37 protein-coding genes (2 of these 37 cut by a window edge) are annotated in these 57,671 nt (G+C 60.2%); 8 read left to right on the forward strand and 29 right to left on the reverse strand.

What is annotated here, in order from left to right; genetic code table 11:
- A protein-coding gene (gene ispG, locus DQ393_RS09960; protein ID WP_112341598.1) for a flavodoxin-dependent (E)-4-hydroxy-3-methylbut-2-enyl-diphosphate synthase crosses the window boundary here: on the reverse strand, positions 1–1,110 show its 5' portion. The gene continues 144 nt to the left of window position 1, outside the view; only the first 1,110 of its 1,254 coding nucleotides appear in the window; the start codon lies at positions 1,108–1,110; its stop codon lies off the left edge, out of view.
- A gap of 127 nt (positions 1,111–1,237) precedes the next feature.
- Entirely contained in the window at positions 1,238–2,437 is a 1,200-nt protein-coding gene (locus DQ393_RS09965; protein ID WP_112341599.1) for an MFS transporter, read from the reverse strand.
- Positions 2,438–2,693: 256 nt separating this feature from the next.
- Here DQ393_RS09965 and DQ393_RS09970 point away from each other — a divergent pair, with 256 nt between their 5' ends.
- Complete coding sequence (locus DQ393_RS09970; protein ID WP_112341600.1) at positions 2,694–3,566, forward strand: DMT family transporter; 873 nt, start codon at positions 2,694–2,696, stop codon at positions 3,564–3,566.
- Between the two features lie 82 nt (positions 3,567–3,648).
- Here DQ393_RS09970 and DQ393_RS09975 read toward each other — a convergent pair whose 3' ends face one another.
- Both DQ393_RS09975 and DQ393_RS09980 read right to left on the reverse strand, forming a co-directional pair.
- Complete coding sequence (locus DQ393_RS09975) at positions 3,649–4,722, reverse strand: acyltransferase family protein (protein WP_169645222.1); 1,074 nt, start codon at positions 4,720–4,722, stop codon at positions 3,649–3,651.
- Positions 4,715–5,695: an SGNH/GDSL hydrolase family protein gene (locus DQ393_RS09980; protein ID WP_181592307.1), complete on the reverse strand. Its 981-nt coding sequence runs from the start codon at positions 5,693–5,695 to the stop codon at positions 4,715–4,717. Before DQ393_RS09980 ends, DQ393_RS09975 begins: the two co-directional genes overlap by 8 nt.
- A gap of 512 nt (positions 5,696–6,207) precedes the next feature.
- On the opposite strand from DQ393_RS09980, the gene DQ393_RS09985 reads away from it, so the two are divergent.
- From DQ393_RS09985 to DQ393_RS10010, 5 genes are all read left to right on the forward strand, one after another.
- Positions 6,208–6,981: an amino acid ABC transporter substrate-binding protein gene (locus DQ393_RS09985; protein WP_112341603.1), complete on the forward strand. Its 774-nt coding sequence runs from the start codon at positions 6,208–6,210 to the stop codon at positions 6,979–6,981.
- An 85-nt stretch (positions 6,982–7,066) separates the two neighbouring features.
- Entirely contained in the window at positions 7,067–7,747 is a 681-nt protein-coding gene (locus DQ393_RS09990) for an amino acid ABC transporter permease (RefSeq protein ID WP_112341604.1), read from the forward strand.
- Positions 7,744–8,505 carry an amino acid ABC transporter ATP-binding protein gene (locus tag DQ393_RS09995; RefSeq protein WP_112341605.1) on the forward strand — a complete coding sequence of 254 codons (762 nt, stop codon included), beginning with the start codon at positions 7,744–7,746 and terminating at the stop codon, positions 8,503–8,505. Before DQ393_RS09990 ends, DQ393_RS09995 begins: the two co-directional genes overlap by 4 nt.
- A 257-nt stretch (positions 8,506–8,762) precedes the next feature.
- A complete protein-coding gene (locus DQ393_RS10000) occupies positions 8,763–9,200 on the forward strand; it encodes a hypothetical protein (RefSeq protein ID WP_146758968.1) in 438 nt (145 codons plus the stop codon).
- 266 nt (positions 9,201–9,466) lie between these two features.
- Complete coding sequence (locus DQ393_RS10010) at positions 9,467–10,711, forward strand: multidrug effflux MFS transporter (protein WP_112341608.1); 1,245 nt, start codon at positions 9,467–9,469, stop codon at positions 10,709–10,711.
- A gap of 8 nt (positions 10,712–10,719) precedes the next feature.
- Here the strand turns inward: DQ393_RS10010 and DQ393_RS10015 are convergent, their stop codons facing one another.
- From DQ393_RS10015 to DQ393_RS10025, 3 genes are all read right to left on the reverse strand, one after another.
- Positions 10,720–11,178: a GNAT family N-acetyltransferase gene (locus DQ393_RS10015; RefSeq protein ID WP_112341609.1), complete on the reverse strand. Its 459-nt coding sequence runs from the start codon at positions 11,176–11,178 to the stop codon at positions 10,720–10,722.
- A gap of 168 nt (positions 11,179–11,346) precedes the next feature.
- On the reverse strand, positions 11,347–14,808 hold the full coding sequence (gene pyc, locus DQ393_RS10020) for a pyruvate carboxylase (protein ID WP_112341610.1): 3,462 nt from the start codon (positions 14,806–14,808) through the stop codon (positions 11,347–11,349).
- Between the two features lie 116 nt (positions 14,809–14,924).
- Positions 14,925–15,665, reverse strand: coding sequence for a helix-turn-helix transcriptional regulator (locus tag DQ393_RS10025; protein ID WP_112341611.1), 741 nt, complete (start codon positions 15,663–15,665; stop codon positions 14,925–14,927).
- A 378-nt stretch (positions 15,666–16,043) separates the two neighbouring features.
- Here DQ393_RS10025 and DQ393_RS10030 point away from each other — a divergent pair, with 378 nt between their 5' ends.
- Positions 16,044–17,813: a glucan ABC transporter ATP-binding protein/ permease gene (locus DQ393_RS10030; protein WP_112341612.1), complete on the forward strand. Its 1,770-nt coding sequence runs from the start codon at positions 16,044–16,046 to the stop codon at positions 17,811–17,813.
- A gap of 339 nt (positions 17,814–18,152) precedes the next feature.
- Here the strand turns inward: DQ393_RS10030 and DQ393_RS10035 are convergent, their stop codons facing one another.
- The 14 genes from DQ393_RS10035 to DQ393_RS10095 form a co-directional block, all read right to left on the reverse strand.
- On the reverse strand, positions 18,153–19,175 hold the full coding sequence (locus DQ393_RS10035) for a porin (protein ID WP_245430291.1): 1,023 nt from the start codon (positions 19,173–19,175) through the stop codon (positions 18,153–18,155).
- A gap of 185 nt (positions 19,176–19,360) precedes the next feature.
- Positions 19,361–20,557: an OpgC family protein gene (locus DQ393_RS10040; protein ID WP_245430304.1), complete on the reverse strand. Its 1,197-nt coding sequence runs from the start codon at positions 20,555–20,557 to the stop codon at positions 19,361–19,363.
- 108 nt (positions 20,558–20,665) lie between these two features.
- Positions 20,666–29,176, reverse strand: coding sequence for a GH36-type glycosyl hydrolase domain-containing protein (locus DQ393_RS10045; protein WP_112341614.1), 8,511 nt, complete (start codon positions 29,174–29,176; stop codon positions 20,666–20,668).
- A gap of 872 nt (positions 29,177–30,048) precedes the next feature.
- On the reverse strand, positions 30,049–30,207 hold the full coding sequence (locus tag DQ393_RS33390; protein ID WP_181592308.1) for a hypothetical protein: 159 nt from the start codon (positions 30,205–30,207) through the stop codon (positions 30,049–30,051).
- Positions 30,208–30,370: 163 nt separating this feature from the next.
- On the reverse strand, positions 30,371–30,559 hold the full coding sequence (locus DQ393_RS10050; RefSeq protein WP_112341615.1) for a hypothetical protein: 189 nt from the start codon (positions 30,557–30,559) through the stop codon (positions 30,371–30,373).
- Between the two features lie 160 nt (positions 30,560–30,719).
- Positions 30,720–31,469: an ABC transporter ATP-binding protein gene (locus tag DQ393_RS10055; protein ID WP_112341616.1), complete on the reverse strand. Its 750-nt coding sequence runs from the start codon at positions 31,467–31,469 to the stop codon at positions 30,720–30,722.
- The gene (locus tag DQ393_RS10060) at positions 31,466–32,299 is read right to left on the reverse strand and encodes an ABC transporter ATP-binding protein (protein ID WP_112341617.1); all 834 of its coding nucleotides are present in this window, start codon (positions 32,297–32,299) and stop codon (positions 31,466–31,468) included. Before DQ393_RS10060 ends, DQ393_RS10055 begins: the two co-directional genes overlap by 4 nt.
- Positions 32,296–33,222, reverse strand: coding sequence for an ABC transporter permease (locus DQ393_RS10065; RefSeq protein ID WP_112341618.1), 927 nt, complete (start codon positions 33,220–33,222; stop codon positions 32,296–32,298). The genes DQ393_RS10060 and DQ393_RS10065 overlap by 4 nt, the downstream gene beginning before the upstream one ends.
- Complete coding sequence (locus DQ393_RS10070) at positions 33,219–34,265, reverse strand: ABC transporter permease (RefSeq protein ID WP_432421998.1); 1,047 nt, start codon at positions 34,263–34,265, stop codon at positions 33,219–33,221. Before DQ393_RS10070 ends, DQ393_RS10065 begins: the two co-directional genes overlap by 4 nt.
- Before the next feature lie 42 nt (positions 34,266–34,307).
- Positions 34,308–35,948 carry an ABC transporter substrate-binding protein gene (locus DQ393_RS10075; protein ID WP_112341620.1) on the reverse strand — a complete coding sequence of 547 codons (1,641 nt, stop codon included), beginning with the start codon at positions 35,946–35,948 and terminating at the stop codon, positions 34,308–34,310.
- Positions 35,949–35,996: 48 nt separating this feature from the next.
- A complete protein-coding gene (locus tag DQ393_RS10080) occupies positions 35,997–37,055 on the reverse strand; it encodes a dipeptidase (RefSeq protein ID WP_112341621.1) in 1,059 nt (352 codons plus the stop codon).
- A gap of 187 nt (positions 37,056–37,242) precedes the next feature.
- Positions 37,243–38,268 (reverse strand): ABC transporter permease, encoded by a 1,026-nt coding sequence (locus DQ393_RS10085; RefSeq protein ID WP_112341622.1) that lies wholly within the window; start codon positions 38,266–38,268, stop codon positions 37,243–37,245.
- A 32-nt stretch (positions 38,269–38,300) separates the two neighbouring features.
- A complete protein-coding gene (locus tag DQ393_RS10090) occupies positions 38,301–39,842 on the reverse strand; it encodes a sugar ABC transporter ATP-binding protein (RefSeq protein WP_112341623.1) in 1,542 nt (513 codons plus the stop codon).
- Positions 39,843–39,915: 73 nt separating this feature from the next.
- On the reverse strand, positions 39,916–40,845 hold the full coding sequence (locus DQ393_RS10095) for a sugar ABC transporter substrate-binding protein (RefSeq protein ID WP_112341624.1): 930 nt from the start codon (positions 40,843–40,845) through the stop codon (positions 39,916–39,918).
- A 373-nt stretch (positions 40,846–41,218) separates the two neighbouring features.
- Here DQ393_RS10095 and DQ393_RS10100 point away from each other — a divergent pair, with 373 nt between their 5' ends.
- Entirely contained in the window at positions 41,219–41,725 is a 507-nt protein-coding gene (locus DQ393_RS10100; RefSeq protein ID WP_112341625.1) for a DUF1993 domain-containing protein, read from the forward strand.
- 70 nt (positions 41,726–41,795) lie between these two features.
- Here DQ393_RS10100 and DQ393_RS10105 read toward each other — a convergent pair whose 3' ends face one another.
- The 8 genes from DQ393_RS10105 to DQ393_RS10140 form a co-directional block, all read right to left on the reverse strand.
- Positions 41,796–43,364, reverse strand: a complete 1,569-nt coding sequence (locus DQ393_RS10105) for an alkaline phosphatase family protein (protein WP_112341626.1) — start codon at positions 43,362–43,364, stop codon at positions 41,796–41,798.
- Entirely contained in the window at positions 43,342–44,325 is a 984-nt protein-coding gene (galE, locus tag DQ393_RS10110; protein WP_112341739.1) for a UDP-glucose 4-epimerase GalE, read from the reverse strand. The genes DQ393_RS10105 and galE overlap by 23 nt, the downstream gene beginning before the upstream one ends.
- 291 nt (positions 44,326–44,616) lie before the next feature.
- Positions 44,617–45,252, reverse strand: a complete 636-nt coding sequence (locus DQ393_RS10115; protein ID WP_181592309.1) for a trypsin-like serine peptidase — start codon at positions 45,250–45,252, stop codon at positions 44,617–44,619.
- Between the two features lie 222 nt (positions 45,253–45,474).
- Positions 45,475–46,983 carry an HlyD family type I secretion periplasmic adaptor subunit gene (locus tag DQ393_RS10120; protein WP_112341628.1) on the reverse strand — a complete coding sequence of 503 codons (1,509 nt, stop codon included), beginning with the start codon at positions 46,981–46,983 and terminating at the stop codon, positions 45,475–45,477.
- Positions 46,980–49,172, reverse strand: a complete 2,193-nt coding sequence (locus DQ393_RS10125; RefSeq protein WP_112341629.1) for a type I secretion system permease/ATPase — start codon at positions 49,170–49,172, stop codon at positions 46,980–46,982. Before DQ393_RS10125 ends, DQ393_RS10120 begins: the two co-directional genes overlap by 4 nt.
- A 44-nt stretch (positions 49,173–49,216) precedes the next feature.
- Entirely contained in the window at positions 49,217–49,756 is a 540-nt protein-coding gene (locus tag DQ393_RS10130; protein WP_112341630.1) for a hypothetical protein, read from the reverse strand.
- Positions 49,757–50,066: 310 nt separating this feature from the next.
- Positions 50,067–50,480, reverse strand: a complete 414-nt coding sequence (locus DQ393_RS10135; protein WP_181592310.1) for a hypothetical protein — start codon at positions 50,478–50,480, stop codon at positions 50,067–50,069.
- A 137-nt stretch (positions 50,481–50,617) separates the two neighbouring features.
- Positions 50,618–57,671: the 3' portion of a DUF4214 domain-containing protein gene (locus DQ393_RS10140; RefSeq protein ID WP_245430292.1), read on the reverse strand. It continues 236 nt past the right edge of the window; 7,054 of the gene's 7,290 nt are visible here — the last part of the coding sequence; the start codon falls outside the window, past its right edge; its stop codon occupies positions 50,618–50,620.

The raw sequence follows: 57,671 nt of genomic DNA on the forward strand, positions 1-57,671 counted from the left end.
GGTACCGGGCAGCGAAATGCCGATATCGGCGTGCTTGCTTTCGCCCGGACCATTGACGATGCAGCCCATGACGGCGACGTTCAGCGCCTCGACGCCCGGATATTTCTCGCGCCAGACCGGCATGTTCTTGCGGATGTCGTTCTGGATGTTCTGCGCCAGTTCCTGGAAGACCGTCGAGGTCGTGCGGCCGCAGCCGGGACATGCCGCGACAACCGGAATGAACTGGCGGAAGCCCATGACCTGCAGCAGTTCCTGCGCCACCTGCACCTCGCGGGTGCGGTCGCCATTCGGCTCCGGCGTCAGCGAAACGCGGATCGTATCGCCGATGCCGTGCTGCAGCACATAGCCCATGGCGGCGGCCGAAGCGACGATGCCCTTCGAGCCCATGCCGGCTTCGGTGAGGCCCAAATGCAGGGCATGGTCGGAACGCTCCGACAGCATGGAGTAGACGGCAATCAGATCCTGCACCTGGCTGACCTTGGCCGACAGGATGATGCGATTGCGCGGCAGGCCAATGTCTTCCGCGAGGCTGGCCGAGATCAGCGCAGATTGCACGATCGTCTCGCGCGTCACCTGCCGGGCCGAGAGCGGCGAGCCTTCGGCGGCATTCTTGTCCATCAGCGCGGTCAGCAGATCCTGATCGAGCGAGCCCCAATTGACGCCGATGCGCACCGGCTTGTCGTAGCGGATCGCCATCTCGATGATTTCGGCGAACTGCTTGTCCTTCTTGTCCTTGAAGCCGACATTGCCGGGATTGATGCGGTATTTCGCCAGCGCCTCAGCGCAAGCCGGATGATCGGCGAGTAGCTTGTGGCCGATATAATGGAAATCGCCGATCAGCGGCACGTCCATGCCGAGGCGCAGCAGCCGCTCGCGGATCTTCGGCACGGCGGCCGCACTTTCATCGCGATCGACGGTGATGCGCACGAGCTCCGAGCCGGCTCTGTAGAGGGCGGCGACCTGGGCGACGGTCGAGTCGATATCGGCCGTATCGGTATTGGTCATGGACTGCACGACGACGGGGGCACCGCCGCCGACGATCACGCCGCCGACATCGACGGCAACGGAGGAACGGCGCGGTTTCGGATCGAAATCGGTGGCGGACGACATGGAAAGCTCTCGCAGGCCTCGAAAATGGGTGTCTTTCAGGTGGATCACGGAGCGGTCGTTGTCAACCGCTGCGGCAATCTCTTTTGATCGAATGGAGCCCACCCGCTACCGGACAAAAGCGACGAAATTAATGCTTGCTCTCGCCGATGCCATCGGCGTAGCGCGCGAGCGATGACAAGGCCAATACGACGAGCAGCAGCACCGGCAGCGCCATCAGGACCGGCGAGAAGCCGACATGTTCGGCTGCAAAGCCGATGGCCGACGGCGCGACCAGCATGCCGGAATAGCCGAGCGTGGTCACGACCGAGATGCCGATGCCGGGCTGCAGCCCCGGAATATTGCCGGCGGCGGAAAAGGCGATCGGCACCATGTTGGAAATGCCGATGCCGCAGAGCGCAAAGCCGAGGATCGCGATCTCCGCGTTTGGCGCCAGTGCTGCCGTCAGCATGCCGACGATGGCAAAGACCGTGCAGACGCGAAGCGTGCGCACCGCCCCCAGCCAGTCGCGGACGAAATCGCCGGCAAAGCGCATGGTCGCCATGGTGGCCGAGAAAGCGGCGAAGCCAAAACCGGAGAGTGCCACCGACGCCCCCTTTTCCTGGCTGAGATAGAGCGCGCTCCAATCGAGCACGGCGCCTTCCGGCACCATGCAGAACAGCGCGACGATGCCGAGCAGCCAGGGCAGCGGGATCATCGGCAGCTTTGCCTTTGGCTTGGCCTCGTCGGGATGCGGTTGATCACTGAGAAGCATCGGCCAGGCCACGACGAGGAAAAGAACGGCGATAGCGGTCGAGGCCTCAGCATGGCCGAGAACGCCCAGGCGCGAGATCAGCAGGCCGCCGATCGCCGAGCCGAGCAGGCCGCCCAAACTCCAGAAAGCATGGCACGAGGACATGATCGCCCGGCGCATGGACTTTTCGACCGAGACGGCATTGGCGTTCATCGCCACGTCCATGGCGCCAATGAAGCCGCCGAAGAGGAAGAGAGCAATCGCCGCGGTCCAGACATTCGGCGCCAGCGTCAGCGCCAGGATCATCGGCAGCAGCAGCACCGCGAAGGCACGCACGACGATGCGCGAGCCGCGCACGGCGATCTGCGCGCCGGCAAGCGGCATCATGACGAGCGAGCCGACACCGAAGACGAGGATCATCAGGCCGAGCTCGAATTTCGTCAGTTGCAGCCGCTCGGCGAATTCGGGAATTTTCGGCGCCCAGCAGCCAACCATGAAGCCGTTCAGCAGGAACATCAGCGAGACGGCCGCGCGCGGTTTTGTGAAGAATCCGCTCCTTTTTGCCTCAAAACCCTCCCTCCTGGTCATGTCGTCCATGAAAATTCCTCCAAATCGGTGGCCGCAGTCTATTTAAATCGATTGAAATCGCAACGATCGAAAACAGCCAAAACGGTCACATTTCGTCTCCGTCTGTTAAAGCGGAGGCAAAGACACCACAACCCCGAATAAATAATTCGTGACCATAGGTCGCTAGCGAAAAGCTCTATTGACGGCAGAAAAGTAGGCTCCTATCGGTTGAGGCCTGAAAGATTCTTCAGCCGGCCCAAGCCGGGTCATCCTCTGGTGCATCCCCGTGAAAAATTCCATCAGCTATGGCATCCTGCTTACGGTGTTTGCCTACATGCTGTTCACCGCCCACGATTCGGCGGTGAAGCTGCTCGTCGCCTCCATCCCAGTCTGGCAGGTCCTGTTCATCCGAAGCTGCACCATCCTTGCCGGCTGCTTCGTCTTCGAGGGGCCCTCGCTCGTCCATAAGGTGGCGCGCTCGCCGATCATCAAGCCGATGATCGTGCGCAGCATCATCATCCTGATCGCCTGGATTTCCTATTATTCGGCGGCATCCTATCTGCAGCTCGCCGAAGTGACGACGCTCTATTACGCCGCACCGATCGTCGGCACGATTCTCGCAACCATCGTGCTGCGCGAAAAGGTCACCGTCGCCCGCTGGATGGCGGTCGGCGTCGGTTTCTGCGGCGTGGTGATCGCCTCCAATCCCGTGGGGCTTTCGATTTCCTGGCCGGTCTATCTGGCACTGCAGGCCGCCGTCCTTTGGGCGAGCGGCATGGTGTTGCTGCGGAAAACAGCGCTGCACGAGAAGAGCCATATCCAGATGGCCGTCTCCAATATCCTGTTCATCATCCTGACCGCCGGCATGGCGATCGTCCACTGGCACATGCCAACGCCGTTCCAGATCGTCCTGCTCGCGCTCACCGGCATCATCGCCGGCGCCGGCCAGCTGGCGCTGTTCGAAGGCATGCGCCAGGCCCCCGTCTCCGTGCTGGCGCCGTTCGAATATACCTCGCTCGTCTGGGCCTTCCTGCTCGGCTACCTGATCTGGGGCGACATCCCCGGCCCCAACACCTTCATCGGCGCCATCCTGATCCTGAGCGCAGGGTTCATCATCATTATCAGCGAGCGTATGAAGAAGCGCACGGCTGCGGCTTGAGCCGGACCAACGCGTTTTCTACAAATGCAAGCGCAAACTGCCCGGCGGGCGAAGCTTGCAACCCGCGGCAGGATGTTGGATTTCACCCCGCCGGAGCGACGGTCTGTTCGATGGGTTTCGGCTGCCGCATGAGAAGAGCCTGCATCGGCCGCTCGAAGAATTTGAGAAGCACCACCGAGATCCCAATCGTGCAAAGCGTGACCACCGCCAATATGCCCGTCACGAAGGGTAGGGAGAGGTGCTTGCCGAGCAGCTTGAGCGGAAGCTGCAGCGTGTAGGGATGGATGAGGTAAAGCGAGTAGGACGCATCTCCCAGCAGAACCAGAATGGCCCATATTTTCCCCGATGGCATCCGCATGAGCAGGAAGCCCGAGACGAGCAGGACGGCGAACAGGCTTGAGGCGAAAAGACTGGGGCCGGCGAATGTCACGATGAAGAAATGAGCCCCGCAGGCCAGAAGAACGAGCAGGACGGCGGCGACATTCGATCCGTTCCTGAAGGTACTGTATGCCGAATATGCCTTATGAAGCATCATGCCGAGAACGAATTCGATCAAGATCGGATTTGTATAGAAACGCCATTCGACGGATCCCTCCGGCCAAATCTCATGCAGCGCGATCAGGAAGAGAACGGCCGCGGAGGCGAACCAGGTTGCCCTGGCGCCAAAGATCAGGCAGGCGCCGTAAATTATGTAGAAGAACACCTCGTAACAAAGCGTCCAGCCCAGGAAAAGGATCGGCTGCACGGCACCGCCGGTTTTCTGATAGGGAACGAAAAGAAGAGATTTGACGATCGTTTCCACGGTCACGATCGTCGAATTGAGCAGGCTGGGTTTCACAAGCGCAATCAGGACGACCACGAATGTCAGCAGCCAGTAGAGCGGAACGATCCTGGAAATCCGCTTGCGAGCGAAATAGACGAGTCCGCGCGCCGGGTCGGACGAGTAGCTGATGATGAAGCCGCTAAGAACGAAGAAAACGTCGACGCCGGTTGCGCCCATGAAGAAATAATTGCGATCGAGATGGTATTCGATCGCAAGGCCGCTTCCGAAATGGAAGAGAACGACGGAAAAGGCGGCCACGAACCGGAGAAACTGGAGGGAATCCAATTGTCTCGAGTTCGACCGCTGAATGGAAAGCGTCTGTTCGTTAATCATGGGGGCCCCAATCCGCTCTGATAGCTTGTTCCAACAAGGTTGCCATTGCCGCATTGGTGCTGCGGCTTGGATGCCAATCGCATCCGAAGTCCTTCGGTTTGACGCGTAAATTCAGATATCGCAGGCGGGTCTCGCCTTTCGCGGCGCTCGCCTGGACGGCGGCCTGGATTGCTTTCTCGGCCACATCGAAGTCCTTCTGGGACATCATCGGACCGAGCGCGGCGTAGAGATACGCCTTTGGATACTGAGATCTGAGCTTGAAGACGAGCTTGACGTATTCCTCGATGAAATCGCCGGGATTCCTGTTGTCCGAAAAATCGTTCGTCCCGAGATTGACGACCACCGCGGAAACGCGCTCGTCAGGGAGAGCGGGTGCGCCCTTTCTCAAGGGCGTCACACTGTCGATGACATCAAGCATGGTTTTCGCGTTCTTGCCGGCACGCGAAAGGCCGATTCCCGAAACGGCGAGGGTCGTAAGTTCCATCCCGAGGCTGCGCGCCGCGACCGCGGCATATGTCAGATATTGATTTTCCGTCCCGGGGCTGAATTTACACCCGGGACCGACGCCCTCGAGGCCATAGCCTGCGGTAATGGAGTCTCCGATTGCAACCAGCTTTGTGGCCGGTGCTTCCGCGGGAAGGAACGACCCATCGGTTTCGGCGGAAACGAATATGGTATCGCCGATCCATCCCTCGGTGCGGCGCGTCACGCGAACCTCATGGGCGCCCTGCGGCAAGGCATCGGCAAGCTGGTATCGATGCTGCCCCGCTTGCAGATCGAGGCGCTGGGGAACGCCGTCGAGTTCGACCTCAAGGCTATTTTTCCCGGTATCGACGAGGGTGGCCGAGAGCGACGTGCCTTCGAAACGCAGCGCGAAACCGCTGCCGGGCCAGCCGAAAGCCGCATCGCTGGCGGCGACACGGCCGATCCACTTCGATGGCCGCTCGATCGTTTCGGCCGCAAAGCTCGGCATGAATGTACATAAACCCAGAAAGAGAGACGCGATCGCGACATGAGTCCTCATGACCGGCCAAGACCGGCGGCGCGCAATGATGGGCAATTCATCACCTCTTCGGGCTGCGTCAGATCAATTTGCACTTTAAATTTTCGAGTAGAATCGCAGTTTGATTGCCGCCCGTGTCTCCCGGCAAAACCGCCAGGACACATGATGGTGCGCACGCCCTGCGTGAACGCTGCCGCACCAACTAACAATCACATGCTGCACTTGGGCAACATTGAGAGAAATGGAGCAACATTGGGACAAATAGGGCGGCATTGTGAATTGTCACTATGCCGCACTGCACCATCGATCAGCAATTATGGGCGGCAATCGAAAACGGCAGCTCTCTTGCCCGCCTGATCGCGATTTCTTGAGAAAAATATTCGCAATTGCCCGTTTCTTTTGCAGTTTTCTACGCTTCCGCGCTGCAATTTTTCTGCGATGTATGCAACATTGAATGAACGCTCCAGAAACGGAAGAAAACGATGAACTGGTTGAAGACTGTTGCCGCCGCCGCGCTCGTGCAGGCGGCTTTCCTGCTCCCCGCCCATGCCGGCGAAAACCTCAAGGCGATCCAGTCGGCCGGTGTCTTCAAGGTCGGCACGGAAGGGACCTATGCGCCCTTCACCTTTCATGATGAAAGCGGCAAGCTGACCGGTTTCGACGTGGAGATCGCTGAAGCGATCGCCGGAAAGCTCGGCGTCAAGGCGCAGTTCCTGGAAGGCAAGTGGGACGGCCTGATCGCCGGCCTCGACGCCAACCGCTACGATGCCGTCATCAACGAAGTCGGCGTTACTGAGGCCCGCAAGAAGAAGTATGACTTCTCCGAGCCCTATATCGCCTCCAAGGCGGTGCTGATCGTCAAAGAGAGCAACAGTGGCATCAAGGATTTTGCCGATCTCAAGGGCAAGAAAGCGGCGCAGTCGCTGACCAGCAACTTCGGCAAGCTCGCAACCGAATCCGGCGCCGAACTCGTCGGCACCGACGGCTTCGACCAGTCGATCCAGCTCGTGCTGACCGGCCGCGCCGACGCCACCATCAATGACAGCCTCTCCTTCCTCGATTTCAAGAAGCACAAGCCCGATGCGCCGGTGAAGATTGTCGCGCAGCAGTCCAACGCCGATTTCTCTGCCGTCATCATCCGCAAGGGCGAGCCGGAACTGCTTGCTGCGATCAACAAGGCGCTGGCCGACATCAAGGCCGACGGCACCTATGACAAGATCTCCAAGAAATACTTCGGCCAGGACGTTTCGAAGTAAGAAGGCATAGGCAGAGACACCAAACTATGAAAAAGATGCGTCCGGAGTCACCTCCGGACGCATTCTCTTATCGAAAGGCTTCTCCTTGGAGCATTGGCTGCAACTGATGTGGGAGTCACTGGGCACGCTGCTTTGGGCAGGGCTCGTCTTCACCATCCCGCTCACCTTGATCACCTTCGTTCTCGGCCTTCTGCTCGGTCTGCTCACCGCGGTCGTCAGGTTGTTTGCCCCGGCGCCGTTCGTGGCCATCGCCCGCTTCTATGTCTGGGTGATCCGCGGCACGCCACTTCTGGTGCAGCTCTTCGTCATCTTCTACGGCCTGCCGAGCCTCGGCGTCCTGCTCGACGCTTTTCCCGCCGCCATCATCGGCTTCACGCTAAGTGTTGGCGCTTATACATCCGAAATCATCCGCGCCGTCATTTCCTCCGTGCCGAAGGGCCAGTGGGAAGCCGCCTATTCGATCGGCATGAACTGGCGCCAGGCCATGAGCCGTACCATCCTGCCGCAGGCAGCGCGCGTCGCCGTACCGCCGCTATCGAACACCTTCATTTCGCTGGTCAAGGATACGTCGCTCGCCGCAGCCATCACCGTGCCCGAGCTGTTTCAGGCCGCGCAGCGCATCGTGGCGACGACCTATGAGCCGCTGATCCTCTATATCGAGGCCGCCATCATCTATCTCGTGCTCAGCACCTTTCTTTCGACGCTACAGGGCTACCTCGAACGCCGCTTCGCCCGCTCGGGCGGCACGCTGGAGGCACAAGCATGATCGAGCTTTCGCATATCGAAAAGCGCTTCGGCGACAATGTCATCCTCAAGGATATCAGCCTGACGATCCCCGAGGGAACGGTGACGGCGCTTGTTGGACCTTCGGGTGGCGGCAAGAGCACGCTGCTTCGCTGCATCAACCTTTTGGAAATCCCAACCGCCGGAACGATCCGCATCGGCGAGGAAACGGCTACCTTCCAGCCAGGCAAGAAGCCGTCCTGGCAGGATATCCAGAAGATCCGCCGCCAGACGGGCATGGTCTTCCAGAACTTCCAGCTCTTTCCGCATCAGACCGCAATCCAGAACGTCATGGAGGGCCTGACGACCGTGCTGCGCTGGCCTCAGGACAAGGCCCGCGCCCGCGCCGTCGAGCTTCTGACCAAGGTCGGCATGGCGCACAAGATCGACGCATGGCCCTCGACGCTCTCGGGCGGCCAGCAACAGCGCGTCGCCATCGCTCGGGCGCTTGCCCCCTCACCGCGCGTGCTGCTTTGCGACGAACCCACTTCGGCACTGGATCCTGAACTGGCGGCCGAAGTCGTCGACGTGCTGGGCAAGCTCGCCAATGAGGGCACGACCATGGTCATGGCAACGCACGACCTGCGCTTGGCCTCGAAGATCGCCAACAATGTGGTCTTCCTGGAAGCGGGCAACATTGTCGAGACCGGCTCCTCACGCAATATCTTCTCCAACCCTGCACAGGAGCGGACGAAGCAATTCATCTCGACACTGAATTCCGGGCTCAGCTACGACATCTGAGCCAGAGCGCAGCGAGCAACCATACACGGTAATCAGACTCCTGACGGGGCGTTCCCAGCTTTGTTGCGATTTTGCAAAAAGTGACGGAAGCGATAGTCGCCAGACCAGTTGCGCGGCGAGTGCGGCGGATATCTGAAACGCCGATCGGCCTTCGGTTGGAAAATTGAAAACCCGTGAAACACCATATTCACTACCTTGGCGGGCCATTCGGCGGTCGGTAGGATTCTAATTCTGTTATTACGTCAGGGGCCGATTCGTTGCAGGAACTTCGCCGAACTCCACGCAAGACCAAAAATATGCTGGTCAGTCTCTTCATCATGGTTGCTGGTGCCATATGGAATATCCGGGACGGACTTTACGGCTCCTCAACCGCACTAATCACTGGCTGTGTCTTCGCCTTGTGGGCCGTATTTATCGCGTTCAGTTTGATACGCCGTCGGGTTCATGTGATCGTGGGGGAAGCAGGCTTGGTTGTAAATCGGATGGTAGGCTCACCGGTAGAAATCCGATGGTCGCAGATAGAAATGGCGAAGCTTCCTGAAGGTGCCAGCCCTGCTATCATCGCGTGGCGAGAATCGGCGGAAACGAAGCTTAAATATACTGGCGTGTCGCAGCGCATGCTTGGTGAAGAAGGCGCCGAGATGCTTCGCAGCGCGATATACGCTGCTCGCCCCGACCTCAATACGCGGCCTTAGTCGTTGGTCGATATATCCTCCTGTAAGGCCTTATCGATGCAAGGCTTGAGTTGACGCTACGCAACTTTACGGTTAGCTCTAATGCCATGAACACGGCACTCGTTCTCGTAGTGGTAGGAAGGCGCATGGGCAGGATGGTGTAACCATCCGGCGAAAGCACCCATGCGCGGTAAGCAGGCTCCTGACGGGGCCTTTTTTATTGCCCTGAAAAGAGGGCGCGCCTCGTCAGATCCCCTCGACTTCCCATCCACACGACGGACAAGGCCATGACGCGCACCGAAAGCCGCATCGACCATTCATCCAAGCAGCCAACCGACCATACGGCGACCGAAAGAGCCGCCGCACCGCCGCGGCTGATAACCCTCATCCTGCTCTCGGCGCTTGCCGTGCTGCCGGTTAACATGATCCTGCCATCCCTGCCGAAGATGGCAGCGGCATTCCACGCCGATTTCGCTCTCGTAAATCTCTCGGTCGCCGGCTTTTCCATTGTCACCGCGTTCCTTGAGGCAATCGGCGGCGCGATATCGGATCGGTTCGGCCGCCGGCCGGTCGTCCTGACGGCGCTCACGATCTTCATCGTCGCTTCGATCGGCTGCGTTCTCGCTCCGAATATCGGCATCTTCCTGCTGTGCCGCATGATGCAGGCCTGCATTGGACCGTGCTATTCCGTGGCCCTGGTCATCATCAAGGAAACATCAGACGAGCGTCAGGCTGCCAGCAAGTTCGGCTATCTCGCCATGGGATGGGCATTGGCGCCGATGGTCGGCCCGCTGTTCGGCGGTTCGCTGGACGAGCTTTTCGGCTGGCAGGCAAGCTTCGTCCTCCTTGCCATCTTCGGCATCGCCGCCTTCCTTCTGTCCTTGCGCGAACTGAAAGGATCGAAAGCACCTTCGACGGGTACGCAGAGAAACTATATCGCCTCCTATGGACTTCTTCTGCGTTCTACTCGGTTCTGGGCCTATACGCTCTGCATGGCCTGCTCGATGGGCGTGCTCTACATTTTTCTCGGCGGAGCGCCGCTCACGATAGGCGATGCGCTCGGCGGCTCGAGCGCCAAGCTCGGCTTCTACATGGGCCTCGTTCCGGCCGGCTTCGTTCTGGGCAGCTATCTCGCCGGCCGCTACGGGGCAAGAATTCCGCTCGGTACTATCCTCGTCATCGCGCGGCTTCTCACTTGTATCGGCCTGTCGGTTGGTCTCAGCTTGTCACTGTCGGGCATGGTCGAGGTTCTGACGCTCTTCGGCCCCTGCATTTTCATCGGCATCGGCAACGGGCTGACCATGCCGGCGGCCAATAGCGGCGCCATGTCGGTCAGATCGGATATTGTGGGAACGGCTGCAGGCCTCGCCGCCGCCATGCGGATTGCTGGCGGCGCGCTCATCGGATCAATAGGTGGGCTGTTCATCGCCCAATCTGCAACGATCCATACGCTTTTCACCCTGATGCTGATCTCCGCAGTGCTTGCGCTGCTGGCGGCAATCTGGGCAGCCTGGATCGGGAAGCCGAGATAATGGCCTGCCTAGCCGATGCGCTTGCTCATATGGACAAGAAAGCCGTCTTTCAGTGGCTCCTCGCGGTCGATCGCATAACCATGTCTGAGATAGAGCTGCACATTCTCGGTAAAGCGCTTGTTGGTGTAGAGCCGGATGTCGTCGACACCGAGTGTGGCCGCAACCTGCTCGGCATGAATTAACAGTCTCCCGCCGATACCCTTTCCCTGATGGCGCGGCGATACGGCGACGCTCTCGATCAACAGGTGATCCGAGGCCGGCACCATCTCGATCAACGCCACAAGCTCGCCACCGACGTCCACAAGATCGATGCGATGCTTGCGCACCGCCTCGGCATAATCTGCCATCATCGGCAACGGTTCGCGGCCGATAAGAGGCACCCACTTGCCATAGGCCTCGCGCGTTAGCGCCCGGATTTTATCAACATCGGCATCGGTCGCCACCCGCAAGGAAATCGCTTCCGTCATGCCTCCACCTCCACGGACCTGGCTACGATGATCCGACATGAGAATTATGCGATGCCTTCGTCGCGATCGCGTACAGAGAGCCGACCTCCGATGCGCGCGAACGAAAGTCACCGCTTCGCGATCGACGGCCCGATCCGGCCGCCTATCGTATCTCAACGAAGCTTGGATTTATGCGCCATAGACGACGAGCAGATCCTTGGCGTCGATCTGGTCGCCGGCGCGCACCAGCACCTCGGAAACCGTGCCGTCCTTTTCGGCGTGCAGCGCCGTCTCCATCTTCATGGCCTCGATGGACAGCAGCACATCGCCGGCCTTGATCGCCTGGCCGGGCGAAACGAAGACGGTGGAGATGACGCCCGGCATCGGCGCGCCGACATGGGCGGCGTTGCCGGTCTCGACCTTGCGGCGGACAGCGCTGCCGGAAGCGCCATGGGCACGATCCGGCACCTTGATGCGGCGCGGCTGGCCATTGAGCTCGAAGAATACGGTGACCATGCCCTTTTCGTCGGTCGCCGTCATCGCCTGGTTGACGATAACGAGCGTCTTGCCCTTCTCGATTTCGGCAAAGAGCTCGTCGCCTTCCTTCAGGCCGTAGAAATAGGCCGGCGTCGGCAACACCGAGACCGGGCCGTAGGTATCGGCCGCCAGCGCGTAATCGGTGAAGACCTTCGGATACATCAGATAGGAGGCGAATTCGAAATCGTCGACCTTCCGCTCCAGCTTGGTCTCGATCGTCTTGCGTTCGGCATCGAGATCGGCTTCGGCAAGCAGCGAGCCGGGGCGGACCGTATAGGGCTTGTCGCCCTTCAGCGCCTTCTTCTGCAGGGCTTCCGGCCATCCGGACGGCGGCTGGCCGAGATCGCCCTTCAGCATCGAGACGACCGAATCCGGGAAGGCGATATCCTTGGCCGGGTTTTCGACATCGGCGACCGTCAGGTCCTGGCTGACCATCATCAGCGCCATGTCGCCGACGACCTTGGAAGACGGTGTCACCTTGACGATATCGCCGAACATCTGGTTGGCGTCGGCATAGGCCTGCGCCACCTGGTGCCAGCGGGTCTCAAGCCCAAGCGAACGCGCCTGCTCCTTCAGATTGGTGAACTGTCCACCCGGCATTTCGTGCAGATAGACTTCCGAAGCCGGTCCCTTGAGATCGCTTTCGAAGGCGGCATACTGATGGCGCACCGCTTCCCAGTAGAAGGAGATGCGGCGGATCCATTCGGGATCGAGGCCCGGATCGCGCTCGGATCCTTTAAGGGCTTCGACGATCGAGCCGAGGCAGGGCTGCGAGGTATTGCCCGACAGCGCATCCATCGCCGCATCCACGGCATCGACGCCGGCGTCGACGGCGGCGAGCACCGTCGCGGCGGCAATGCCCGAGGTATCATGCGTGTGGAAGTGGATGGGCAGACCAGTCGCCTCGCGCAGCGCCTTGAACAGCACCTTGGCCGCAGCCGGCTTCAACAGGCCCGCCATGTCCTTCAGCGCGATGATATGGGCACCGGCCTTTTCCAGCTCGACGGCAAGATCGGTGTAATAATTCAGGTCGTATTTCGGGCGGGCGGAATTGAGGATATCCCCCGTATAGCAGATCGCCGCCTCGCAGAGCTTGTTCTCCTCGGCAACGGCATCCATCGACACGCGCATGTTCTCGACCCAGTTCAGGCAGTCAAAGACGCGGAAGAGATCGATGCCGCCCTTGGCAGCCTGGCGGACGAAATATTTCACGACATTGTCGGGATAGTTTGTATAGCCTACGCCGTTGGCGCCGCGCAGCAGCATCTGCAGCAACAGGTTCGGCGCACTCTCGCGGATCAGCGACAGGCGTTCCCACGGATCTTCCGTCAGGAAGCGCATGGAAACGTCGAAGGTGGCGCCGCCCCAGCACTCCAGCGACAGAAGTTGCGGCAGGGCGCGCGCATAGGTGCCGGCGACGCTGGCGATATCATAGGTGCGCATGCGGGTGGCAAGCAGCGATTGATGGCCGTCACGCATCGTCGTGTCGGTCATCAGCACGCGCTTCTCGTCGCGCATCCATTCGGCGAACTTCTGCGGGCCGAGCTTGTCCAGCAGCTGCTTGGTGCCGTCGGGCACCTTACCGTCGATATAGGGCAATACCGGTTCGGCGACCTTCGGCGAAGGTGCCGGGCGGCCGCGCGTTTCGGGATGGCCATTGACGGTGACATCGGCGAGATAGGTCAGAAGCTTGGTGGCGCGATCCTGGCGCTTGACCTGCTGAAACAGCTCGGGCGTCGTGTCGATGAAGCGCGTCGTATAGCTGTTGTCGCGGAATTTTGGATGCGTGATGATTGCTTCAAGGAAGGTGAGGTTCGTCGCCACGCCGCGGATACGGAATTCGCGCAGCGCGCGGTCCATGCGGGCGATCGCCTCCTGCGGGTTCGGCGCCCAGGCGGTCACCTTCACCAGCAGCGGATCGTAGTAACGGGTGATGATCGCGCCGGTATAGGAGGTGCCGCCGTCGAGACGGATACCGAAGCCGGAGGCTGAGCGATAGGCGGTGATGCGGCCGTAGTCCGGGATGAAATTATGCTCCGGATCTTCCGTCGTCACGCGGCACTGCAGCGCATGGCCGTTGAGGCGAATGTCTTCCTGCTTCGGAACGCCCGATTCAGGCGTGCCGATGGCAAAGCCATCGAGAATGTGGATCTGCGCCTTGACGATATCGATGCCAGTGACGACTTCGGTCACCGTGTGCTCGACCTGGATGCGAGGATTGACTTCGATGAAGTAGAATTTGCCGGTATCGGCATCCATCAGATATTCGACGGTGCCGGCGCCGATATAATGTGTCGCTTCGGCGATCTTCAGCGAATAGGCAGCCAGCTCCTGGCGCTGCGCGTCCGTCAGATAAGGCGCCGGCGCGCGCTCCACGACCTTTTGGTTACGGCGCTGAACCGAACAGTCGCGCTCGAACAGATGCACGACATTGCCGTGCGTGTCGCCGAGAATCTGGCTTTCGACGTGGCGGGCGCGCTCGACGAGCTTTTCGAGGTAGACCTCGTCCTTCCCGAAGGCAGCCTTCGCCTCGCGCTTGGCTTCCGTCACTTCCTTGGCGAGATCGGCCTTGGAGCGAATGACACGCATGCCGCGACCGCCGCCGCCCCATGAAGCCTTGAGCATGACCGGATAGCCGATCTCTTCAGCCATTTTGGCGACTTCGGCCATATCATCCGGCAGCGGCTCGGTTGCCGGCACGACGGGCACACCGACCGAAATCGCCAGGTTGCGCGCCGCCACCTTGTTGCCGAGCTGTCGCATCGTGTCGGCCCTCGGACCGATGAAGATGATGCCGGCGGCATCGCAGGCATCGACGAATTCGGGGCTCTCCGACAACAGGCCGTAGCCTGGATGAATGGCATCGGCGCCGGACAGCTTGGCCACGCGGATGATCTCGTCGATCGACAGATAGCTCTCGATCGGCCCGAGATCGCGGGCAAGATGCGGACCGCGGCCGACCTGATAACTCTCGTCAGCCTTGAAGCGATGCAGCGCGAGTTTGTCTTCCTCGGCCCAGATGGCCACCGTTTTTATGCCAAGCTCGTTGGCAGCGCGGAATACGCGGATGGCGATTTCGGAACGGTTGGCAACCAGGATCTTGGAAATGGGCAATGCTGTCTCCTCACGGCATCGAAACGGGCAATGCTGCACCCGCGAAGAGAATTCTTAACTTCTTGTTACAGGAAGTTCAATTTCTCCTGCGACATCCGACAGCAAAATAGTTGCCATTACGGAATAAGTCCGTTTCTGAAAGCAATAGCCACGATATGCTGCCTGTTCTTGGCATCGAGTTTATCCTGGATACTGTTCATGTACCAATCGACGGTATGGTTGGAGATCGTCAGCAGCCGGCTGATCTCGATCGACGTCATGCCGTCGGCCAGGTGGTTCAGCACCTCCATCTCGCGCTTGGTCAGCTTCAGCTCGGTCCTTCCCGGATCTTCCAGCGATTGCGCTTCGCCATTCAGCTCCAGAAGTCGCCAGAAGGCCTTTTTGGCGACCGCATCGAAAAGGGAAAGCTCAGTCGGAGAAAGATTGACAGCCTCGCCACCGATCGTCATGCACCCAAGCAAGCCACTCCGCCCATGGATCGGGAAGACATAGCCGTCCACAAGCCCGTTGGCACGGGCGTCCGCCATCATCTGGTCCATCCGCCGCCGCAGCGGATCCGCCTTCAGGGCAATGACGGCATCGCGCCAGCGGAAAGGACGCTGCGCCCGGCCGAGATAGCGCGCGACCGGATCGACGAGCATGTACCGCTTGCGAACATAGATCAGCGGCCAGCGATCGGGCCAGCGCCCCGCGAGCATGAAGTTCGCGACATCGACATTCGGCCGCGTCTGCTTCAGCAAGCCGTAGAATTCGAATTTGTAGGAGCGGAGCACCCGCTCGAGTTCGGTTGCGACGTCGTTGGCGAGCTTGCACTCTTCGAGGACTACAAGCAATTGTAACAGCGAATGGATATTCACATCTACCCCTCGGCTTTGCAGCCTGAATTATCGACGGACGGGCATTGCCACCATGCCCGTCTGGCCCCACGGCGCGCTCAATCGCCGGCAACATACTCATGCCGGCGCAAAATTGAACGCCCTTAGCGATTTTTTTACCGTTCAACCGTGAAGGGCGATCTCTGCGGTGCTTGGAGATGCGCGATACTGTCGCGTCCAAGTCTCCTCAAATTGTCATATTTTTGCGGCGACCGATAGCGCCGTCATCGCGCCATCGCGCGCATTGCGCGAAAAATTCCCTGAAAAAACAGCTGCAAATTCCGTTAATCGCCGGTTCAGGTACCGATCTGTAGTGTCTCAGCATTCCGAGTTTTGCTGATGCACAGAGGGTGCCAGACCGTGTCACTGTTCAAAGTCTATGCAAGAGCCCTGAAGTATCTTGGCGCGTATCGATACCGCGTATGGATGGTCGTGATCGCAAACATCGCGCTTGCGATGACCACCATCTACGAACCGGTATTGTTCGGCCGCATCTTCGACGCCATTGCCAAGAAAGACGCAGTCGCTCCGACCATGATGCTGTGGGCCGGCTTTGCCGTCTTCAGCGCGGTCGCCTTTATCGTGGTGTCCCGCGAGGCAGATCGTCTCGCGCATGGCCGCCGCGCATCCCTGTTGACCGAAGCGTTCGGCCGCATCATCTCGATGCCGCTCTCCTGGCATAGCCAGCGCGGCACGGCGAGTGCGCTGAACACCCTGCTGCGCGCCTGCGAGGCGCTGTTCGGCCTGTGGCTCGAATTCATGCGCAACCACCTGACGACCGCCGTCGCGCTCATCGTCATGATCCCGACCGCCATAGCCATGGACCTGCGCCTCTCGGCTGTGCTGATCCTGCTCGGCGTCTTCTACTGGATCATCGGCCGCCTGGTGATGAACCGCACGAAAGATGGCCAGAGCTCGGTCGAAAGCCACTACAATACCGTCTTCTCGCATGTCAGCGACTCGATCAGCAACGTTTCGGTGCTGCATAGCTACAATCGCATCGAGGCGGAAACCAAGGCGCTGAAGTCGTTCACCGAGCGGCTGCTGGCTGCGCAGTATCCCGTCCTCGACTGGTGGGCCCTTGCCGGTGCCCTGAACCGCACGGCGTCGACCGTCGCGATGATGGCGATCTTGATGATCGGCACCGTCCTCGTCCAGGGTGGCAGCCTGAGCCTCGGTGCCCTGATCACCTTCATCGCCTTTGCGAACGTGCTGATCGGCCGCCTCGAGCAGCTGCGTAACTTCGCCAACCAGATTTTCGAAGCCCGCGCCAAGCTCGAAGACTTCTACACGCTGGAAGATTCGGTCCGCGACCGCGAAGAGCCGGCCGGCCTTGCCGAGATCAAGGACGTCAAGGGCGAAGTCGAATTCCGCGACGTCTCCTTCGGCTTCGCCAACTCGTCGCAGGGCCTGCACGACATCTCCTTCAAGGTGAAGGCTGGCCAGACCGTCGCCATCGTCGGCCCGACCGGCGCCGGCAAGACGACGCTCGTCAACCTGCTGCAGCGTGTATTCGATCCGCAGAAGGGCCAGATCCTTGTCGACGGTCACGACATCACCAAGGTGACGCGCAGGTCGCTGCGCCGCTTCATCGCCACCGTCTTCCAGGATGCCGGCCTGCTGAACCGCTCGATCAGCGACAACATCCGCCTCGGCCGCGAAGGTGCGACGGAGGAGGAAATGGTCCGCGCAGCACAGGCCGCCGCCGCCAACGACTTCATCGAAAACCGTGAAAGCGGTTACGAGACCCGCGTCGGCGAACGTGGCAACAAGCTCTCGGGTGGCGAGCGCCAGCGTATCGCGATTGCCCGCGCCATCCTGAAGGACGCTCCGATCCTCGTGCTCGACGAAGCCACAAGCGCGCTCGACGTCGAAACCGAAAACCGGGTCAAGACGGCGATCGACAATCTGCGCCAGAACCGCACGACCTTCATCATCGCGCACCGCCTGTCAACGGTCCGCGAGGCCGACATGGTCCTCTTCCTGGACAACGGCCGCATCATCGAGAACGGCAGCTTCAACGAGCTCAGCCAGAGCAACGGCCGCTTCGCCGCCCTGCTGCGCGCCAGCGGCATCCTGACGGACGAGGAAGTCCGCAAGGCACATACAACGGAAACCGAAGCCGCCTGATCTTCGCAAGGGGCCCAAGATCGAAGCCGGGAGAGCACCGCTCTTCCGGCTTTTTGCTGTCGAGGCTTTGGACAGGCGACGATTGTCAGGCAGACACAGCGCGATCGGCAACCTCCTGCTTGGCCCCTCACCCTAACGCTCTCCCCGTTGAAACCGGGAAAGCGTTAGGGTGAGGGGCTATACCCAACGAATCCGCAAGATCCACCGCCTCGATCAAAGACACCACCACCCAGAAACGAAGAAAGGCCCGGCGGGAAAACCGGGCCTTTCCGTTTTCTGATCGGAGGTCAATTGGCTGGGCGCACCAGGAGTTAATATCGGCGCCCGGCCGGTATCAGATCAGAACTTGCGCTCGAAGCGGAGCACGCCGGCCCATTGATCGGCGTCGGCGGCATCCCAGTTCGTGTAGGAAACTTCCGGCTCGACGAGCAGATCCTTGACCGGACGCCAGGCAACGTTGGCGGTGGCGGCGAAGATTTTCGAGTCGGTGTAGGCAACCTGGGCGTTGGCCTGCAGCTTCGGGTTCAGCTGATAGCTGGCGCCTGTCCAGAATGCCCAGTCGCCCCAGCCGCAATCCGCGCCGTTGGTCGGGCAGGCGGACCGGTTGCTGTTCAGGTAGGAGCCGGCATACTTGTTGAGCTTGTCGCCATCGGTGTTCCAGCCGCCCATCAGGAAGGCCGAGAATGCGCCGAAGTCGGCATCGACACGAGCCTTGATCGCACCTTCTTCGACGATCGAGTCATAGCCACCGATAACGCGAAGGGTCCAGGCACCCGTCTTGTAGCCGGCCCCGGCAACGACGTCAGGAGCATAATGGTTGCCCGTGCCGGTTTGCCAAGCGCCGCCGTAGGACGAGGTATCGCTGGAAGAATTGGAATCCTCAAGCGAGATGACCGCCGTGAAGCCGTTGCCAGCATCATACTTATAGGTGAGCTGGTTGAGTTCCTTCGGGCCGTCATAGATCACGTCGTCGTTGATGACGTTGCCGGCATAACCCATGTAGTTGTTGTACTGCGAATCGGCCTTACCGACGAGGAAGCCGCCGAGGCTGATGTTGGCGAACAGCAGCTTGGTGGAGGTGGAGTTGCCGTCGTTCCAGTCCCAACGGACGACCGTGTTGGTCTTCAGCGGGCCGTATTCGGTGTCAGTCGCGGTGTCGACGCTCAGCTCTGCACGGGTGTGCCAGAGTGTACCGTTCTTGCTGTTCGGGTTGTAGGCATCGTACCACTCGCCTTCGGTACGGACACGGCCGCCGATCTTGAGGCAGGTTTCAGTGCCCGGAATGAAGAAGTAACCAGGGCCGTAAGCATCACAAAAACGACACCGGCGACGCGATGACGGCGCTTCCCGAGCCCGCCACATCGACCATATAACGATTAAATTTTGCACAACAAGATTTTGGACACTCGAATTTTTGCTGCGATGCAGCGCAATCATGCCGCGTTGCAGAAAAATCACGTCACACTTCCTTCGCGAAAGTGTCACAATCAAAAATATTGAAGAAAAACATGGGATTGAGCTGCGCACCAGTGCGCAGCTCTAGGAGATCAGCGCCGCTTCGCGATATGTGCGGGCATAGTGATCGCCCTTGCAGGCACCTTCGCCGCATGCGGGTTGGCGAGTTGCAGCCGCTTGTGCTCCAGATGATAGGCATAGAAGAATTGTGCGGCGATGCCGATGACGACATAGATCGCGCCGACGGTCGGGCTCTTGTTGGTCACATAGAGGATCACCTGACCGGCCATGGCCAGGATCGTGCCCGCCACGAAGATGCTGAGCGAATGCCGACCGAGGATCGTCAGCGGATGGTTAGCGGAACGGCGCAGCAACTGCGAAATGGAGGGTATGCTGACGATCAGATAGGCGAGCGCCAGCACGTGCAGCAGGCGCGGCAGCGACAGGAACGTCTTGTCGAAGCCGGTAACGACGGTGGGCAGGCCGAACGTGGCGAGATAATCGCCGAGGATCCAGAGCTTGTCGGTCACCCAAATGAAGGACAGGAGTACATAGACGGACGCAAGCGCGATCAACACCGGATGCACGGGGATGCGCCCGCCGCGTTTGACATGCATGGTGGCCATAAAGCCGATGACGAAAAGCAGCTGCCACGACAGTGGATTAAGGAACCAGAATCCATCGAGCAGCGTCGTGTGCGGCGCGATATAGTAGATGCCCGACACCAGCCATACGCAGACGGAAATCAGCAGCAGGAGCAGCGGGTTTTTCGCCTCCAGCAGCATGATCAGCGGCAGCATCAGGAACAGGGCGCCATACATCGGCAGGATATTGTTGTAGCCGATCTGGTGCCCGAGCGTCAGCAGCGCCGGTATGCCGCGTGCCGGGTCCATCAGCAGGGCGAGGATGTTCACTTCGCACAGCAGGCCCTTCTGATGAAAAATCCATGCCCCCGAGATGAACAGCACCAGCGTCACGAAGGTCGTGATCATATGGGCGGTATAGAGCGTGAATGCCCGCTTGATCGCCTTCCATGCCATTTTCAGCCGATTGCCCGGAAGAAATCTCGTTCCATAGGCAAGGCCGACCGAAATGCCGGAGATTAGCACAAAGGCTTCAGCACCATCCGAGAAGCCGAAATTCTTGGAGGTGAAATCCTCGAAGATCTGCCCTGGCACATGGTTGATGAAGATCATGATCAGAGCCAGGGCTCTGAGAACATCCAGTCGAGTATCCCTCTGGGAGACCGGCTTCGGCAAACTCAATCGCTGTGCCGGCACCGAGCTCATATCCGCCCTCGAATTCATAAAACTCTCCTGTTCCGACACTCAAATGCAATCGGGGCCAAAGAGTTCCCCCTTTGGCCCCGATCGTCGAAGCGAAACAGTGCAGAAACGCTACTGTCCGATCGGATAGCCCTCTTCGGGATGGGCGATCGCCCTGTCATTGATGGTGACCGAGTATCCCGCCGCATCGGGCGCTTTTGAGACGGAAATGCGGTAATTTCCGCCCGGCAACTCGAGATCCGCCGCAAAGCCGTCCCAGTTCGAAGGCAGGGCCGGCTTGACGAAAAGTCGGCCGTTTTTCACGCGGATGCCGAGAATGCCTTCGACAGCGACACGATACAGCCAGCCGGCAGAGCCCGTGTACCAGGTCCAGCCGCCACGGCCCGTCAATTGTCCTTCGCCGTAAATATCAGCAGCAACCACATAGGGCTCTACACGATAGGTATCGGCCTCATCACGATCGCGTGCATGGTTGATCGGGTTCAGCATATCGAAGCAATGCCAGGCATCGTCGCCGCGATTCATCTCCGCCAGCGCCATGACGACCCAGGTCGCCGCATGGGTATACTGGCCGCCATTCTCGCGCACACCAGGCGGGTAGGACTTGATGTAGCCCGGATCGCGCGCCGATTTGGCGAAGGGCGGCGTGAACAGCCGGATGATACGGTTTTCATCGTCCACCAGCTTGTCGAGAACGGCATTCATCGCCTTCTCGCCACGCGCCTTGTCGCCTTCGCCGGAGAGAATGTTCCACGACTGCGCGATCGAATCGATCTGGCATTCGAAATTCTCGCTGGAACCGAGCGGGCTGCCATCGTCGAAATAGCCGCGGCGATAATGACCGCCGTCCCAGCCGGCCGATTCGAGCGCCTTACGCAGTTCCGGCAGATGATCGGACCAGCGCTTGACGCGCTCGTTGTCGCCGCGTGCTTCGGCATAGGGCAGGAAGGCGGTGAGCATGCCGGCCAGGAACCAGCCGAGCCACACGCTTTCGCCGCGGCCTTGGATGCCGACGCGGTTCATGCCGTCGTTCCAGTCACCGCCGAGGATCAGCGGCAACCCGCTGCCTCCCTTGCGCTTGATCGCGAGATCGAGGGCGAGCGCCGCATGTTCGTAGACGCTAACTTTGTCCTGCGACACGGTCGGCTGATAGAAGACGTCATGCGTTCCGGGCATCAGTGCCGCACCTTCGACGAAGGCAAGCTCCTCGTCGAGGATCGATTTGTCGCCCGTCACGGTGCAGTACTGGTCGATGGCATAGGCTAGCCACACGACATCGTCCGAAATATGCGTGCGCACGCCGGCGCCGCTGCCCGGCAGCCACCAATGCTGCACGTCGCCCTCGCGGAACTGACGCTGGGCAGCATTGAGGATCTGGTTGCGGGCAAGCTCCGGCTTGTGCACCAGGAATGCCAGCGTATCCTGCAGCTGGTCGCGGAAGCCGAAGGCACCCGACGACTGGTAGAAGGCGGTACGCGACATGATGCGGCAGCCGAGGCTCTGATAAGGCAGCCAGGCGTTGATCATGTTGTTCATCGCCTTGTCCGGCGTCGAGATCTTCACATGGCCAGTGAAGCCATCCCAGAACTCCCGGCCTGCTGCAAGCACGGCCTCGAAATCGGCCTTGCGAATTTCCGAAACCAGCGCGCGGGCCTCTTCGACGGTCGCCGTATCGCCCATATAGAAGCAGATTTCCTTCTGCTCGCCGGCCGCGACGGTCACATCGAAGGCCAGAGCGCCACAGGGATCGCCATCGAGATCGGTCAAGTTCGAGAGCGCGGCAGCCGTAACGACGGCTTCCGGCATCTGGATGGTGCCGTGACGGCCGATGAACTCACGGCGGCTTGCCGAGAAGCTCGAATGCGTCTCGCTCGCCGCCATGAAGGCAGTCCGCTTGAAGTAATCGATGCTGTAGGGGTTGTTGGCAAACAGCGCACCCGTCTCCTCATCCAGCGTCGACAGGATGAAGGGCCTGGTCTTGTTCTGGTTGGTGCCAAGCACCCATTCCGCGTAATTGTAGATCCGCAGGCGCCGGCTGCCTGCACCATTGTTGCTGAGCCGCAGGCGGAAGAGCTTGACCGGGCGCTCGCGATCGACCGTCTGCGTCAGCTCCAGCGCCACGCCATCCTCTTCGCTCGAGAAGACGGAATAGCCGAGACCGTGACGCGCCTCAAAACGGACCTTCGCATTGCGCGACAGGCCGGCATAGGGTGTCATGACCTTGTTGCTGTCGAGATCGGCGACGTAGAGCGCCTCACCCGGACGGTTGATGACCATGTCGTTGGTCCAGGGTGTCAGCTGATAGTCGCGCGAATTGTGGCTCCAGGTGAAGCCGCCGCCTTCGGCGGGCACATGGAAGCCGAAGCGCTCGTTCGAGATGACATTGATCCATGGATGCGGCGTCGACTGCCCACCGGGCAGACGAACCACATATTCGCGGCCATCCTTGGAGAAACCGCCATAACCGTTCCAGAAATCGAGATCGTCCTGCGCCTCCAGAGCGTCGGCCGCAAAAACCGACTCCTGCAGCGCTGCCGGCACGATAAGACGATTGACCGGCGCCGGCCCATCGGACTGTGCGGAGGCAAACAGCGTCGCCGCACGGGCAATCTGATCGACGAGCTTGCCGTTGCGGGCATGGAAGATCACCCTCGATGCGGCAAGGATCTCCTGGTAGGTCTCGTTTTCGATCTGGTCCTTGCGGACCGAGAAGATGTTCTGCCTGAGACCGTCGCCCTGGTTGTGGCGAACATGCTCGACGAGTTTATCCAGCTCGCGCTGCATGTCCTGGGCTTGCTCGACAGCGCGTTCGTTGACGATTACCAGATCGGCAGTGATACCGCGTGAACGCAGATATTCCGCCGCCATCAGCGCTTCCCGGGCGATTTCGAGATCGATATCGTCGTTGATGCGCAGGGTGAAGATCGGGAAATCACCCGAGATCGTCACCGGCCAGAGTGCGGACTGCGAATGCAGGCCGGCCTGCACGGTGGCGCCATCGGCACGCAGGTGCATATCCGGATAGACGAGATAGCGGGCGAGCTTCTGGAAGGCGGCCGCCTGCTGCGAGGTAACGCCGACATGGCGCATCTGCATCTGTGTGCGCGTCCACGCCTGCGTCAGCTCGATGCCGAAGGTGTCGGGATTGCGGTAACGCTCGACGGCCTTGTCGACTTCCTCGCGGTTCGGGGCGGCAATCGTCCAGAAGATGATGCTGACCTTCTTGCCCGCGGGCACGCGCACGACGCGACGCAGCGACAGGCAGGCGTCCATGGTGAAGCCGTCCGTGCCGGAGAGCGACGCACCCGGATCGAAAGCTGCAGCTTCCGCAAGCGTGCGGCCGCGGCCGAGGAACTTGCGGCGATCGGTTTCGAATTCGGTCGGGCGTTCGGATCCGGCATTGTCGACGACCAGATGGGCGACCGATATGTCAGGCTCGTTATAGTCGCGCTTGTTGCGCTCGGCGCGGATCACATCGCCGCCATTGCCGATCTCGGTGCGCACGAACATGCGCGTGAAGACCGGGTGACCGGAATCGACGTCATCGCTCGCAAGCGCCGGCTCGAGATAGGAGGTCACTTCGATGAAGCGGTCCTCTGTGCCCATGTTGAGCAGCGTAACGCGGCGGCCTTCGGCATCGTGCTCGGTCGCGACGATGCATTCGACGTCGCTGGTGAGATCGCCGACCGTCTTGCTGTATTCGGCCTTTTCATCGCTGAACGAGACCTTGGTCTTCTCACCCTCGATGCTGCGCGGCTCCGCGGTCGCCGACCACCACTGGCCGGAGGCGGTATCGCGCAGGAAGATGAACGTGCCCCAGCGGTCTTCCGTGGGATCGGCGCGCCAGCGCGAGACCGTCAGGCCGTTCCAGCGCGAATAACCGGCGCCGGTCGCCGTCAGCATGACCGAATAATGGCCGTTGGAGAGGAAGGCGAGCTCGCGATCCTGCGTGGCCGGATCGGCGATCTTGCGGATTTCCGGACGCAGCATGTCTTCCTGGATATTGGCCGGCTGGTCGCTCTCGTGCTTGGCGGCCATGACCGGAATATCGCGCGGCGCCTTTTCCTGCAGCAGCAGTTCGGCGGCTTCGATCACCGGATCGGCATGGAAGAGCTCGCGCAGGCGGCCGTTGAAGGCGACGTTGGCGATCGCGGCAATCGACATGCCATGATGGTGTGCATAGTAGTTGTAGACCACCGCGCACTTCTTGCCTTCCGGAACGCGGGTCGGCGTGAAATCGACGGCATCGTGGAAGCCATAGATGCCGAGAGCGCCCACTTTGCGCAGTTTCTGCAGGTTTTCGAGCGCCGCAGCCGGACGATACTGGCTGGCGAGGATCGAGGCGTAAGGTGCGATGACGGCATTCTGGCCGAGACCGCGCTTGAGGCCGAGCGAAGGCACGCCGAAATTGGTGTACTGGTAGTGCATGTAGTGGTCGCGAGCATTGAAGGCCGCTTCCGAAATGCCCCAGGGAATATCGGAGCCAAGGCGCTTGGCGTAGTTCATCTGCTCCTGCACGACCAGATTGTTCGTCTGGTTGAGGATACCGCCCTGACGCTCCTGCATGACGAGCGGCGGCATCAGATATTCGAACATCGAGCCCGACCACGAAACCAGCGCGCCGCGCGAGCCGACGGGAACGACCTGACGGCCGAGACGATACCAGTGCTCGGTCGGCAGATCGCCCTTGGCGATGGCGAAAAGGCTGGTCAGGCGGGCTTCGGAGGCCAGCAGGTCGTAGCAGGCCGCATCGAGCTCGTTGGTTTCGACGCGGAAACCGATGGAAAGCAGGCGCCGCTCCGGACGATAGAGGAAGCCGTATTCCATGCCGAAGGCAAGATCGCGCATCTGGTCGCGCAACTTCGCCAGGCGCTGGCGCAGCGAATCCACATTGGCGAGATCGAAGATGCTGTCGGCGATATGGCCTTCACAGACCCTCACCAGCGACTGCGACCAAGTAAGCACCTCGCCGCTCTGCGTCGACTTCACCTCATGGTCGAGGTTTGCCGCAAGTTTCTGGATATCCTGCGCCAGAACCGAAAGGTTGATGACGCGGATGGAAGCGAACTCATGCTCGCGCTTGACGGCGGCGAGCGCGTTCTGGAAGCCGACGATGCGCTCTTCCAGGCGGCGGCGCAGCGGGCGAACCGTTTTGCGGTCGTCCGGGAGCTCGGCAAGGGTTTCGGCAAGAATGCCGGCGACATCGCCGATACCGTCCAGATTGCCCTGCATATGGGCCGATGGTGCTTCCGCCCAGATGCGGCAGGCAGAGGAAACCGCAATCAGGTGTCCGGCGAAATTGCCACTATCGACGGCCGAGATGTAGCGAGCGCCCATCGGCTTCAGCGTATCGGTGTGATACCAGTTGCACAGGTGCCCGCGGAACTTTTCGAGCTTCGCCACGGTCGCCATGGTCTTTTCCATGCGATCAATGGTTTCCTCGAAGGAGGTCCAGCCGAAGTGACGCGCGGAAATGACCGACAGCAGGTAGACGCCGATATTGGTCGGCGACGTGCGCGAGGCCACGACCGCATTCGGGGTCTGCTGCACGTTGTCAGGCGGCAGATGGTTCTGCTGTTCGACGACGAAGGTCTCGAAGTAGCGCCAGGTGCGCCGCGCGATCTTGCGCAGTTCGAAGGAGACGCTTTCCGGCACTTCGAGCCTGTCTTCGGTCTCGGCCGACTGACTGACATACCAGGCGATCGCCGGCGACAGGACCCAAAGCAGCGCAAAGGGAATACCGACGAAGAAGGCGTTGTCGCCGGAGAGCGAAGCAAAAGCCAAGGCCAGCAGCGCCAGCACTGGCGCATGCCACATGACGCGGTAGTGGCCAAGGATAGTCGTTTGCGCGGCAGCCTGGGCGCTTGCGGCGGTTCGCCATTGCAGCATCAGCTTGCGGCTGACGAAGGCACGGTAGAGCGAACGGCCGATAGCATCAGCCATGACGCAGGCGGTGTCGGCGATAAAGACGATGCGCAGCGCGACTTGCGCGTTGGCGGCACGGATATCCGACCAGACCGTGTAGAGATGGGCCCGGGCGACGATATCGCTTGTGCGCGGAATGATGCCGTTGATGAGCGACAGCGTCGGCGCGACGAACAGGCAGAAGATCAACAGGATCTGCCAGATGAGCGCCGCCAACGGCTCCATGAAGTACCATCCGAGGACGGAAGCGAAGAACCAGGCGATCGGCGTCAGCGAGCGACGCAGATTATCCATCATCTTCCAGCGGCCGAGGCCGGTGACGCCACGCTTCGGATTGAAGAGGTAAGGAAGCAGCTGCCAGTCGCCGCGCGCCCAGCGATGCTGGCGCGAGACCTCAACTTCGTAGCGGATCGGGAAATCCTCGACGAGTTCGCAGTCGGTGACCAGAGCGCAGCGCGCCATCGAGCCTTCGAGCAGGTCGTGGCTGAGAACCGCGTTCTCTTCGATCTTGCCCTTTAGCGACGCTTCGAAGGCATCAACGTGATAGAGGCCTTTGCCGGTGAACGTGCCTTCCTCCACCAGATCCTGATAGACGTCGGAGACGGCGAAGACGTAAGGGTCGAGACCGCGGTTGACCGAGAAGACGCGCTGGAACACCGACGCGTCCTTGCCCGTCGTCAGCGACGGGGTGACGCGCGGCTGCAGCACGCCGTAGCCGCGCACGACGCGCTTGCTCTCGGGATCGAAGACCGGGCGGTTGATCGGGTGATGCAGCTTGCCGACGAGCTTCGTAACCGTATCGCGCACCAGGCGCGTGTCGGAATCGAGCGTCATGACATACTGGACGTCCTTCGGCACGATATTGGCGCCGGGCAGGAAAGTGGTATCGCGGTCGCCGCGCAGCAGCATGTTCAGCTCGTGCAGCTTGCCGCGCTTGCGCTCCCAGCCCATCCACGCGCCTTCGGACGGATTGTAGAGGCGGCGGCGGTGCAGCAGGTAGAAGCGCTGGACGCCATCCTCGTCATAGCGTGCAGCCAGATTGGCGACTTCGCGGCGGGCGTAATCCAAGATTTCCAGATCGCGCTCGCTCTCTTCCTCTTGGCTGTCGGGCCAGTCGCTGAGCAGCGCGTAATAGACTTCGCCGCGTGGATTGGCGAGATAATGGACCTCGAGATTGCGCACGAGTTCGTCGACACTGTCGCGATTGCCGATCAGTGTCGGTACGACGACCAGCGTGCGGGCTTCTTCGGGAATGCCTTCCTTGAATTCGTAGCCAACGAGGCGCGCCGGCGTCAGATACATAGTGACGAAGAAGTTGAAGAGGCCGGTGGCGCCTTCCGATGCCGGCAGGGAGAACATCAGGAGCAGCAGGATGGTCTCGGCCCAGCCCATGCCGGCATGCAGCATGAAATAGCCGACGATGGCGAGCGCCGCGACACTCAGGAACAGCACCGGCGCCGCGATCGACAGCCAGTTGAGCTTGCGCCACTGGCGCACGAAGCTCACCGAAATCGGCACACGGTAGCCGATCGCCTTCTCCAGCTTCTGCGTTTGCTGGCCCATGATGAAATCGCCGATATTCGGCTCATGCGGCTGGACTTCGCCCGATACCTTGGCCGCCTCGGTCATCGCCATGGCGACCTGGGCGATCTCCATTTCGGTCTTGTCGGAACGGCGGGCGAGCTTTTCGATACGGCGGCGATAGCTGTTGCGCGAGCCCGGATCGAGCTTGGCATAATCGGTCTCATCCCAGAGCAGCTTGTCGACGGCGCTGACCTCTTCGACCCAGACGGACCAGTCGGTGTCGTCGATCAGACGCAGGCTCTTGATGATGTTGCCCATCGTCACATTACCCGACGACAGGCGATTGTGCTCGGCCATCATGACGCTTTCGGCGTCGGTGCCGGCGTCAGTCAGCCGCTTCTCAAGCCAGGTGACGGCGAGGCCTGACGTATGCGAGCCGTCGCGCAGGCGGTAGAGGAACTGAGTGGCGAAGGTATTGTCCGAGGTATAGGGCTCGAGCGTCTTCAGGAATTCGGCGACTTTGGCGTCGTCATTGAGGCGGATCAACTCGTCGACGGCGGCATTCGCCTTCTTGCGCGTCATGCGGCTCCGCTCGACGCGGCTCGAAATGCGACGCAGGTTTTCGACAAGGATGTAGCGCACCAGCGAGGGAACAGCCCAGAGCTCGCCGATCTTCAGCATCTCCACCGACTGGAAGCCTTCCACCAATGCCAGCAGGCCCTGATTGGAAACCGTGCTGTGGGTGTGGGCGACATAGAGCCAGGCAAGCGCCATGGTGCGCGGCATCACCATGCCGTCGATGGTGATCGTCTGCAGTTGATCGTAGAATTTCTTCGGAAAATCGCGGCGGACTTCCTGAATGGCCTCTTCGATGATGTAGTGGTTGTCGAGCAGCCATTCGGCTGCCGGCGTGATCGATTCACCAGCATCGACATCGGCATTGGCCGAGCGATAGACGCGCAGGATCTCTTTCTCGTTTTCCTTGTGCCGTGCGAAGAAATCGAAGGGCGCAAAGCCTGGCAGCTTGGTTTTCGCGCCGTTGCGGGCAAAGGCCGCGCCGCATTCCTTTATTTGCTCGTTGGAGAAATAAGTGGCGCGGATCGCATCGTTGTGATCGATCTGCTTGGCTTCAGAATCACGTGGCGTAACGGTGGAGAGATTTTGAGATGTCATGGATTCGGGTTCTGGGTCCAAACAGAGTAAGTGGCATTGTCGCCTTTATCGTTTTTGCCCTGCCCGACGCAAGAATTCACGCATTTGGACCCTTTTGCTTCGCTTCCCGGCGGGCGAAGGGGGTGAATTCGAAGTGACGGCTTAGAACAGACATATAAAGGCGAAGATTTTCACGGGGCGTTCTTAAAGATTGCGGCGACTATTCGTCATCATCCAAGAGGTGCCCGTGAAATTGGATACGCGGCCAAATGGTTCCGGCAGCGATCCGCACAGGTCAACGACAATCGATCAAGGTCATGAGGCATTCTCCCTGGGCTGATTCACCCCGTTTCGGAAATTCAGCATGGTTCGGAATATTGAACCCTCAATATCCCGCAGAAGATGAACTTAAACTGAACCCTATAAAAAGATTCGCAAATTCCTGTCGGGACGCATCGCTTTCGAAACGGTTCACGGGCCGATCGATTGGCCACCGGCGGCCGACGCGCAAAGCTCCGGCCCCTTCGGCCCCATTGCCATACGAAAACGGTGCTGCTCACGATCAGGGAAAATGCGCCACGCGCAAGAGCCTTTTGATCCCCTCCGTGCCGCCGGCCATGATCGCGCCGACCGCTCTCCCGAATGCTCTTTATTTTCGGGAAGTCTACCGTTTCTGCGCGGCATATTCTATCGGCCAGGCAAATTTTCTTTGCCCGGCGAAGTTCTGCCAGCGGGAGAGAAAGGGAGAGTTGCTGTGAAATGAAACAGAATATCGGCCCGTATCCGGCGCCCGGCAATCCCAGCTCTGCCTGGCCCTTAACGCCGCGAAAGGCGCGGCAAACAGGACCATGCTGCGCGGGCGGCATGGGCTACCGCCCCGAAAAGCATCGCGTTTAGACGACGATGCCGCAAACGATGGCCGCAACGAATAGGAATGCGGCGGAGAAGAGGGCGACATGGATCGCCGTCTGTATCTTGTGCCGCGTCTGTGCGGCGCGCTTGGAACCATCGAACTGATTCACATGCGTATTCGAAATACCCAAATTCGCCATGTGTTGCCTCCGTTCGTTTCTTATATGTCTCTCAGGTCAAACCCTGGGACGATTATTCATATATTTTCTATCAACTAGGTAGAGATGAATTTCCGTCCAGAGCGCCAGCTGAGAAAAATTAAACCACTGGATTTCGAGGACCCGAAAGATCGGCAATGCCAATTCAGCAAAGAATGCGGCGGGCCCAAATCAAGCTGCGCTCGATAGCGCTGGTATCGGCCGCCTGCTCTTCGGCAGATCCGGCCTGGCGGCGGATGTTTTCGTCGGAAAGAGAGGCAGACCGTGCACCTTCCTGCTTCGCCGGAACCGGCGGATGAAGATAGCCCATGGTCATGCCACCCATGAAAAACATGCCTGCCTCCACCTAACGTCTGACCCCTTATCGGGATCACGAAAGTTAACTGCCATTAACGAGATCATGACAGAATTGCGGCGGGTGTCAATAGTCTATACGATTGGTCGTGTTTACCCGTCCCATTCGTTAACGCGGCAAGGCTCAAGGTGTCGCCCACTCAGGCGCGGACGAACCCCTTGCTGGCGATCATCAGATTGCGGGTGTAATCTTCTTTCACGTCGCCGGCTGCCAGCTCCTTTGCGGTCAGCCTCTCGACGACCGCGCCGTTGCGCATGACGGCCAAGCGCTCGCACATATGGGTGACGACGCCGAGATCGTGGCTCACCATCACGAAGGTCAGATGGCGGTCCCTGCGCACCTGTTCGAGCAGATTGAGCACCTCGGCCTGCACCGATGCATCGAGCGCCGAAGTCGGCTCGTCGAGCAGCAGGATCGACGGCTCGACGATCAGCGCGCGCGCAATCGCAACGCGCTGGCGCTGGCCACCGGAGAGCTGGTGCGGATAGCGAAAGCGGAAGCCTTTTCCGAGGCCGACTTCATCCAGCGCCCTGGCGATCCGGGTCTCCGTGTCGCCGATCCCATGAATCGACAAAGGCTCCAGCAGCAGTCGGTCGATCGTCTGGCGCGGATGCAGGGAACCGTAGGGGTCCTGAAACACCATCTGCACCTGACGATAGAAGGCCTTGCTGCGCCTGGCGCCCTTCAGCTGCTCGCCGCCGACACGGATCGTGCCGTCGGTAACGGGCGCGAGGCCCGCAACGGCGCGCAGCAGCGTCGACTTGCCGGAGCCGGACTCGCCGACCAGGCCGAAGGATTCGCCCTTGTTCACGTCGATGCCGACGGCATCGAGCGCATAATAGCCATCATAGACGACGCTGAGGCCATCAACTGCGAGTGCTGTCGTCATGCCGCCCACTCCGGCTTGCGGTCGAGCACCGGCAGCGGATGCCGGTTTTCGCCGATAACAGGCATGCAGTTCAGCAGACCGCGCGTATAGGGATGCTGGGCATTGTTCAATTCGGAAGCCTTGAGCTCTTCCACCACCTTACCTGCATACATGACGATCACGCGGTCGCAGAAGGACGACACCAGCCGCAGGTCGTGCGAGACGAAAATCAGCCCCATGCCGCGCTCGGAGACAAGCTTGTCCATGATCTTGAGCACGTCGAGCTGCACCGTGACATCGAGCGCGGAAGTCGGCTCGTCGGCAATCAGCAGCTCCGGCCCGGCGATGAGCATCATGGCGATCATGACGCGCTGGCCCATGCCGCCCGAGACCTCGTGCGGATGCAGGTCGTAGACGCGGCCGGGATCGCGGATCTGCACCGCTTCCAGCATGGCCATGGCACGGTCGCGGGCCTCGGCCTTGCTCACCTTTTCATGGGTGCGTAGCGTCTCGGTGATCTGCCGGCCGATGGTCATGACGGGATCGAGCGAATATTTCGGGTCCTGCAGCACCATGGCAATGCGTTTGCCGCGCAGCGACCGGCGCTCCTTGGCCGAAATCGACAGCAAGTCGATGCCGCTGAAATTCAATCTGTCGGCGGTGACGATGCCATGCGGCGGCGTCAGCCCCATGATGGCGCGGCCGGTCTGCGATTTACCGGAGCCGCTCTCGCCGACGATGCCGAGCCGCTCGCGGCCGAGCGTGAAAGAGACGCCACGCACGGCGTCGATGACGCCGGTGCGGGTCGGATAACGAACCCTCAGGTTCTCCACGGTCAAAAGTGTCGTCATTGCCCGCTCTCCTTCGGATCAAGCGCGTCGCGCAGGCCGTCCCCGAGCAGGTTGAAGCCGAGGCTGACGATGAGGATCGCGATGCCGGGCATCGCCGCCACCCACCATTGATCGAGATAGTATTTGAATCCGCTTGCGATCATCACGCCCCACTCCGGCAGCGGCGGCTGCGCACCAAGACCAAGGAAGCCGAGGCCGGCGGCCGTCAGGATGACGCCGGCCATGTCGAGCGTGACGCGGACGATGACCGAGGAGATGCAGAGCGGCATGACATGGCGGAAGATGATGCGCAGCGGCGAAGCACCCATGAGCTGCACGGCGGCGATATAGTCCGAACGCCGCACCGTCATCGTTTCGGCCCGCGCCAGGCGCGCATAGGGCGGCCAGGAGGTGATGGCGATGGCGATGACGGCGTTCTCGATGCCGGCGCCGAGCGCACCGGCAAAGGCAAGCGCCAGCACCAGCTTCGGAAAGGCAAGGAAGATATCGGTGATGCGCATCAGGATCACATCGACCCAGCCGCCCATATAGCCCGACACCATGCCGATGATCAGCCCGATCGGCGCCGAGATAATCGCGACCAGGACGACGATATAGAGCGTCCAGCGCGACCCGTAGATGAGGCGCGAAAGGATATCGCGGCCGAGATCGTCGGTACCGAGAAGATAACCCGGCGTGCCGGGCGGTTTCAGATAGGCATTTGTGAGATCGCCAATGACGGGCGAATGCGGCGCGATCACATCGGCGAGCGCCGCCACGAGCACGAGCGCAACGATGATCAGCAGTCCGATGACGGCCAGGCGATTGGCGGAGAACTGCCGCCAGGTGACATAGGCGCGCCCTAGCCTCGCCTGCCGGCGCGACTGCGGCCGGTCGGAGAGCAGCCAGTCCCTCAAGCTGGGTTGGGTGGTCTCGACAGTCATTTACGTCGGGTCCTTGGGTCGAGCGTCCGATACAAAAGATCGGAAATCAGATTGATGCCGATGAACACCGTGCCGACGACGATCGTGCCGCCGAGAACGGCATTCATGTCGGCATTGCGCAGCGAGCTGGTGATATAGAAACCGATGCCTGGCCAGGAGAAGACGATCTCCGTCAGCACGGAGCCTTCGAGCAGCCCGGCGTAGGAGAGCGCAATCACCGTGATCAGCGGCACGGCGGCACTGCGCAATGCATGGCCCCAGATCACCCGCGTCTCGGAAAGACCCTTGGCTCGAGCCGCGACGATATATTCCTGCCCCAGTTCGTTCAGCATGAAGCTGCGGGTCATGCGGCTGATATAGGCAAGCGAAAAATAGCCGAGCAGCGATGCCGGCAGGATGATGTGGCGGAACACGTCCCAGAAGACGTCCCATTGCCCCTGCATGGCGCTATCCAGCAGGAAGAAGCCCGTGACCGGCGTGAAACTATATTCATAGGCGATGTCGATGCGGCCGGGATAGGCGACCCAGTTCAGCTTCGCATAGAAGATGACGAGCGAGACCATGGCCAGCCAGAAGACCGGCACCGAATAGCCGACGAGGCCGATCACGCGGACGATCTGGTCGATCATGCTGTTGCGACGCACCGCGGCGAGCACACCGAAGGGAACCCCGAACAAGGCGCCGATGATCGTGCCGACTGTCGCGAGCTCCATCGTCGCGGGGAAGACGCGCCTGATGTCATCCATGACCGGATTGGTCGTCAGCACAGACGTCCCGAAATCGCCGCTGAGTGCGCTCAGCAGATAGTAATAGAACTGCAGATAAAGCGGTTCGTCGAGATGCATCTCGCGCCGCAGACGCTCCAGCACCTGCTGCGGCGCGTGATCGCCGGCGATCGCCAGCGCCGGATCGATCGGTATGACCCGCCCGATGAAAAAGGTGACGGCCAGAAGGCCGAGATAGGTGGTGACGGCCACGACGAGGAATCGCAGCAGACCCATGAAAAAGGGAGCGGCACGGCCCTTTTTGGGCCGCACCTGCATTTTCCGTTCGACAGTGCTCAAAGACCTAGTCCTGCCGGATCATCACTTGGAGATCGGCCAGACGAAGTTGTTGTCGAAGCTCGGACCGAGCTTGAAGTCCTTCACGTCCTTGCGATAGCCGGCGACTTCCGTCTGCTGATAGAGGATGATGAAGGGGCTTGCTTCCAGGAATTTCTTCTGGATGTCCTCATACATGGCGCCGCGCTTGGCCGCATCGCCTTCGAAGAGCGCCGCCTTGGCCTGCTTCTCCAGTTCGGGAGAGGTCCAGGTGTTGCGCCACACGAGCGTCTTGTTGCTGCTGGTATCGGAATTGTCGTCGTTGGTGGTGAAGGTATCGGCGTTGGAATGGGGATCCCAATAGTCCGGGCCCCAGTTGCCGAAGTAGATATCGTGATTGCGGGCACGATATTTGGTCAGCTTCTGCTTGCCGTCGCCGGGGATGATCTCCACCTTGATGCCGGCCTGGCCGAGCGTCTGTTGGATCGCGGTCGCGATGCCCGTATCCGGCTCGATGCTGCGCACGTCCATGGTGATCGAGAAGCCATTGGGCAGGCCTGCCTTGGCCAGCAATTCCTTGGCCTTGGCGACGTCGAGCTTGAACGGATTCTCATCCAGCGAGCCGAGCATGCCCTTCGGTTCGAAGGTCTGATGGATCTCGCCGATGCCCTTGATCAGCGTCTTGCCGATGGCATCATAATCGACCAGATATTTGAACGCCTGCTGCACTTCCGGCTTGGCCAGATTGGCGTTCTTCTGGTTGAGGCTCATATAGTAGATGGTGCCCTTCGGCGCGCTGGTCGAAGCAAGCTTCGGGTTCTTCTCGACAGCCTCGAGATCGGTCGGCGACAGGTTGCGGGCGATATCGATATCGCCGTTTTCAAGCGCAAGGCGCTGTGCGGAGCTTTCCTTCATGAAGCGATAGATGACACGGTTCAGCTTGGTCTTTTCGCCGTAATAGTTGTCGTTGCGCTCCAGCACGACCGCCTCGTTGGCGCGCCATTCACGCAGCTTGAACGGACCGGAACCGGCAAATCCGGTCTTCAGCCAGCTGTTGCCGAAGTCGTTGTCGTATTTGTAATCGGCGGTCGGCGTTGCCGGCTTCACATGCTGCAGGACCAGCTTCTTGTCGACCACTTCGGCAACAGTTGCCGTCAGGCAGTTCAGCACGAAGCTCGGCGCATAGGGCTTGTCGACAGTGAAGGTGAAGGTGTTCGCGTCGGTTGCCTTGGCCTTTTCTGTCACGTTATCGCCGGTGATGCCGAACTGCGTGAGAATGAAGGCCGGGCTCTTGTTTAGCTTGACGACACGCTCGAAGGACCATGCAACGTCTTCAGCCGTGATCGGGTTGCCGGACGCGAACTTCAGGCCGGGCTTGAGCTTGAACGTATAGGTCAGGTGATCGTCGGAAACCGTCCAGCTCTCGGCAAGGTCACCCTTGATCTTCGACGTATCGTTGATGTCGAGACGGACGAGCAGGCTATAGGTATTGCCGGTGATTTCGGCAGCCGACAGCTCATAGGCTTCGGCCGGATCCATGCTCAGAATATCGTCGAAGGCAAAGCCTTCGACCAGCGTGTCCTTGGGCGTCGCAGCATATGCGTTCGGCGCCGCCATCAGCAGAAGCGAGAGAGCCACACCGGCAGACAGTGCGCGCAAACCGCGGTTCATCTTGGTCATCATCATTATTTTCATTCCCCTCTTAACAAACTTTACGCAATATCGGCACGCACTTTACCGGCTGCCTTCCTTCCAGGCGGACGCCAGGACGCGAAGCCAGTTCTCCCGGCACAGCTTTGCAAGATCGGCCTCACCATAACCAGCACTGCGAAGGGCTTCAATCAGCTTCTGGTTGCCTGCGGCATCGCCGATTTCAGCCGGAATCGTGGCGCCGTCGAAATCCGATCCGAGACCGACGCAGTCGATGCCGACGCGGCCGACCAGATGATCGACATGCCGCACCATCACCTCGAGCGGCGTATCGGCATCCGAGCGCGCATCGTCGCGCAGCATGGCCGTCGCATAGTTGAGGCCGACGAGGCCGCGGCTTTCCTTGATGGCGTCGAGCTGCTTGTCGGTGAGGTTGCGCGCGACCGGCGTCAGCGCATGCGCGTTGGAATGGCTCGCGACCAACGGCTGATCCGAGGTCTTTGCCACATCCCAGAAGCCCTTTTCGGTGATATGGGCGAGATCGATGAGGATGCCGAGCTGGTTGCAGGCGCGCACCAGCGCGAAGCCGGCCTCGGTCAGGCCGGGTCCGGTGTCGGGAGAGCTCGGATAGGCAAAGGGCACGCCGTGGGCAAAGACGTTGTTGCGGCTCCAGACCGGGCCGAGTGAGCGCAGGCCGGCGGCATAGAAGGTTTCGAGCGCGACGAGATCGGCGTCGATCGCTTCGCAGCCTTCCATATGCATGACGGCCGCGAAAATGTTTTTCTCCATGCAATCACGGATATCGGCGGTGGAACGGCAGAGCTTCCAGGCGCCGGCACGGTCGAGCCGCAACGCGATCGCCGCCATTTCGAGAGCGATATCGAGGGAAGGCGCACGCTCCAGCGGAGCCGCCAAAGGCGTAGCATAATGGCCGTTGCTATCCGGATCGGCAAAGACGAGATCGCCCGACGGAATGTAAATGGCGCAAAGACCGCCGGCCAGGGCGCCGGCACGCGCACGCGGCGCATCGATATGGCCGCTAGACGTCCCGTGCTTGAATTCGGCGACCGGGTCGGCGCCATCGCGCGCGTGATGCCAGAGCCTCAAGAGAACGTCGTTATGACCATCGAATACGGCTTGCATTGTCTATCCCGGATGAAGCGCTCGAGTGAGCGAATGGAAAGCGGGCAGAATAGAAAAGCTGACAGGATTCGCCATACCCAAATGAAAAAAATTTGCATTTGCATGGAACCGTATATTCAAATGGAAAAAGGCGGGGCACAAACCCCGCCTTGAGAGCATGATAGAACGCTGACGATGTTCGGGCGTTTCAGCGCTTGGCCCGCTTCTTCTGGCGGTAGACGTCGATGGCAACGGCCGCGACGATGATGAAGCCCTTGGCGATTTCCTGGTAATAGGCATCGACGTTGAGGAAGGTGAAGCCGGAGATCATCACGCCGAGAATGACGGTGCCGATCACCGTGCCGGCAATACGCCCGACGCCGCCCGTCAGCGACGTCCCGCCGATGACGGCAGCCGCGATCGCATCCAGCTCGTAGTTGACGCCCATGCCGGCCTGCGCCGTCTGCACGCGGGCGGCGGTAATGATGCCGGCGAGACCGGCGAGAAGCCCGGCAATCGCATAGACCTTGACCAGATGCGCCTCGACATTGATGCCCGAAACGCGCGCCGCCTGCAGATTGGCGCCGATCGCATAGGTGAACTTGCCATAGCGCGTGTAGCGCAGCACGATATGAAAGAGGACCGCGATGATGAGGAAGACGACGACGGGCCAGATGCCGGAGCCGATGAAATTGAACTGGTCGGTGAGGCCCGAGATCGGCTGGCCCTTTGTATAGAGCTTCGACAGGCCGCGGGCCGAAACCATCATGCCGAGGGTGGCGATGAAGGGCGGGATCTTGGTTTTCGTGATCAACTGGCCGTTGATGTAGCCGGCGAGAAGCCCGATCAGCAGGCCGATGCCGATCGGCACGAAGAAGGGCATGTCGGTCAATGCCGGGTAGACGGCCCTTGCCCATGTCGACGACTGGGCAAAGCTCGCAGCGACCATCGCGGTGAGACCGACGACCGAGCCGGAGGAGAGATCGATACCACCGGTTATGATGACCTGCGTCACGCCGACCGAGATGATGCCGATGACGGAGACCTGCAGGATCATGATCTTCAGGCGCTGCAGGTTCATCAGGAAGCTCTGGCCGACGAAGATCCAGCCGAGGATCTCGCAGAGAAGCGCAATGCCGATCAGCACCAGGAAGATGCCGAGTTCGGGCGGCACACGCCGACGTCTTGGCCGGGTGACTGCCGGGGCGGTCGCCTCTGCAACTTTGCTAACCATGGTTCAATCCTCCCTTGCGATGATTGGCGGCGTCACTGCGCGGCCAGCTCCATCACCTTCACTTGAGTTGCTTCTGCGCGATCCAGGAACCCGGTGACCCGTCCTTCATGCATGACCATGATGCGGTCGCTCATGCCGAGCACCTCGGGCATTTCCGAGGAGATCATGATGACGGCGACGCCGTTGCGCGCCATTTCGGTAACGAGACGATGGATCTCGGCCTTGGCGCCGACGTCGATGCCGCGCGTCGGCTCGTCCAGGATCAGAATGCGGGGATTGGTGAGCATCCACCGGCCGATCAGTGCCTTCTGCTGATTGCCGCCGGACAGATTTTCGATGCGTTCGTCGAGGTTCGGCGTCTTGACGCGCAGCTTCCTAGCCATCTCCTCGCAGGCCTCTTCGATCGCGCCTTCCTGCACGAAGCCGCCGCGCACGAACTTGTCGTGCAGCACGGCCACCTGCATGTTCTCGAGTACGCTGAGGATGAGAAGACAGCCCGTATCCTTGCGGTCCTCGGTCAGGAAGGCCATGCCATGACGAATAGCAGCGGCCGGAGAGGTGATTTCGGTCTTCTTGCCGAAAAGCTCGATCGAGCCGGACGAGGCCGGCGTCACGCCGAAGATGGTCTCGGCTACGTTGGACCGGCCCGATCCGACAAGCCCGGCCACGCCGAGGATCTCGCCGGCCCTGACCTCGAAGGACACATTGGAGAAGACGCCCTCGAGGCTCAGATCCTTGACCGACAGCACGGTCTCGCCGATCGGCACCTCCTCCTTCGGGAACATCTGCGTGATCTCGCGGCCGACCATCATGCGGATGATATCGTCGCGGGTCACGTCGGTGGAGGCGTGCGTGCCGATATATTTGCCGTCGCGGAAGACCGAAAACTCGTCGGCGATCTCGAACAGCTCGTTCATCTTGTGGGTGATATAGACGATGCCGATGCCCTGGGCGCGCAAGTCGCGAATGATCTGGAAGAGATGCGCAACCTCGCGCTCGGTCAGCGCCGAAGTCGGCTCATCCATGATCAGCACGTCGGAATTATAGGAAACCGCCTTGGCGATCTCGACCATCTGCCGGCTCGCGACGGAAAGCTCGCGCACCTGGATTTCCGGATCGATGGAAATGTTGAGGCGCTGGAAGAGCTCCTCGGTCTTGCGGCTCATCTCCGCATGGTCGACGAGGCCGAAGCGGTTCTTCGGCTCACGCCGGATCCAGATATTCTCGGCAACCGTCATGAAAGGCATCAGGTTCAGTTCCTGATGGATCATGGCAATGCCATTTTCCAGCGCGTCGAGCGGTGACTTCAGCCGGATCTCGACACCCTTGAGCCGCACTTCGCCCTGATCGGGGATATAAATGCCGGCAAGGATCTTCATCAGGGTCGATTTGCCCGCACCGTTTTCGCCCATCAGCGCGTGCACCGTCCCGCGCTTCAGGCGGAAGGAAACGTCATCGAGGGCGAGCACGCCGGGAAACTCCTTGCGAATGCCTTCAGCGCTCAACAGGTAGGCGGCATTGGGAACAACGCCGCTGGCGCGCACCGCCGCCATGGTGGATGGGCTCACAACCATTTTTCCCTCCCGGGCAGATCGGATTTCAAAGGATGCGGGCCTTTAAGCCCGCATCTGTCGATCACTCTCGTTCTCAGTTCTTCTTGACGAAGTCCTTGACGTTGGTCGGCGTGACGAGCTGAAAGGGAATGTAGACCTTCTTCTCGATCTTCTCGCCCTTGGCGAGCTTGAGCGCGGCATCGACTGCGCCCTTGCCCTGGCCGGCGGCATCCTGGAACACGGTGACCTTCAGGTCGCCGGCCTGCATGGCGGCAAGCGCATCCTGGGTGGCATCGACGCCGGCAACCACGATCTTGTCCAGCGACTTGCCGGAAGCCTTCAGTGCCTGGATGGCGCCGATCGCCATTTCGTCGTTGTTGGAGATGACGGCATCGAATTCGAGGCCGCTGGAAAGCCAGTTGGTCATCAGATCGGCACCCTGGGTGCGCTGCCAGTTGGCGGTCTGCTCCTGAACGATCTGAATGCCCTTGCACTCGTCGGTCGCCACCACATCGTGGACGTCCTTGGTGCGCATGCGGGCAGCCTGGTTGGAAAGCTCGCCCATCATGATGACGGCCTTGCCCTTGCCGCCCAGCAACCGGCAAACTTCCTTGGCTTCCAGCGTGCCGGATTCCTGCTCGTTGGAGGCGACGAAGGCCTGTTTGTCCGGGAGGCTGTCGACGTTGGCCGGTTCGCGGTTGACGTAGACGAGCGGGATCTTGGCGTCCGCGGCCAGCTTGGAAATGGCAGCCGTCGCATCGGTGTCGACCGGATTTACGATGATGGCATCGACCTTACTGGCGATGAAATTCTGGATCTGGCTCTGCTGCTTGGCGATGTCGTTCTGAGCATCTTCCACCTGCAGCGTCACGCCGCTCATGCCCTTTGCATAGTCCTGCATGCCGTTACGCAGGACCGTCAGAAAGTTGTCGTCGAAGAGCGCCATGGAAACGCCGATGGTTTCGGCATGGGCTGCGGTCGACAGCATAAGCGCCATCGCGGAGCCAAGGATAAATTTCTTCATGTTTTCCTCCCAGATACGGTGCCCGGCCACACCCTCCTGAATGCCGGGGCCCTCAGTCTCGACCGCAGGGCCTGTCGTCAATTCGGTCGTCACTCCCATGACGGCCACGTTGAAAAAAACGGAACAAACAAACCGTAAAATTCTTTATGCGGAATATTCATTCCATTTTTCATCGCAAAGGTCAACACCAAATTCCGGCCGCGTTCCGGGAACCCGCGAAGACGGATTTTATCGCCGGCACTGCTGCAAGACGCGAAGGCCGAACCTACATACGGACGCCCTGCGTGATGGAACGGTTATTCCATCAACGCCGGAACGGAATAGAATGTCGATAACCAACCTGCCCCAGCGCGGCAAGCAAGGGAGAACACGCATGCCTTCGATGTACAATTTCTCGGTTCCCATCTTTCAACGCGGCCTGCAAAACCTCTCCGCCTATCTCGACAAGATCGAAGCCCATGCCGCGGAGAAAGGCATTGCGGCGGAGGAACTCGTTTCCGCTCGCCTCATCGACGACATGCTGCCGCTCTCCGGCCAATATCAGCGCGCCTCCGATACGGCGAAGCTCACCATTGCGCGACTTACCGGCATCGATGCACCGCGTTTCGAAGACAACGAGACGACCGTCGCAGACCTGCGGGAACGCCTGAAGAAGACGCAGGATTTTCTGGCGACGATCACGCCGGCCACGATGGAAGGCAGCGACATGCGGGAGGTGACGATCACACCCGGAGGCAACAAGACCGTCTTCAAGGGTGAGGATTACCTGGCGAAATTCGCGTTGCCGAACTTCTTCTTCCACGTGACGACGGCGCACGACATCCTGCGCAGCCGTGGGCTGCCCGTCGGCAAGATGAACTATCTCGGCTCGTTCGCCTAACGAGCAATACCAGGAAAACTGCGCAGCGGTTTTTGTCCGGAATTGCGTAAAAGCAAATGACAGAAGCGGGTCAGGGCCGGAGCGATACCGGCCCTTTTTCCGTCAGCTCCGTATAGGCAAGCGTCTGGTCCAGATGCCGGGCGCGAAGGGAGAGAAGCTTTTCGGCATAGGCGAGCCTGATTGCCAGGTAGGCGCCATCTTCAGCGACATTGGACAGCTCCGCCGGATCCTTCGCAAGATCGAAGAGCAGCGGCGGCAGCCCGGCGCAATGGACATATTTGAAGCGCTCGTCGCGCACAACGGCCAGATTGCAGGCATTGGAACGCAGGCCGAAATGCCGCTCGGGGACACCCTCGGCGATATCGCGGAAATCGAATTCCCAGAAAGCCGCATCGCGCCAGCCTTCCGGTTCGGAACCGGAGAGGAACGGCAGCAGGCTTTCGCCGTCGACATGGTTTACCGGCGCGATCCCGAGCCGGTCGCACAGGCTTGGGAAAATATCCGCGGCACTGGTGAAATGCTCTACTTGCCGGCCACGCGTTGCGGCCTGGAAGGGATCACGAATGACGAGCGGAACATGATAGCTGCCATCGAAGAAACCGCCCTTGCCGAGCATCCAGTGGTCGCCCATCATCTCGGCATGGTCGGAGGTGAAGACGATGACGGTATCGTCCCAACTGCCGGCATCCTTCAATGCCTGCCAGATCCGGCCAAGCTGTGCGTCGACTTCGGCGATCATGCCGTAATAGATGGCGCGGATCGCCGCAAAATTCTCAGACGTCCATTCCCCGATGGAGCCTTTGCCGCCATGCATGAAGCTGCCCTTGCCGATCAGCGGCAAGCCGAAGGCAAGCAGCGGATGCGCTGCCATCTCCGTCTCGCGATCGGCGGCGCGCGCGAAAGCCGGGCCGTCAGCCGTCGAGAACATGCGGTTATAGGGCTCCGGCACCGAGAAGGGCGGGTGCGGCCGGAGGAAAGAAACATGCGCGAACCAGGGCTGATCCTGCTCTCCGAGCCAGCGGATGAACTCGCCCGCCAGAAATGCCGTCTGCGTCTCCTCCTTGGAATAGGCAGGCGCATTGCTGGAAATCTCGCCGGGCTGGGCACCGACCGGAATATGAATATCGCGGCTGACGGCATCGGCATGACCGCGCGAGCGCAGCCAGGAGAGCCATTGCTTTTCGTGTTCGGGCAGGAGCTGCCGCGCCGTGAAGCCGGGCAGCACCCCCTCATAAGTCGTCAGATGCGGATCGTGGGGATCCCGGCCGCGCGGATCCGGCGCTGTGTCGGTATAGCCAAACAGCGTCGGGTCATAGCCTGCCCGCCGCGCCGCAAGCGCGACATTGTCGAAACGGGCATCCAGTGGCGAACCGTTGCGGCAAACACGATGGTTCATCTGGTAGAGGCCGGTATAGAGCGTCGCGCGCGCCGGCGAACAGGGGGCTGTTCCAGCATAATGCCGCCGGAAGAGCACGCCTTCCCGCGCGAGCGCATCGACATTCGGCGTCCTGACGCATTCATGACCGACGGCGGAAAGACAATCTCCCCGCCATTGATCCGCCGAGATCAGCAGAACGTTCGGGCGTTTGCCCCCAATACCGGCGAAAGAACGCTGCTCAGTGCTGGTTGGACTTGGCATGCCAGTTCCAGGCGGATTGGATGATCTCAGTCAGATCATATTGCGGCGACCATCCGAGAATATCGCGAGCCTTGTCGTTGTTGGCGACCAGCGTCGTCGAATCGCCCTCGCGGCGGCCGACATATTCGACCGGGAACGGTCGGTTGGACACGGTCTCGATGGTTCCAAGCAATTCCTTCACGGTCGTGCCGGTGCCCGTGCCGAGATTGAGCGCGACGGAATCGCCGCCATCAAGCAGATATTCCACGGCGCGGACATGGGCGTCGGCGAGATCGAGCACATGGATATAATCGCGCACGCAGGTGCCGTCGCGCGTATCATAATCGCTGCCGAAGACCTTGAAGCCCTGGCGGCGGCCAAGGGCGGCATCGATGGCGAGCGGGATGGCATGGGTTTCCGGCGTATGCCATTCGCCGATGCGCCCCTCGAAATCAGCACCGGCAGCATTGAAATAGCGCAGAATGACGGAGCGCAGCCCCTTGTATTGGTCATAATCCGCCAGCGCCTGCTCGACGATATATTTCGTGCGGCCGTAGGGGTTGATCGGAACCTGCCGGTGGCTCTCATCGAGCGGCACGCTCTGCGGCAGACCGTAGGTCGCGCAGGTGGAGGAAAAGACGAAGGCTTTCACACCGGCCGCCTGGGCAGCCGAAAGCAAGGTCAGCGTGCCGATGACATTGTTTTCATAGAAGGAGACCGGATCCTTGACCGACTCGCCGACCTCGATCAGCGCGGCGAAATGCAGGATCGCGGCAGGCTTGTGCTTGGCCAGCACCTCGTCGAGACGGGCGCGATCACGAATATCGCCTTCCTCGGCCGGACCCCATTTGACGAATTCGCGATGCCCATTGGAGAAATTGTCGTAGACGACGGGTTTGAACCCCTTGTTCGCCAGATCCAGACAAGTGTGCGAACCGATATATCCGGCTCCGCCGACCACAAGCACCGTTTCTCCTGCCATGACCATCCCTTCTTAACTCACAAGGATTTGCCGCCCCAAGCGCGGCGGATCAGCTCGATCCGAGGCGTACACTTAGAGAGCTGTAGCCGACTTGCAAGGCGGGAGGAAGGTGCAAGATCGGCAAGATCAGGAATGGGCGGAGGCGAAAAGCTAAGCCGGCTTCGTGTCGGCTCTGCCGGTATGCATGAGAATTCCAGCCAGCGCCAGCACCGAAGGCAGAAGCGAGATATGGCTGAAATCCCGGCAACTATGTTACGGTGGGCATGACTACCTGGCTGTCCGGCCCGATTTCTATCCTCTCGCAAGCCTGTGCACCGCTTCGATGAGTTCGGGCTCCAGGCCAACAGCAAAATTGTAGCACCGCGCGCGATCGAACTTCCGGCATGAGCCTGTGCCTGACGTCGTGATGCCAATGGCCTCCAGGCCCTCAGGCCCTTCTCTCAGGATCGGGCTGCCCGAGGCTCCGACGTCGGAGGAGCAGTCCGTGCGAAGACCGCTTGCCGGGATTTTCTCAATATTTTCGACCGATCGGATACGGCAGTCACCAACAATGCGCTCGTTCCAATCGTCGGGAAGAAAGTGCGCCTGACGGATGGAGGCACTTATGATCTTATCTCCGACGGAAACGGGTTTAGAAGGCAGGCGATATGGTTCGAACTCTGTCACGGATTCGGACAGCCGCATCACGACCCAGTCATAGGGATCGTCCCAGGATTTAAGACCTTTGTTCGGATGAACGAAAGATGCGACATCGACCTTGTGCCATGTTGATCCCTTGCCGTCGCTCACTTCAAACCCACAGCGCATGATCGACATTGGCCCTGCATAGATTACCTTGGCGTTTTTGGGATAGAGAGCATGCCGTGCCGTGACCACGATATCGGGCTTATAGAGCAGGAAAGCGCTGGCCTCATTGAAGGGACACATGATTCTGCCGCTTGCGCCAAACTTCTTGCGAGCGACGTCAGGGGACATGCCGTACGACGCCGCGTAATCATCAATGGCGCGCCGGTTGTCAGCTCCGATTGTCCCTGCCTTCGCGCAGGCTATTCCGATGGCCAACGTCACGACAAAGGTCATGAAATGCTTCAGCAGGCGGCCCAGTGGCGCTGTAAATCGCAAGGTCCTACTTAATTGCATGGTTCCCCACTACCTCTCCTGCATGGCCTGCGAGGTCACTTCGACGATCGGCGAGAACAGATATTCAAGGATGCGGCGCTTGCCGGTCTTGATTTCAGCCGTCGCGGCCATACCGGGCGACAGCGGCACGACATGGCCATCGACGCTCATGGTGCCGGCGTCCAGCTTGACGGTAACGGGAAAGACAAGGTTCTGAACCCGCTGCACATTTGTCGTCGGCACGGTCGCCTGCAACTGTTTGCTCGGAGCGCCTTCGAGCTGGTTGGCGTCCGGCTCCGGGATCGCATCCGTCGCAACCGCGGTGACATGACCGTGGATCACGCCGTAGCGTGTGAACGGAAACGCCTCGATCTTGACCACCGCCGGCTGCCCGACCGCCACAAAGCCGATGTCGCTATTTGGAAGATAGGCTTCGACTTCCAGGGCCGAATTGCCCAAGGTCGAATTGTCTGGGGCCGAACTGCTTGGCACGATGCGCATGAGATCGATGCCTGTCGTCACCACCTGGCCGACGGTGTTGATCAGCGACGATTGCACCGTACCGTCGATCGGGGTAGCGATCGTCATGGATTCCCGGCGCTTGCGAGCCTTGATGAGCTGCCGCTCGAGTTCGTCGGCCTGCCGTGAGGCATCTCCTGCCTTCTGCACATTGTCCGCCACGAAGGTTTGAACCGTCTTTTCGCCATCGCTGGTCGTGACGGCAAGCGACGCCTTGGCCTCTTCGAGCTGGCCAGATTCTTCGGCAAGCGTCGCCTCTTCCTTCTGGCTGACCTCCTTGGCATCGATGACCTCCGCCCTAGAGCCGGCGTCCTGGTTCACCAATGACGCGCGGATTGCGACCCGTTCGTTGAGGGTATCGACCAACTTCTGCTGCGCGACGATCGTCTGTTCGAGCCTGGCGACGGTTGCTTTGGCTTGTATGTGCTGGGCACCGAGATTGGTAAGGCTGGCCGCAAGCTGCGAAAGATCGGCCCTGAAGATCGACTGCTCGCGGTTGCGGATGCTTATGGGCGCATCCTCCGCGAAGGCCAGCGGCGCCTCTGATATCGTCTTGTCGCTCGTCCAAATGCCTTGCTGTCGCCAAAGCTCGACCGTCGCCAGAACCGCCCGGCGACGCACCATCTCGCCACGATAGGCCTGGAGATTGATTGCAATCGCGTCTTCGTCCGACCTGAGCTCGGTGTCATCGAGCTGGACGACGATGTCGCCGGCCTTCACCTTTGAACCATTGACGACCGGGATGGATCTGACCTTGCCGACCTCGATCGACTGGATGACCTTGACGCGGCCCGTCGGCTGGATCTTACCTTGTGCTGTCGAGACGATGTCGAAGGTGCCGAGGTAACTCCAGAGAAGTGTGGCCGCCACGACGATGGCGATGAACCAGATGAAGGCGGTGCGGATCGGCGAGGCCGGTGTCTCGAGGATCTCAAGTGCGGCCGGCAGGAACTCGTTCTCCATCCTGCTGCGCCGCTGCGGTCTGATTGGACGTCTGGGAGGCTTGACCACCTGGTTCATGGCTGGTTGAGCCCCGTCTGCAACTGCCAGAGATGGGCATAGAGGCCGTTCGGCCGGGCAAGCAGGCTGTCATGCGTGCCCTCCTCGACAATGCGGCCATCCTTCATGCCGATGATGCGATCGCAATGGCGGACGGTCGCCAGGCGGTGGGCGATGATGATGACCGTCCTGCCTTTGACGATCTCGCGCATGTTGCCGAGGATGATGCGCTCACTCTCATAGTCGAGCGCGCTGGTGGCTTCGTCGAGGATCAGCATCGGCGGATTGGTGGCAAGGGCTCGCGCAATCGCCAGACGCTGGCGCTGTCCGCCGGAGAGGTTGGCGCCGCGCTCCTCGATCAGCGTATCATAGCCCTTCGGCAGCTTGGCGATAAACTCGTCGGCCCCCGAAAGCCGCGCCATCTGCATGGCCGCTGCCCGCGACATCGACGGATTGACCAGGCAGATATTGTCATGGATCGTGCGGTTGAACAGCATGTTCTCCTGCAGGACGACGCCGATGTTGGAGCGAAGCCACGCCGGATCGACCTGGGCGATATCCTGGCCGTCGACGAAGACCTGGCCGCGGGTCGGGATGTAGAAGCGCTGCACCAGCTTGGTCAGCGTCGATTTGCCCGATCCGGACGGTCCGACGATGCCGATGACTTCACCCGGCCTGACGGAGAACGAGATGTCGCGCAGCACTTCCGGGCCATCGGCCGTATAACGGAAGTTCACCCCCTTGAAGGAGATGGCGCCTCTCGGCTTCGGCAGGCTGACCGAGACTTCCGGCCGTGGCTCGGGCGGTGCGTTGAGGATGTCGGCAAGACGGGCCACAGACACCTGCACCTGCTGGAAGTCCTGCCAGAGCTGCGACAGGCGCAGGATCGGCTGCGAGACCTGACCGGCGATCATGTTAAAGGCGACGAGCGCACCGACCGTCAGCTCGCCATTGATAACGGCCTGAGCGCCGAACAGAAGAAGTGCCGCCGAGGTGATCTTGTTGACATACTGGATGGCGTTCTGGCCCTTGGCGGCGAGCATCGTCGTGCCGAACGACGACTGCACGTAACCGGCCAGACGCTCTTCCCATTGCGCCGCTACAACCGGCTCGACGGCCGATGCTTTCAGCGTCTGGACGCCGACGACGGTCTCGACGAGAAGCTGTTGGCTATAGGCGCCGCGCTCGAACTTCTCGTCGATCTTCTCCTTCAGGAACGGCCGCACCAGGAAGCCGATCGCCAGATAGAAGGGGATCGAGGCGACGACGATCCAGGCGAGCTTTGCGGAATAGGAAAACAATACGAAGATGAAGACGATGGTGAAGATCAAGTCGAGGCCGGAGAACAGCCCCTGCCCCGTCAGGAAGTTGCGGATCGTCTCAAGTTCACGCACGCGGGCGATCGTCTGTCCGGTTGCGCGCGTCTCGAAATAGGAAAGCGGCAGGCTGAGCATATGCCGGAACAGCCGCCGTCCGAGCTCGACATCGATGCGGTTGGTCGTATGCGCCAGTGCATAGGTGCGAAGATATTGCAGCACCACGTCGAATAGGCCGACGGCCGCCAAGCCAACGACGAGCACGATCAGCGTCGAATAGCTCCGATGGGCGAGAACCTTGTCGACGACGACCTGGAAGAAGAGCGGTGTGACGAGTGCAAAGATCTGGACGATCAACGAGGCGAGCAGGACATGACCGAAGGCATGGCGATAGCGCCAGATCGACGGCAGGAACCAGCGGAAGCCGAAATTGCCACGCGACGCGCCCGGTCCGGCCAGCCGCCGCTGCAGCAGGATGAAGTGCCCCGACGTTTCCGCAAGCAACTCCTGAGCGCCGAGATTGCGGCTGGAAAAGTCCGTCGGATCGATGATGCGCCATGTGTTGTCGGGTGCTGCTCCGCCGAAGACCGCAAAGCGGCCATCGGTCAGACAGGCGATCGCCGGCGTCGGCAAGGTCGCCAGCCGAACATCCGATTGGATCTCCAAATGCTTGGCCTTCAGTCCCACGAGCTTGGCCGCACGCAACAGGTCACTGCGTCCGGCCGGCTTCGTCAGAGCGAGATCGCGGGCCAAAGTATCGGGGTTGGAGGCGATGCGGAAATAGCCTGATATCGCCGCAATCGCCGCAAGGCCACTGTCGGGGCGCCTCACCTCGTCTGCGAATGGGGATGCGGTCGGGGGCTGCTCCGGTTCAATGAGGGTGGCTTGGTTCATGACGTTATGTCCGCCCCTCAACGGCCAAAGCGCATCGTAGATGCCTACCGCCCATCAACATAGGGAACCTCTATCTGCGCTGAGTCATAGCTGAAGACGTCAAGAGCCGTTGCAAACGGAAACTTCCATCGATCGTCTTGAAATTGCCTGCGGACCTTGTGGACTCGGTCGTCACCTGTGGTGATCCAGATGTCGGCTGCAGCTTCGTAAGGAAAGGAACGCCAGATCGCACCGTAGTGAATTTCGCCTTCGTCGCCGTCGTGATCGCTGCCGATAAGGTGGCAGGCGTTCCAGATTGGTCCGCGCTGCCCGACACTGCCAGCGGATCCATAACCAATTCTCAGCCATTTTGTCGAAAACGCATATTTGCCGTATTCGTGATCGCCGATTTTCCGGAGCTCGTAATGTGGTTTCAGCGTTCCATCCGGCTTGGCATTGAAAGTTATCATTGCAACCCGCGAGCTGCGCCAAGTCGCGCCAAAAGCATCGTTGACACGCTTGCAAGAGATGTCTTCTTCGAAGACATCATTGTTGCGCTGTCCATGCGCGGCTTGAGAACTATCGACAAGCCCGCCGTTCTGCACAGCATTCGAAATCGTTGGCCAAACCGCGAGCGCAAGGAGGAGCGCCGCAGGGCGTGAAATCCTTCTCCGTGATACATGGCGGCAAGGTGAAAATCCCGGTCTCTCGCCCGAGAGGGCCAAAGCAGCCCTGATTCTACCTCTTTGATGGGCAGCGAAACGCCGAAACCTTTCCTCTGCGATCGTCCCATGCGACGACAAGCCTTTGTTCTGCAGCGTCCTTTGGAATGGCCGGCCTCTAGATCGGCAGCACAACGCCAGGAGCGAGAAAACACCTCCGCCGCGCGATGCCGCAAGTAAGTCCCTAAACCTCTCACTGGGCGGCATTTTGGTCAAAGCCGGAAGAATGGTGCCGTTTCGGCTTCGATGGACGCAATCCGGTAAAATGCAGAGCTCTCGCGATGCTCGCGGTCAAGACGTGGCTTCGGCTGAACTGAACATAATCGTCGTAGGGTATGACACCCTTGGCATAAGCGGTAAGAATACGGCGGCAATATTCAAATCGGACATTGGCCGGCGCCACATTCATCAGCTTGGAAAGCTTCTGCTGAACCTCCGGCGTAATGCCAGAGTGGCTGCAGTGCTCGATATTCCAGTTAAGAGCCGCGGGATTGCTCAGCATATTTTTATCATATTCGTAGCCGCCCTTGGTCGTCACAGGGGCGTCGCTTGCCGATGCAGAACAAGCCATGGAAATTGGAGCAAGAATCATGAGGTATTTTTTCATTCCGGTCTCTTTGGCTTGACGCCGACATGCCGCACCGGCGCTGGATAGGCCTATCGGCATTGATTGCATTCACGTAGGTTGTTCTGGAGACACGCCTGCCGGTTAGGGGCGGCAGGCGTGCTCACATTTGCCGGCTATCACGCTGCATTTTGCTTCGGGATCGCCGGCTGATAGGCGAGCGTCGCATCCCCGACCAGATAGTGCGCCGTCCCGTCCGACGTCTGGTACGAGCTCGTGCCAGTGATCGCCGATCCGTCGGAGAAGGACTGACTGCCGTCTGTCGTCGAGAGAAGGTTGATGAGCTTGATGCCCGCTTCCGACATCGTCTGCAGTTCGCCGTCGTCAACCACGCCATTCTGGTTGGCATCGCGCCAGACGCGGAACTCGCTCCAGCGATCGTCGTTGGCGTCAAGCACGTTGTCGTGGTTGCTGTCGAAGGCCAGACGCAGACCGTCGAGGTCGGATACCGAACCGCCATTGGCCGCCACCTGGTCCGGCGTTGCCCATTCGGAGAAAGCAAGCTCCTTCGACTGATCGATCTTGCCATCCGGGCCAGCCTGGCCATCTTCGCCGAGATCAATCGCCAGGAATCCGTCCTGCGGTCCTACCCAGGCGGTGCCGTCCCTTGCTCCATCGCCATTCCAGTCGAAGGTAACGGACGAGCCGGTGGCCAGCGCATCGGTGTCGAGAGGCCGCAGATCAATATGGCCGTCGCCGTTTAGATCAAGGAGAACCGGACCATGACCGTAATGCGGCTGCGGCCATTGATCGACCATCTTGTAGCCAGTGCTTCCGCCCCCGCCACCACTTTGATAAGCGTAACGCTGCCAGGCAATGTTCTTACCCGAACTATCATACTGGTAGTTCGTATAGCTGCCGTCGTCGTTGTAGGATGTCGCGGTGTTGATCACGTTGTTGACGAAATTCTGGACGAATCGCGTCCAAGGAACCGTATTATTAACATCGTAATCCGTTCTCACGAACTTTCCACCCGTGTCACTATAGACGTTGTCCTCGATCAGTTTTCCTTGTGGCGTATAGGAGTCAACAATCTGGGACCAGCTCTGAGTGTTGCTTGGATCATACGCATAAAGCACCTTGCTGCCATCGTCATAGATGACATTCTGATTGGTCATCTGGCCCGCGGTGTTAAATGATTGGTCGATCTCAGACCACGATTGTGCATTGGTGGGATCCCACATCCAGATGCCCTTGGTGCCATCGTCGTAGTAGGCAATTTGCGAGACCCGTTGACCACCGGCATTGTAATACTGCTCAAGCCGGCTCCATCCTTGAACGTTGGTTACATCATAGCTTGTATCGACCCGTGTACCATCATCATTCTGAATGCGCTGAAACGTCATCTGGCCGGCGGTGTTGAACGATTGGTCAATCTCTGACCAGGATTGGGCATTGGCCGGATCCCAGAACCAAACGCCTCTCGTGCCGTCATCGTAATAGGCCGTCTGGGAAATTCGTTGACCGTTTGTGTTAAAACTCTGGTCAAGTCGGTTCCACCCCTGAGCGTTGGTCACGTCGAAGTCGACACTACCTGTGCGCTGCCCCGCCGCATTGTAGTAATCGATGTGCTGCTGCGCGCCGGTCGGTACATAGAAGGCAATTTCTGTTCGAGTACCATCATCGTTGTTGACCGTCTGATTGGTCATTTGCCCGGCGGAATTGTAGATCTGAATGTAACTCGACCATGGTTGCGTGTTGCCGGGATCGTAATTGTAGACCCCCTTACGCCCGTCATCCATGTTGTTGATTTGCTGGGTTATGCGCCCGGCGCTGTCATAAGAACGCTGGAAACTCGTCCAATCATTGGAGCTTGTCACGTCGTAGTCGATGCTCGCCGTGCGGACACCCGCGGCGTTAAAGAAATCGACGTGCTGCTGGGCATCGGTTGGCGTATAGAAAGTAATCTCCGTCCGCGAACCGTCGTCGTTGAATTGCTTGTCAATCGTTCTGTTGCCCGACGCGTTGAAGGACCGCTCGACACGGGTCCAGGGGTTCGCATTTAGCGGATCGTAGTAAACGGCGAACGTTGGGATGCCCGCCTTGTTGGCATTGATGACGCTCGTCACTTGTCCGCCGGCGGCATTATAGTTCGTCGTCACCGAGCTGCCGTCAGCGGCGATCACCACCTGCGAGGTTTTCTGGCCCTGCCCGTTGCTGGTCGCACGTAGCGTCAGGCTACCCATCGCCGAAACGGTGTCGACGACGGTCTGGGTCACCGCGCTGCTGGCGTTGAGATCGACTTTGGTCAGCGTGACCGAGCCATCATTGTGAATGACGGAGGTTTCGGTGTGATCGATGACGCCGTCATTGTTGGAATCCTTGCCGAGCACCGTGATGAGCCCATCCGCGCTGGTCGTGATGGTTCCCTTGGCGATGACGGCGCCGCTGGCATTCGTTTCGGTCACGGTGGCGACCGTCGAGCCGTCCACCTGAAGCTGCGACTGCATGACGACTTCGAAGGTGCCATTGCCGTCGTAGTCGTATTTGACGGTCTTCGCATGGCCGTCGGCAGAACTGTCGGTTTCTATCTTGGCGGCGATCGCCTGCTTCCAGTAGACCTTGCCGGCCATTAGGTAATTGGTTTTCTGGGCCGTGGCATTGTTCGTGACGATCGAGACGGTGGCGCCAGTCGTATCGGCGGTCAGCGTTTCGGCTTGGTCCACGGTACCGTCGCCATCGACATCCTTGGAGGTCGTCCGCACCATGCCGTCCGAAGACTGCTGCATCGTCGTCTTCGTCGCCAGCTTGCCGGTCGTAAGGTCCGTATCGGAGATGACGCTCACCTTGCTGCCATCGGCATTGTTGGTGTTGACCGTCACGCGGCGGCGGTCGATCGTGCCATTACCGTCGAGATCCCAATTCGTCGTGGTCTGCAGACCGTCGGCCGTGGTTGTGGATGTCGATCCATCCGCCTTGACGCCGGCCGACTTGTAGTCGGTGACGCTCTGCGTTGTGACGCCGGAATCCGCCGTGACCGTCTGCTGATGCTGGTCAACCACGCCATCACCGTTCGCGTCGCGGTCGATCGTGACCGTCTGCTTGTCGGCACTCGTGAGCGTGATGGTCTTGTCGATCAGCTTGCCGGTGGCATCGGTCGTGGTGACGGTCTCACGCTTGGCGCCGTCGGCGAGAAGCTCGACCACATCACTGACCGTCTGCGTCGCCAGCCCGGACCGCTGCTCGTTGGTCGAGACAATCAGGCCATCAGCATTCGTGGTCGTAACGAACTTCGAGAGCAGCGAACCATCGGCCTTGGTGCTCGTCTCCGTGCGGGTGCGGGTGCCATCGGCATTAATCACAGTCACGTCAGTCGAGGTCTGGGCATAGGTCCCCGCCCCGGTCGGGTCTGACTGCGAGGTGATCGACAAACCGTTGGCGCTGGTCGTGGTCCGATAGCGGCTGGTCAGCGTCGCGCCGGTGAAATAGCTGATGGTCTCCGTCCGCGAGCCGTCAGCATTCAGGACTGTCGCGTCGGTGCGGCTCTTGGTGAAGGTGCCGGATCCGGTCTGGTCCCACTTCATGGTTACGGTCAGGCCATCGGCAGAGGTGTCGGTCTGGGTGACGGCGCTCAGCACCAGCATGCCGCTGCCGTTTACCGTATAGGTCTTTTCGACCGTCGTCTTGCTGCCGTCCGTATTCAGCGTCGTCAGATCGCTGACCGTCTTGTTGGCAGCCCCGTTTCCATCGGTGTCGTAGCTCACCGAGGCATTGAAACCACCGGCACCAGTCGTCTGTGTCTTGGAGTGCGACACAGCCCCCGCTGAGGTCAAGTCGGACAAGGTCTGCGTAACGCTACCGTCGGTATTCTTCGTGGTGACGGACTTCTGGTCGACGACGCCATTGCTGTCGATATCGTAGGTCACAGTGACCGTCTTGCCGTCACCGCTGGTCGTGGTCGTCGTCTTGTTGGCGATCACGCCGCTATTGGTGACAATTTCCGTTGCCGAACCGTCCGCGCCGAGAGTGGTGACGTCCGTCGTCGTTCTGACTGTGGATAGAACAATGGAGGGATTTGCAAGCGCCCATGCTTGCGCGCCAGCGGCAGTATGGCCCTGCCCTTCGGGTGAATCCGCGCACTGTTGGGCCAAGGACGCGCGAGTGGTTCCAGCGGCGATCGCGCTCACCCAACCTTCAGCGGCCCCCGGTTCGGGTGCGCGACCAAGAGCGTTTTGATACATTAAAGTCGCAAATTGCAGATCGGTAAGCGTGCCATACTTTTGGGTAAATTCGGATGAACCAATGAGCTGCGCCATGATCTGAACGGCCGTCGTGCCGGATTGTATTGCAGTCGCATAACCCTGAAGGGCTGCCACATCTGGATCGCGGCCGAGAGCCGCGTGGTAGAGACGATAGATCTCATTGCGGATTGTCGCTCCGATCAGATCATCGGACACAACCGTCGTTCTGCTCAAACCGTTGGCAGACGTCGTGATCTTCGTCAACTCGACCGGCGCCGTATTGGTCGAGCGAGCAAAGATCTCCGTGCGGGACCCATCGGCATTGAGTGTCGTGACATCGCTGAGCACCTGTTCGAAAGTGCCGTCGCCGTCCAAGTCCGATTTGGTCGTAACGGACAGTCCATTGGCGGATGTCGTCGTGACCGCACGACTCGTGAGCGTCGTCGTCCCGGCCTTATAGGTCTCGATTGTCTTCGTCGTCAGGCCGGTCGCATCGATAGCGGCCGTGGTCTTGACATCGATCTTGCCGTCGCCATCGAGATCGACTTGGCTCGTCATCGTCTTGCCGTCCGATGTCGCGGTGTTGGACGTCTTCGACAGCAGCGTCCCGCTGGCCGTGGTGACGGAATCGACCAGCGAAGTCGAACCGTCGGCATTCAGCGTCTTCGTGGCGGTTTCGGTCCGATCGACCGCGCCATTGCCATCATAGTCAAAGTCGGTCTTCGTCGTGAGCCCGTTGGCGCTGACGGTGACCTTCGTCTGATCGGTAAGCGCCGCGCCGGCATAATCCGATGTGGTGGTCGTCTTCGAGCCGTCATTGTTGAGGACGGTCGCCTTCACCGTCTTGGTGTCAACGACACCATCGCCGTTGATATCCTTCTGAACGGTGACAGTCAGGCCATTGCCCGAGGTGATGGTCGTGACTTTGTCAAGCAGAACGCCCGTATTGCTCTTGTCCGTCACCGTTTCGGTGCGGCTGCCATCGGCATTGATGATGGTCTGGTCGACGGTGGTCATATCGACCGTGCCGTCGCCATTCAGATCATCCGCGGTGGTCGTCGTCAGCTTGTCGGCGCTGACGGTCACCACGGTCTTGCGATGGAGCGAACCGTCGGCGCTGGTTTGCACCGTGGTCGTCGTCTGGCTGCCGTCCGCGGCAACAATCTGGGTTGTGGCCAAATCGATATGACCGTCACCGTCAACGTCCTTGGTCACCGACGTCGTCTTGCGATCGGCGCTGACAGTGGTCACCGTCTGGCTGAGCAGCGTGCCGTTGCCGCTCTTTGCGGTTACGGTTTCCGTGCGAGCACCGGCGTCCAAGACAATCACATCTGTGACAGTCTGGTCAAACGCACCATCACCGTTCAGATCGGACTGTACCGTCTGCCTCAAGCTGTCGGCGGACGTCGTCGTCACCATCTGGCCGATCAAGGAGCCGTTGCCGCTCTTCTTCGTCACGGTCTCGACCCGTGCACCGCCAGTGCCGGCGGTGATAACGTCTGTCGTCACGGCATAGGTGCCATCGCCATTGGCATCGGTGCTGACGGTCTTCGACAGGCCATCAGCGCTGGTCGTCGTCAGCACCTTGCCGACAAGCGTTCCGTTTGGATTGAGGGTGGCGTCAGTCTCGGTGAGCGTACCGTCGCTCGCAACCGTAATGACGGTCTGGCTGTCGGCAGCGCCGTCGCCATTGGCGTCGACTGAAATGTTCTTGCTCTTGCCGTCGGCGCTGGTGACCGTGACGCTTTTCGACAGGAGGACGCCGCTGGCGCTGGTATCCTGAACGGTTTCCGTCCGCGAGCCGTCGGATGCGACTGTCGTCACGTCGGAATGGATGAGATCAGCGACGCCGTCGCCAGTCACGTCGGTCGAGGTCGTCGTCGACAGGCCGCTTGCAGCCGCGACGGTCGTCACCTTGCTTCTGGCCGAATTATCGCCGTTGGTGATGGTTACCACGGTCGTCACGTCGCCATTGGCTGCAATTGTCGTCTGGGTCAAATCGCGCTCGTCAATCGTGCCATTGCCGTCGAGATCGCTGGTCACCGTCTTCGTGTGACGGTCGGCGCTGGTGACCGTCGTAACGCTCGACAGCAAGGTGCCGTTCGAACTGCTGTCCGTCACTGTCCGCGTGCGCGAACCATCGCTGGCCTCGGTCGTGATGTCGGTGACGGCCTCGTCGAAAATCCCGTCGCCATTGATATCGGTCTTCGTTATCTTCGTTAAGCCGTCGGAGCTGGACAGAACCTGAAGCTGGCTCAGTACGGCTCCGGAGACGCTCAGCGCATTGGTCGTGGTAGACGTCGAACCATCCGCATTGGCGACGAAGGTCTGGCTCTGATCGGCGCTGCCATCGCCGTCCTGATCTATAGTCGTGGTGATCGTGTTATGGTCGGCGCTGGTGACCGTCGTGGTGCTGTTGAGAACGGAGCCGTCGGCGTTGAAGTTCGTGACGACCCGCGTGCGGACGCCGGAAGCGACAGTGGTGATGTCCGTCTGAGAGCGGTCGTAGCTGCCGTTGCCATCGTCGTCGAATTTGGTCGACACGCTGTTGCCATCGGCACTCGTCGTCACCAGATCCTGAAACGCCAGGCTGCCATCGGCATTATAGGCCTGGATGGTGTTCGTATTCGACTGGTCGGCATTGGTGACCACGGTCGACTTGATAATATAGCCGTTGGAATCACTGGCTAAAATCGCGTCACCCACCGTGCCGGTCGAACCGTCGGACTTGGTATAGATCGTCGTCCCGGTAATCGCCGAGCCGTCGCTAAAACTCTGGCCGCTGCCCTTTGGCGTCAGGTCGATCGAGGTGATCCCGAGCGAATCCAACGACACAAGCTGGCCATCGACCGTGACCTTGAACTTCGACCATTGCGCATCGCCGGCATCGAGTTTGCCATTGCCGTTGGTATCGAAAACGTCCTTGATTGCTTCCAGATCGCCCGTCGCCGTCGGATCCCATTGGGTGAACTCGAATTCCTTCGAATTGCTG

The organism is Martinezella tropici (assembly GCF_003287875.1).
GTDB classification, from domain to species: domain Bacteria; phylum Pseudomonadota; class Alphaproteobacteria; order Rhizobiales; family Rhizobiaceae; genus Rhizobium; species Rhizobium tropici_C.

What these genes read in the sequence shown, in the direction of transcription:
- DQ393_RS10055 (WP_112341616.1), bottom strand. Translation starts at nt 31,469, where the DNA reads ATGACGACAGCACTCGCAGTTGATGGCCTCAGCGTCGTCTATGATGGC.
- DQ393_RS09985 (WP_112341603.1), top strand. Translation starts at nt 6,208, where the DNA reads ATGAACTGGTTGAAGACTGTTGCCGCCGCCGCGCTCGTGCAGGCGGCT.
- DQ393_RS10080 (WP_112341621.1), bottom strand. Translation starts at nt 37,055, where the DNA reads ATGCAAGCCGTATTCGATGGTCATAACGACGTTCTCTTGAGGCTCTGG.
- DQ393_RS10040 (WP_245430304.1), bottom strand. Translation starts at nt 20,557, where the DNA reads ATGAGCTCGGTGCCGGCACAGCGATTGAGTTTGCCGAAGCCGGTCTCC.
- DQ393_RS10045 (WP_112341614.1), bottom strand. Translation starts at nt 29,176, where the DNA reads ATGACATCTCAAAATCTCTCCACCGTTACGCCACGTGATTCTGAAGCC.
- DQ393_RS10070 (WP_432421998.1), bottom strand. Translation starts at nt 34,265, where the DNA reads ATGCAGGTGCGGCCCAAAAAGGGCCGTGCCGCTCCCTTTTTCATGGGT.
- DQ393_RS09975 (WP_169645222.1), bottom strand. Translation starts at nt 4,722, where the DNA reads ATGATTAACGAACAGACGCTTTCCATTCAGCGGTCGAACTCGAGACAA.
- DQ393_RS10115 (WP_181592309.1), bottom strand. Translation starts at nt 45,252, where the DNA reads ATGTGTCCCTTCAATGAGGCCAGCGCTTTCCTGCTCTATAAGCCCGAT.
- DQ393_RS10100 (WP_112341625.1), top strand. Translation starts at nt 41,219, where the DNA reads ATGCCTTCGATGTACAATTTCTCGGTTCCCATCTTTCAACGCGGCCTG.
- DQ393_RS09980 (WP_181592307.1), bottom strand. Translation starts at nt 5,695, where the DNA reads ATGCCGAGCTTTGCGGCCGAAACGATCGAGCGGCCATCGAAGTGGATC.
- DQ393_RS10105 (WP_112341626.1), bottom strand. Translation starts at nt 43,364, where the DNA reads ATGCCAAGTCCAACCAGCACTGAGCAGCGTTCTTTCGCCGGTATTGGG.
- DQ393_RS09965 (WP_112341599.1), bottom strand. Translation starts at nt 2,437, where the DNA reads ATGGACGACATGACCAGGAGGGAGGGTTTTGAGGCAAAAAGGAGCGGA.
- DQ393_RS10065 (WP_112341618.1), bottom strand. Translation starts at nt 33,222, where the DNA reads ATGACTGTCGAGACCACCCAACCCAGCTTGAGGGACTGGCTGCTCTCC.
- DQ393_RS10090 (WP_112341623.1), bottom strand. Translation starts at nt 39,842, where the DNA reads ATGGTTGTGAGCCCATCCACCATGGCGGCGGTGCGCGCCAGCGGCGTT.
- DQ393_RS10015 (WP_112341609.1), bottom strand. Translation starts at nt 11,178, where the DNA reads ATGACGGAAGCGATTTCCTTGCGGGTGGCGACCGATGCCGATGTTGAT.
- DQ393_RS10095 (WP_112341624.1), bottom strand. Translation starts at nt 40,845, where the DNA reads ATGAAGAAATTTATCCTTGGCTCCGCGATGGCGCTTATGCTGTCGACC.
- DQ393_RS10085 (WP_112341622.1), bottom strand. Translation starts at nt 38,268, where the DNA reads ATGGTTAGCAAAGTTGCAGAGGCGACCGCCCCGGCAGTCACCCGGCCA.
- DQ393_RS10075 (WP_112341620.1), bottom strand. Translation starts at nt 35,948, where the DNA reads ATGATGATGACCAAGATGAACCGCGGTTTGCGCGCACTGTCTGCCGGT.
- DQ393_RS10035 (WP_245430291.1), bottom strand. Translation starts at nt 19,175, where the DNA reads ATGTGGCGGGCTCGGGAAGCGCCGTCATCGCGTCGCCGGTGTCGTTTT.
- DQ393_RS10120 (WP_112341628.1), bottom strand. Translation starts at nt 46,983, where the DNA reads ATGAACCAGGTGGTCAAGCCTCCCAGACGTCCAATCAGACCGCAGCGG.
- DQ393_RS10060 (WP_112341617.1), bottom strand. Translation starts at nt 32,299, where the DNA reads ATGACGACACTTTTGACCGTGGAGAACCTGAGGGTTCGTTATCCGACC.
- DQ393_RS09995 (WP_112341605.1), top strand. Translation starts at nt 7,744, where the DNA reads ATGATCGAGCTTTCGCATATCGAAAAGCGCTTCGGCGACAATGTCATC.
- DQ393_RS10125 (WP_112341629.1), bottom strand. Translation starts at nt 49,172, where the DNA reads ATGAACCAAGCCACCCTCATTGAACCGGAGCAGCCCCCGACCGCATCC.
- DQ393_RS10010 (WP_112341608.1), top strand. Translation starts at nt 9,467, where the DNA reads ATGACGCGCACCGAAAGCCGCATCGACCATTCATCCAAGCAGCCAACC.
- DQ393_RS10135 (WP_181592310.1), bottom strand. Translation starts at nt 50,480, where the DNA reads ATGAAAAAATACCTCATGATTCTTGCTCCAATTTCCATGGCTTGTTCT.
- DQ393_RS10050 (WP_112341615.1), bottom strand. Translation starts at nt 30,559, where the DNA reads ATGTTTTTCATGGGTGGCATGACCATGGGCTATCTTCATCCGCCGGTT.
- DQ393_RS33390 (WP_181592308.1), bottom strand. Translation starts at nt 30,207, where the DNA reads ATGGCGAATTTGGGTATTTCGAATACGCATGTGAATCAGTTCGATGGT.
- galE (WP_112341739.1), bottom strand. Translation starts at nt 44,325, where the DNA reads ATGGCAGGAGAAACGGTGCTTGTGGTCGGCGGAGCCGGATATATCGGT.